This is a genomic window from Phycisphaerae bacterium (assembly GCA_041652575.1).
Classification (GTDB): Bacteria; Planctomycetota; Phycisphaerae; order Sedimentisphaerales; family UBA12454; genus UBA12454.
Genome location: JBAZHC010000018.1, coordinates 1 through 54,034 on the forward strand (window position 1 = coordinate 1; position 54,034 = coordinate 54,034).

Below are 54,034 nucleotides of genomic sequence, written 5' to 3' on the forward strand. Positions count from 1 at the left end.
ACCATCTAGTGCCATTGCAACAGCACGATATCGATCACGCTGTTTTGCATTTTTTTCGGCACGAGCTTTCGATTTAAGTTTGGCGATGTCTGTTGGTGTATGCGGCTGTACATTCATGGCAAATTTCTTTTTAGGACAACTATGCCATAAGTTATACGATAGCGCAAGTCTTATTTTCTGGCGCGCGAAAATTTATTGGAATGCGTATAATCAGTGATTAATAAATTCGTGCCTTTACCTGCCCATCCGTAGTTCCTTAGGGACGAAGGTGGGTGGCTATTTCCGCGCAAAGGAAAGGCCAAAGGGCATTAGGCCCTTTGGCCTTAATAATCCTGGCGATGACCTACTCTCGCCCCGAAAGACTACCATCGGCCTGGCGGGCTTAGCTTCTGAGTTCGGAATGGGATCAGGCGTTTCCCCGCCAGTATAGTCACCAGGAAGTTCGTTAATTTGAAATCTGAAATTTTAGATTTCAAATCGTAATATTGTAATAGCGTAGACGTTCAATTGTCTGTCATTATGTTAAAACCAATATCAGTAAATGATTGATATGGTCAAGCGTTTGAGCGTTAGTACCGGTTAGCTGAACCCTTCTCAGGGCTTACACATCCGGCCTATCAACCTTGTGGTCTACAAGGGCTCTACAGTTGTCCGAAGACAACATGGAATCCTCATCTTGAGGAGGGCTTCACGCTTAGATGCTTTCAGCGTTTATCCTTTCCCGACTTAGCTACCCGGCTATGCCCTTAGCAGGACAACCGGTACACCAGCGGTCAGTGCTTCTCAGTCCTCTCGTACTAGAGAAACATCCTCTCAAGATTCCTACGCCCACAGCAGATAGGGACCGACCTGGCTCACGCCGGTCTGAACCCAGCTCGCGTACCACTTTAATCGGCGAACAGCCGAACCCTTGGGACCACCTTCAGCCCCAGGATGTGATGAGCCGACATCGAGGTGCCAAACCGCACCGCCGCTATGGACGCTCGGGTGCGATAAGCCTGTTATCCCCAGAGTACCTTTTGTCTGATGAGCGATGGCCCTTCCACTCAGAACCACCGGATCACTAAGTCCTACTTTCGTATCTGCTCGACTTATTGGTCTCGCAGTTAAGCACCCTTATACCTTTGCGCTCTACGCGTGATTGCCAACCACGCTGAGGGTACCTTTGAACTTCTCCGTTACACTTTGGGAGAAGACCGCCCCAGTCAAACTGCCCGCCTAGCATTGTTCCATGCCCGGATTCACGGGTCACGGTTAGACAACTAACATAGCAAGGGTGGTATTTCAACGTTGGCTCCCCGACATCCGAAAATGCCGGATCAAAGCCTCCCACCTATCCTACGCATGATATGACAGGTGTCAGTACCAGGTTACAGTAAAGGTTCACGGGGTCTTTCCGTCTTGCTGCGGGTATGTGGTATCTTCACCACAAATATAATTTCACCGAGTCCGTTCTTGAGACACTGCTCCAGTCGTTACGCGGTTCATGCACGTCGGAACTTACCCGACAAGGAACTTCGCTACCTTAGGACCGTCATAGTTACGGCCGCTGTTTACCGGGGCTTCGGTCGCCAGCTTTACAGGATTGCTCCCATTGACCGGCTTCCTTAACCTTCCGGCACCGAGCACGCGTCATTCTGTATACATCCACTATACGTGTTAGCACAGAACTGTGTTTTTGATAAACAGTCGCCAGAGCCACTTCACTGCGCCCTCATCATCTATCTATTGCTAAACAGACATGTAGGGACCCCTTATTGCGAACGTACGGGGTCAAATTGCCTAGTTCCTTAAGAACGGTTATCTCGAGCGCCTGAGGATATTCTCCTCACCTACCTGTGTCAGTTTTAGTACGGTCACATTGGCTTCATCCTACAGCAGCTATTTCTTGGCATTTTCTAAATCTACTTCGGCAACGAAAAACGGCCTCGGCCTTGCGGCACCCGCACGACTAATCACGGGATAAACATCAAAAATGCGTCACTGCTTACGTCCACCAACATGGTGCAGGAATATTAACCTGCTGTCCATCGTCTACGCCTTTCAGCCTCGACTAAGGGGCCGACTAACCCTGGGCGGATTTACCTTCCCCAGGAAACCTTAGGTTTACGGCGAACAGGATTCTCACCTGTTTTATCGTTACTCATGCCGGCATAATCACTAACAGTCGCTCCACGATTCGTTACCGTATCGCTTCTACGCTGACTGTTACGCTCTCCTACCACTTTGGTTACTGTCCGAAGACAGTTGCAAAATCCGCAGCTTCGGTTTTGAACTTAATTCCCGTTCATTATCGGCACCAAACTGCTCGGTCAGTAAGCTATTACGCACTTTTTAAATGGTGGCTGCTTCTAAGCCAACATCCTGACTGTCTATGCAATTCGACTTCCTTATGAACTTAGCTCAAATTTGGGACCTTAGCTGGCGGTCTGGGTTGTTTCCCTTTTGACCACGAATGTTATCACCCGCAGTCTGACTCCCGAGGTAAATTTAACGGTATTCGGAGTTTGGTTGGGGTAAGCAAGCGGGTAGCTCCTTATCCCCATTCAGTAGCTCTACCCCCGTCAAACAATTTACTCGAGGCTAGCCCAAAAGCTATTTCGGAGAGTACGAGATATCTCTACGTTTGATTAGACTTTTACTCCTCCGCACAGCTCATCCCATAACTTTTCAACGTTAATGAGTTCGGTCCTCCAGAGATTTTTACATCTCCTTCAACCTGGCCATGCGTAGATCACGTAGTTTCGCGTCTATCACTTGCGACTTGCGCCCTATTCAGACTCGCTTTCGCTACGGCTACTCCCCTAAAGGGATTAACCTTGCCACAAACGATAACTCGCCGGCTCATTATGCAAAAGGCACGCGGTCACCCGTTGCACTCCCGAAGGAATGCCATAGGGCTCCCACAGCTTTGTAAGTATATGGTTTCAGGTCCTTTTAACTCCCCTAATAGGGGTTCTTTTCATCTTTCGCTCGCGCTACTTTTCCACTATCGGTTGTCGAGTAGTACTTAGCCTTAGAGAGTGGTCTCCCTAGTTTCACACGGAGTTCCACGGGATCCGTGCTACTCTGGAACACTGGTATAACGGAGGGCTCTCGCTTTTATCTACAGGGCTATCACCTGCTACGGCTCAGCTTTCCAGCTGATTCGACTTGCAATGCCTTTGTAACTCCTAACCAATGCCCGCAACACCCCGACGAATCGAGGTTTGGGCTGGTCCGTTTTCGCTCGCCGCTACTGGCGGAGTCTCGGTTGATTTCCTTTCCTACAGGTACTTAGATGTTTCAGTTCCCTGCGTTCGCTTCTGCCGGCCTATACATTCAGCCGGAGATGATTCCAGTTTCCTGGAAACGGGTTTCCCCATTCGGACATTTCGGGATTAACAGTTGCTCGACACCTGCCCCGAACTTATCGCAGTCTGCCACGTCCTTCATCGCCTCTCGACACCTAGACATCCCCCATATACTCTTAGTAACTTGACCATATCAATCAAAAACTGATTAAAGGTTTTTTCATAATGGCGCTTGGTGAAAGTTGTGTTAAAAATACACAACCCACCTTGAGACATCTACGCTATTTACTTTTTAAAGAGCGGTAATTAACAACCCCTCGACAATGCTCGGAGCCGTTATACTGCTTTATGTCCGTTTTCGTCCCGAAAGGGGACTTCGACGAGACAACCCTTACTCATCGCTTTCGCTTTGAGCAAAGAATGGAGATGACAGGGATCGAACCTGCAACCTCCGGCTTGCAAAGCCGGCGCTCTCCCAGTTGAGCTACATCCCCGAACCGCTTGGCGGAAATCCGAAGCACAAAATCCGAAATTCCAAACAAATTCAAAATCCTGATTTTCAAACGCTCAAAAAGTTTTGAACATTCGAGTTTTGGTAATTTGATATTGTTTCGGATTTAGATATTCGAGTTTCGAATTTTCTAAACCAGTGGGCCCGGGAAGAGTCGAACTTCCGACCTTGCGCTTATCAGGCGCACGCTCTAACCAACTGAGCTACGAGCCCAAAACCCCAAAAACGCGGGTCTTGTAAAAGCCGTTGTTCGGACTCAATTGAACCGTATTCTAATACTTTTTAAAGAACTTTTGTCCTCAAAAACAAGGACAAACAAAAATGCCGCTGTACCTAACTGCCAGCGACATTGCGATAGACGAGAGATAGTAATTACTTACTTATCAGCAGTCAAGGACAAAAATTAACGATTTTTAAAATTTTTCGCAAATTTTCTCCGAAATTACTTCCGCCACCAAAACACAACGTGATTGCCAACCACATTGCAATTTAGCAATGATATATCAGCCCAAATACATAGTCAAGCAATTATTTTAAATAATTTTGTAGCCAAAAACACATTATAATATAAACAAAAGAAGATGTAGAATGTATAGTGCTGGAATAGGGGATAAGGGATAGGGTACAGGGTTTAGGGGATAGGACGTAGAACACAGTACACAGAACACAGAATATCGAAATCCTCCCTTCGGGCAAATCCAAATAACCAAAATTCAGAATAACTCACACGTCGGACTTTTAATGAACGTGAAACGGCTGCGTAAAACTTAACCGCGGATGACGCGGATTTATTTAGCCACAGAGTTCACAGAGACCACAGAGAAAAGCTTTAGACACGGATTAACACGGACGAACACCGTTTCTCACCACGAAGAACGGAGGGCGACACGAAGGATTGCTTCAACTAAACAGTTCTGCGAACCGTTTAAATTCAGATTAATCGACCTGCTCTACCCCGCAGTTTCCTTCAGAAACTAAACGCGGGGCCTCGCAGTTCTCAAATCTGAATTTTTGCCGATTATATCAGCAAAGTTGAAGCAATAAAATCTATTCCACTATGCTCGTATACAGTGGCGTAAGCCATCTCCTGACGATATACTGCCCCGCCAGAGGCGGGCAAGATACGAGCATAGATAGCTGGATATTTTTTTAGATAGGAATACCTAATGGCATTAATTTTGAATTTGAAAAAATTAGTATGGTGTCCCCGGATTATGGGATTACGGATTAGGCCTGATTAGGATTAAGGTGTCCCCTTATCAATATCTGGTGTCTACCAAATAACCTGTTTTTCCAAAACATTGATTTCCATATTTATCTTTATGTATATTTAAATCAGAATTCATTTTGTTTCTGGAAAATCTTTTCTGACACATAGGACATTGGTAAATATAAGTAGGCCCATATCCGCCTAAAGAAAACGATTTTATAGAAACATGCCTTCCTTTTCTCACACTTATTTGGCGTTTACTAAATGGTTTACCAAAATAAGAGTTTTTTGCTGACTCTCCTGCCTTTGATAATTCCACTTCATATCTTGGCTCAAATTTTTTATCTGTTGGTCTGATTTCTTGGATGTTAGTGTGCACAAATGATTTGATGGATGGTCCAGATGTTCTTCCACCAGTTGTATCGTAAACATAGAAGTATTCTCTGGCAACACCATCTTTTCGTTGTTTGTAAACTAAAGAATACGGCTCTACCATTCTTTGGATGCCATCATAAACAATCTCTATCATTGTCATATTTGTTCCAGCATCTAAAATGATATTTCTAAATTCAGGCGGAAAGAAGGCATGTTCCCCTCTCCCTTCGGGAAAGTTAGCAAACAGTTCGGCGATATGTTCCATAAACCGGCCAACCGCTGCTTCAAAATCGATTATTGCACCTTTTGGACATACAAGATACTTTTGCCATAAACCTTTTATTATTTGAAATGGCAAGTTAAGTAATAGGCCTTTTAGAAATCCGGGGCTTCTTTCAAAAATTGTTACTTTTAAAAGAGTTGAAACTATTTCTGCACGTTGTATTTCGATGCCAGTATCAAAGAATATCCAGAAAACATAGTCATATAAATCAGCAGAATGTCGTCTTTGCAATAGGCATTTTAGTTTTGAAGCTAATACTTCTTCCAGTTTTAAGCACTTTATTTCTGTCTTGCATTTTTGGTAATCAGAATATGGATGAATGATAAATCTCTTTTGAGTAGGAAGATAAATTCGGTCATATTGTGTTATATCCAAAGAAACTCTGATAGTGAATTTGCCTTCAGTTCCATAGAAATCTTTGAAGTACAAGCGAACATCGTAAGCCTTTTTCTCGCGATCCACGCCTTTTTTGTCTTGGACTACATTTTTGTCTTTTACAAAAATTACACCAGATGCTTCTTGAGCAAAATCACAAACCTTGTTGAGTTCCGTTTTGAGAAAATCCTCGGTAAGTGGTGTTTGTGTAGTAAAATCCAAGTCATTTGAATATCGCGTATTTTCAAAATAAGCTTTTCTAAGACAATTACCACCTTTTAGAATCAGGATATCCTTTAGGTCTGATACTGTGTAGATACCAGCAAGAATCCATCCAAATACATAATCTCGTTGCACATCTGAAGTATGAATTTCAAACTCTTTAGACTTTTGAATAATTTCGTCTTTATCAATCATTGGAGTATCTATTAATTCTTTTTCGACCTCTTAATATTTTGAACGATAGCCGTTCTTTTATGGTGTCGAGCTTTGTTGACAGTCATAAATTTTCCTGTAATTGCGCTTCTGCCGATTCTTGTCATTTCAAAATTCCTTTCAAATATTAAATTTTCCTAATAGGCGCACACATCGTACGCACTTTAAAATCTGACCTTTCGGAAATGGAAATCGGTGTGTCGAAATACTCTGTTCATACGGAACAAAATCAGGCATCGCGGACCTCGCATTTCGCGAGTCGTTTTTTTAGTTTTTTATATCCTGAGGCGCAGAACCAATGATGCAATTGATAATCCTAAGATGCAAACAATGTGCCAGTTTTTTGCCGTTAAAGATACTAAAAAACATATTTTCCGTAACTATTTATAAAATAAGTGGATATAAAATACACTAAAACAGGAGATGGCTTTTTTGAAAGAGATTTAAGCTGTCAATGTGGCAATTTTCGATGAAATTTGTGTCAATATGGCAGAAATATAGGACGATTACAAGACTTTCCCGCCTTCCGATGTCTCCTCAACTAAACCCTATACCCTGAACCCTGTACCTAAACCCTACTTCCCTTGTCCGAATAGTCAAAAGCGCGCAATAAAAAAATTGCGCAAATGTGAAAAATAAGATTTTTCCAAAATTTTTATCTCCTAGTCTAATAAGCACTTACGATTTTCGCCTAAAAAATTTTCTCAAAAAGTTCGTCAAAACTGCGCAAGTTTTCCCTATATATGGAAGCCCATATAAAGGGAAATTCGAAATCCGAATATCGAAATTCGAGACAAATTCAAAATTCTAATTCCTCAATATTCCAAACGGTTTTGAACATTTGAAATTTGGTAATTCGATATTGTTTCGAGTTTCGGGTTTAGTGCTTCGAATTTAACTAAAAGAGGACTTTATGCAAAAAGGTTATTTACCATACTATTATCCGGATTTTGTAATGCGAATATGCGTGTGGATATTGCTGCGCTATCGAAAAATCCGGTACGGCCATCCATTCCGGCGAATAAAACTTACACAAAACCAGTACGCAATTGTTGACCCCCAAGATTTCGAGATATTAAATTTATTCAAATGGTGCGCCGTAAAAGATTATGAAACTTTCTACGCGATACGATACTCGCGGAAGGGAAATAAAAAAACTACAGTAAAAATGCACAGGCAAATAATGAACGCAAAGGAAAATGAGATTGTCGATCATATAAACCATAACGGACTCGATAATCGAAGTGTAAATCTTCGAATCGCAACGGCATCACAAAATAACGCCAACAGCAGAAGGGGAATGAACAGGGGAAAGTCGAAATACAAGGGAGTCTGGCGGGATGAAAGGGCGGGCAAATGGCGGGCAGGGATAAAACATAACGGGAAACGCATACATCTGGGAATGTTCGATGACGAGATTGAAGCGGCAAAGGCTTATGACAGGGCGGCAGGGCTCTATCACGGAAAATTTGCAGTATTGAACTTTCCGGCCGATGAGCGAAAATGTTCTGGTTGTGCTTAAAAGCAATTATTGGTGGGGCTCTTAAGGATTGAGTTGTTCCGCTTTTGGCGGCTTAGAATTCTTTATCGTTGCGTTCTCTTTTTGTGCGGAAGAAGTCCTGCAGTATTTTCGAGCAGTCTTCGGCGAGTATTCCTTTGGTTATTTCGACTCTGTGGTTGAGTCGTTTATCCTGTACGATATTATACAGGCTTCCGCATGCTCCTGCCTTTGGGTCGTCGCAGCCGAATACCAATCTATCTATTCTGGCCAGTACTAAAGCTCCAGCGCACATCGCGCACGGTTCGAGAGTAACGTAGATTGTGCAGTTATGCAGCCGCCAGTGGCCGATATGTTCCGATGCGGCTGTTAGTGCGATTATTTCTGCGTGTGCGGTTGGGTCGTTGAGCTGGTGCCGCTGGTTTCGGCCTTTAGCTATGATTTGGTTTTCGTGTACGATGACTGCACCGACGGGCACATCGCCGTTTTCAAGGGCGACGTATGCCTGGTCGATTGCCGCTTTCATAAATTGCTGGTCTTGTTTTTCGTCCATTGTTTTATGATGATTCCTGCTTGTTCAACCGTTCTGCTGCTTGCCTGCTCTATTTTTGCCGGAGGCGAAAATACCCTCAAGGGGAGTCGAACCCCTGCTGCCGGCTTGAGAAGCCGGTGTCCTAACCACTAGACGATGAGGGCTAAAAAAAAATAAATGCCAAAATCGAAAAGTAAAATGGCGGCGGGTGGAGTCGAACCGCCGACCCTGGGCTTATGAATCCCATGCTCTAACCAACTGAGCTACGCCGCCATAATAAACTGTCAACAATACGGTTTCAAACTGAGCCATAATGCTATAACAGCCTGTAAATACAATGTTTATGAATATTACCCCGTTAATATTCTGCCGCCTGTAAAAGGAGGCAGAATATTCTTTTTTTCCGGCAAGGCAATATCCGACAGTAATTTACATAAAAAAACGGCATATTTCAATTAGTTTTTGGTAGTCTCAAGGCATATTTAATATATAATTCAAAATTATGTCATATTTAGCAGATTATGCCCTGCAGGTCGCAATGCAAATGGAACAGTTGGGCCAGACGTTCTATAAGTCTCTATCGGCCGGCTGCGGCAACGCGAAAATAGCGGCCCTTGCGGGTCTGCTCGCCCGTGAAGAAGAAAACCATTTTCTGACTTTCGAAAAAATGCGCAACGCCATACCTGCTGAAGAACGCGGGCCGAAAATGACCGAGGACCAGATTACCGCGGCGGCAGGCAAATTCTACAAACTGATTCTGCCAAGTCCTGCCGATGTCCGCAAAGTCGCCGACAGCGGTAATGTCGCTAATGCCCTGGATATGGCGATGCAGATGGAATCAGATTCCATCGCTTATTATTCGAGTCTGCTCAGTGTTGTCGGCAGAGACGGGGCTATCTTAAAAGCCGTTATTAAAGAAGAGGAAAAACATCTTGCCATTCTTCACGATTACCGCAAACGCATTACCGCTTAACCGTGTCATAAATTCGGAAGCTAAATAATTTTTAATTACCCCTCGCCGCCGAATAAATCTCCCTGCGCTGCCGCCTGGGCTCTGAAGCCTTAATCATTTATTAAACTTGAGTTTCAGGGGGATTTGGTTAAAATAAGAACTCCAAAAAGAAAGGAACAAAATGCAAAACGACAGAAAAGTAAAAATTATGCCGTGTCTTGATATGCGAAACGGAAGAGTCGTAAAAGGCGTTCACTTCGTCAATATAAAAGACGCAGGCGACCCTGTAGAATGCGCCAAGGCCTATTGCCATGCCGGCGCAGATGAACTCGCCATGCTCGATATCACCGCAACAGTCGAAAACAGGCCGACAATGCTCGATGTCGTCAGAAAAGTCGCTCTTGTAACCACCATTCCATTTACCGTTGGAGGCGGAATCAGCGATTTGAAAACGGCTGAGGCAGTCCTTAAGGCAGGCGCCAATAAAATTTCGACAAGCAGCGCAGCGTTTCGAAAACCGCAGATGATATCCGAAATGATAAAACAGTTCGGCGCAGAAAAAGTGACCGTAGCTATCGATGTCGATAAAAACCCCGCACTGCCGAGCGGATATGAAGTTTATATCGACGGCGGAAGAACAGCGACCGGAACGGATGCGGTCGAATGGGCAAAAAAAATAGATTCGTTCGGCGTAAAAGTAATCCTGCCGACAAGCAAGGCCGCCGACGGTGCAAAAACTGGCTATGATTTGCCCCTGATAAAAGCAATAGCAGAGACGACAGGCGCTGAAATCGTGGCGTCAGGCGGGGCAGGGGAAATGAAACATTTCCTGGAAGCTGTAAAGGCCGGGGCGACAATTTTGCTCGCGGCTTCGGTTTTTCATTTTAATATTATTGAAATTTCAAAGCTAAAAGCTTATTTAAGACAAGAAGGAATAAAAGTAATTCTTTGATATAAGATTTTGTTTCGGAGAGGTGTCTGAGTGGCCGAAAGAGCACGCTTGGAAAGCGTGTGTGCGGGCAACCGTACCGCGGGTTCGAATCCCGCCCTCTCCGTTCTTCGCTGCGCTACGAACGGCAGGCCGTTCTTTACTGCGATACGCGTGGCAGGCCATTCTTCGCTGCGCTTCCACCTACACTGACGTTACGGTGGACAGGCCGAATGGCGGGCCGTTCTTAAGAGGCTTCGCTTCCACCTACACTGGCGTTACGGTGGACAGGTCGAACGGCAGACCCATTATAGGTTGAAAAATGTGGTACGTATACATTCTAAAAATGGCTGATGGTGAATATTATGCCGGCTCAACTAACAACCTGCAAAGGCGAATGCAGGAACATTCAAGCGGACGAGAAATCTCTACAAAGTGGAGACTGCCAGTCATATTGGAAGCTTATATCGCAGTTAAATCAGAAAAAACAGCACGTCGTCTTGAAAAATATTTAAAAACATCGTCCGGAAAGGCAACACTAAGAAAAAGAATTTTGCCAGACGACGACTCGATTAAATAATTTTGCCGCAAAGGCACAAAAAACGTAAAACGGCTTCGCTTCCACCTACACTAACGTTACGGTGGACAGGCCGAACGGCAGGCCCGTTAGAGGTTGAAAAATTAGTACTTAAAGAGATAAAAAATGAAAAATAAACAACCGAAGGTAATGATTCCAGTTTTAGCGATGATTACAATTCCAGTTTGTATTTTGCTATTAGTGTTATCGGCAACGGCTGAGCCGAATGTGCCGACTGACACAAACGCTATGAAAACGAAAGTAAATGACGCTAATACGCAAGACGCCAATGAAGTATTGAGAAGAGGAAAGAATTACATTGAGACAAAGGTTTACAGCGAACAGGAAGATAAACAGATACTGGAGCTTTTCAAAGGAATGCGCGTATCCGACGTCGTGGACGGGATGGACAAGGTCGGGCTGAAGAATATCGGGGTGATGTCGCAGGATATTAAACCGCTGTGGCGGGATACCGAACATTTTGCGCACCGTATCATCGGCATCGCGGTAACGGCGCGATACGTTCCCACGAATAAACCCAATTTGCCGCAGATGGAGACCAGGGCATTCGACGCGTGGATCGACCAGTGGTATAAAAATATATCCTCCGAGCCGTTTACGCTTCTGATTCGCAGGGGCACCACAGTGCTGGTCATTGAAGAGGCCGGCGAAACGGATACGGGCACAATGGGGTCGCTCAACGGTATGTACTGGAAATATCTTGGATGCCTCGGCGTGGTTACAAGCAATACCGTGCGCGATACCGACGAACTTACCACTGAGAAGGTTCCAGTGTATTTTAAAAAGGCCGGCAGGGGAATTCGGCCCGGCAGAAACGAGATAGAATCCGTGAACAGGCCGATAGTATGCGGCAATGTTCTGGTCGAGCCGGGCGATGTTATCGTCGCAGACGGTGACGGCGTAGTGGTCGTTCCGAGGGCAAAGGCAAAGGAAGTCGCCGAGTACGCAAAGCTGACACTTGAGCCGGATAAGGAAAGACGGCGATGGCTGTATCAGAAATTAGGTTTGCCGAGCGACGACTCGGTTAAATAAAACGTGTAAATAAGTCATGGGTAAATAATCCGTGAAATTTGCCATATTCTCGATTAGAATAAGAATATGTCTAAGTTTCAGTTAATAAGTAAGTTTACACCTAAAGGCGACCAGCCGCAGGCGATAGAACAACTTGCCGGGGGTTTAAAAACCGGCAGACAGTACCAGACCCTGCACGGAGTTACCGGAAGCGGAAAAACATTCACGATGGCTAACGTCATCGCGCAATATCAACGGCCTGCACTTGTAATCAGCCATAATAAGACACTGGCGGCGCAGCTTTACGAAGAATTCAAAGAACTCTTTCCCAATAACGCTGTCGAATATTTCGTCAGCTATTACGATTATTATCAGCCTGAAGCGTATATTCCGCAGCGGGATATTTATATCGAAAAAGACGCGTCACGAAACGATGAACTGGACAGGCTTCGGCTTGCGGCGACGGCAAGTCTGACCAGCAGGGAAGATGTGATTATCGTTGCATCGGTATCGTGCATATTCGGTCTGGGTTCGCCGGAAGATTACAAAGCCAGCGTTATAGGTATAAAAGTCGGTGAAACTGTCGAGCGAAACGAACTGCTGGGCAGGCTCTCCGACGTTCAGTACGCAAGAAACGATGTGGATTTTCACCGCGGCACGTTCAGGGTTCGCGGCGATGTCGTGGAACTTTGGCCCAGCTACGAATCGTTCGCGGTAAGGCTCGAATTTTTCGGCGATGAGATAGAAAAAATAAATTACATCAATCCGACAAGCGGAGAAATTCTGGCGTCCGAACAGCAATTGTTCGTATATCCTGCCGGTCATTATGTTATGCCTGCCGAGCGGATTGAACTTGCCACGGCAAGTATAAAAGCGGAACTCGACCAGCGGCTTATGAAATTAAGGCAGGACGGCAAACTGCTCGAAGCTCAAAGGCTTGCGGCAAGGACGATGTACGACCTTGAAATGCTCAAGGAAGTAGGGTTTTGCAGCGGGATTGAAAATTACTCACGGCATTTGAGCGGGCTGCCGGCGGGTTCGAGACCTTATACGCTGATTGATTATTTCGGCGATAATTTTCTTTTGTTCATCGACGAATCGCACGTAACGATACCGCAGATTCGCGCGATGCATGCGGGAGACAAGAGCAGGAAACAAGTTTTAGTCGAACACGGATTCCGGCTGCCAAGCGCGATGGATAACAGGCCGCTGCGATTCGAGGAGTTTCAGGAGAACTGGAAACGTGTGATATTTGTTTCGGCGACGCCTGCGGAGTTCGAATTGAATCTGAGCAAAGGGGCGGTCGTCGAGCAGATAGTAAGGCCGACGGGACTGATTGACCCGGAGATATTTATTCAGCCTGCATCGAACCAGATTCCGCATCTGCTCGACCAGATTGAAAAACATATACAGTTAAAACAGCGTGTACTTGTTACGACGCTGACGAAAAGACTCGCGGAGGATTTATCCGCTTATATAACTAAAAAAGGTTTTCGGTGCAGATACCTGCACAGTGAAATAAAGACGCTTGACCGTGTTGGGATTTTGCGGGATTTGCGGTTGGGCGAGTTCGATGTGCTGGTGGGGATAAATCTTTTGCGTGAAGGACTGGATTTGCCGGAGGTTTCGCTGGTGGCGATTCTCGACGCGGACAAAGAAGGCTTCCTGCGGAGCCATACATCGCTTATTCAGACCATAGGCAGAACGGCAAGAAATGTCGACGCAAAGGTGTTTTTATACGCTGATAAAGTGACGGATTCGATGCAAAAAGCAATTGACGAAACGGAACGCCGGCGTACAATACAGATTCAATATAATAAAGACCATAATATTACGCCGGAAACGATTAAAAAACAGATATATACCGGTCTGCAGGACAAATTAAAGGCGCGACAAATCGCTCAACAGGCGGTAAGTCTGAGCGATAGTGAATATGACGCGGCGGAAATCGCCGTGCAGATAGAAAAGGAAATGCTGGAAGCGGCGGAAAAACTCGACTTCGAACGAGCGGCATTTTTAAGAGACCAATTGAAAGAATTAAAAGAACTGCCGCAGATAGGAAAACAAAAATGAAAAGCCTAGACACCAAAAGAGTAAGTCAACTTATCGATATGGCCATTGAGGAAGATTACGGCGGCAGAGACCTGTCGAGCGAACTTATGATTCCGGCCAATGCGACTGGGAAATCCTATATCATAACCCGCGAGGAAATCGTTGTGAGCGGTATGAATATCGCCAAAGAAACGCTGAAAAGATATAATCCGAAACTGAAGCTGAAAATACTCAAACGCGACGGGCAGAGGGCCAATGTGGCCGACAGGCTGGGCGTAATCGAAGGGCCGTTACGGTCGATGCTGAGCGCCGAACGGGTGGTACTGAATTTTCTGCAGAGACTTTGCGGCATAGCTACGATGACTTATAAATATGTTCACGCGGTCCGCGGGACAAAAGCGAAAATATACGATACACGCAAGACGATACCGGGCTGGCGGGAACTCGAGAAATACGCAGTTCGATGCGGCAAAGGACATAATCATCGATTCAGTCTGCGGGAAGCGGTAATGTTCAAGGATAATCATATCGCGCAGCTCGGGAAGAATTTTGAGCCGAGACTAAGAGAGCTTGTTAAAAAAGCGAGGAACATCGAAGGGGTAAAATTTGTCTGCGTTGAAGTCGACCATGTTGACGACCAGCTTAATCACGTTTTGAAAGTGCCCGGCATAGATGTTGTGCTGCTGGATAATATGGGTCAGTGGCAGTATAAACACGCGGTCGCAATGAGAGATAAGATGTGCAGGAATAAATGGACGCCTCAACTGGAAGCGAGCGGCGGAATTACGCTGAATAACGTAAGAGCAATCGCACTTTGCGGGGTGGACAGAATTTCCATAGGAGCGATAACGCACGGCGCGATTTCAGTTGATATCGGCCTTGACAGGGAATTCTAAAATAAGTACACAGAACTCAGAATACAGTAGACAGAATTTATAGTAATGGAATTTTATTTTGAATCGCGATTGTTTAGACGCTGATATAATTAAAGCGAATCTTGATACCAGCCGAATCGGCAGAGAAATAATAATTTATAAAAGCACATCGAGCACGAACGATGTCGCATCTGAATACGCAAAGGGCGGCGAAAAAAACGACGGCCTTGTGGTTTTCGCGGAACATCAAACCTCCGGCAGGGGACGGCGGGGCAATAAGTGGTTCGACGGTAAAAACAAAAGCGTATTGTGCTCGATACTGCTGAGCAATCCTAAAATTGGTCCGGATGTGATAACGCTTGCCGCGGCGGTTGCGGTGGCGGAAACAATCGACAGATGCGGCAAAAACGAGGCGAAAATCAAATGGCCCAACGATGTGCTTGTCGATGATAAAAAGGTCGCGGGGATACTTATCGAGAAAAAACAAAAATTCTTCATAGTCGGCATCGGCATCAACTGCCATCAGCAAAAAACGGATTTTTCCAAAGAACTTGAGGATTCCGCCACGAGTATAGATGTTCAATGCGGCACAGTCTGCGACAGAAACGGGCTTGCGAGGAGATTAATGTTCAATTTTGAATGTTGCCTTGAAATCGCGGAAGAAAATTGCGATGAAATAGTTGAAAAATGGCGCAACAGGAGTATGCTGACAGGCAAAAGGATAACCGTCGAGCATAACGGCAGGCAATTTACCGGTAACTGCCTTGGCGTTGAACCGTCCGAAGGACTTATATTACATCTCGAACGGGGCGGGGTCAAAATGTTCGATGCGGCTTCGACTACAATAATAAAATATTAAACCGGCGGAGAGAAAAAATGGCTGAAAAATTCGATATCGCTGTAATAGGTTCGGGGCCGGGCGGATATGCGGCTGCGATAAGATGCTCGCAAAAAGGCGCAACTGTCGCGATTATTGAAAAAGAACAAATCGGCGGAACCTGCCTTAACAGGGGCTGCATCCCGTCAAAGACTCTGCTGGCATCGGCGCATATTTTTAATCTTGCCAAAAACGCAGGCGCCTTCGGCGTCGATATCGAAAATCCGAAAGTAAACTGGCCGAAGATGCAGAGCCGAAAAGAAATGGTTGTAACGGGATTCAGAAAAGGTCTGACAGGCCTGATTGGAAGCAATAAAGTAAAAATTTTTCAGGGGACAGGACTACTTGCAGCAAAAAATAAAATCGCCGTGCAGGGAAATACGCCGGCGGAAATAGAAGCGGCAAAAATAATCATTGCTACCGGCTCTGTTCCTGTTGAAATACCGTTTATGCGTTTCGACGGTAAAACAATAATAAGCAGTACGGAAGCATTGTCCCTGTCAGAGATACCGAAATCGATGGTCATAATCGGCGGGGGAGTTATCGGCTGTGAAATGGCATGCGTTTATTCGAGCGTCGGGGCGAAAATTACCATTGTCGAGGCGTTGCCGAGCATTCTGCCGTTCGAGGATGAATGGGTGGGACAGATGCTAACGAGGGAATTCAAGAAATCGGGCATAGATGTAATCACAGGCAAAAAGGTAACTGCCTGTGAAAAAACTGATTCAGGCGTAAAACTTTCTCTCGAAGACGGGACGTTAATCGAGGCTGAGAAGGTTCTGGTTTCTGTCGGCAGAAAGGCATCGTGCGATAAGCAGACTATCGATAATCTATCGCTCGAAATGAAAGGTTCGGTTATAAAAGTCAACGACAGAATGGAAACAAGCGTGTCAGGCGTTTACGCGATTGGCGATGCAGTAGGGACAACATATCTGGCTCATGGCGCGTTTCTCGAGGCTGAGATAGCGGCTGATAACGCGATGGGTAAGGAAGTTCATATAGAAGATTATTCACTTGTGCCGAAAGCTGTTTATACATTTCCTGAAGTCGCTTCGGTCGGGAAAAATGAAACCAAATGCAAACAGGCGGGGGTTGATTACACGGTGGGCAAGGCATTTTTCAGGGCCAACGGCAGAAGCCTTGCGCATAATGAAACTGCTGGCGAAGTAAGAGTTGTGCGGGACAGGAAAACAGATAAAATCGTCGGAGTAACGATGGTCGGGGCCAGTGTTACCGAAATGATCGCCGCGGCCAGGGCTCTTCTTGGCAGCAATGAAAAAATAGACGAAATTTCGTTCGCACATCCGACAGTTTCAGAGGTACTCAAGGAGGCATGGGAAGACGCCTTCGGATTGAGCCTTCATACACCGCCGAGAACTTAACTATCTTATCACCGTACAATAGATTAAGTCCTTAATTTTTTGTTGACGGGAAATAGTCTGTAAAGTACAGTGGTTTATAGATTTGACGCAGTTTTTTGTCCGTTTTCAGGGATTTCCCGAAGCTAACGGCTAAAAGTAAGCCGAAGAAAAGATATTAAAAGGATTGTAAGTCAGGGGAAATGCAGGCTTTAAATAAATTAAAAACCTACTTTTTAAGGGGCCTGGCCACGTTTTTGCCAAGCATTTTGGCAATCTGGAATTCTGTAAAGTTTTATCAAATTCCTCAATATTTAGAAAATAACGCATATTTTTTAAGGAGAAACTGATTTGGACATTAGAATAATCGGTAAACATATGGAAATGACGGAAGTTATCAAAACGAGGATTGAGGAGAAAGTCGCCGGACTTCCCAAATTTTACAGCAGCGTTCTTGATGTGGAAGTTATCGTCGAAGGCGGCAAAGACGGAGTGACAAACAGCGCAGAAGTAATCGTAAGGTCGCGACATAACCATGTTTTCGTAGCCAAACATACCGGTCCGGATATAGATATATGCGTAGACGAAGCAGTAAGGAAAGTTGAACGGCAAGTTACGAAACAAAAAGAAAAAGAACGAGACAACAAACATGTAGACAACAAGAATGTAGAAAGTGAAGTGGAATAACGGTTTTGCAGTTCCGTTGTTTTTCTGTGGAAAGATAAAAATGGAAAGAGACAGCATGACGGTGCTTTTGAAAAATCAGGAGCCAATATGAAAATAGCAGATGTTATATGCGCCAAAGCTATAGTACCCAAGCTCGAGGCGGTAAAAAGAGACGAAGCAATAAAGGAACTTGTCAATGCTCTCGATAAGGCCGGGAAAATCGGCAAGGACAACATTGCTGATGTGGCAAAGGCCGTTATCAAAAGAGAAAATGAGGCGAGCACGGGCATAGGCAGGGGCGTTGCAGTGCCGCATATCAGACACAAAGCCGTGAAAAAAGTCGTTGCGGCCATCGGAATAAGCGCGACAGGGATTGATTTTTCTGCTTTGGACAAGCAGCCGGTTTATACCATAATTCTGCTGATAAGCCCTGTCGAAGGCGACCAGCACCTTCAGGCGATGGAAGCTATATTCGAGCATCTTCAAAATGATAATTTCCGGAAATTTCTCAAACAGTCTGAAACAGTGGACCAGATAAAGGAATTGCTGGTTGAAGCCGACCAGAATCCATCGTGGTAGTTTAAACGGAATATATATAATAAAATGCCGATTTAAATATCAGGAGAGTAATTGTTGGCAGGGACAGTCAGTCAAACGGAGGTTGAAATAAAGAACGCCAACGGCCTGCATATGCGGCCGGCGATGCAGTTCGTAGATACTGCAAGCCGATTTACGAGCGAAGTAGAAGTGAGCAACGGGCAAACCGCTGTTAACGGGAAAAGCATTATGCATATGGCAATGCTGGCAGCGGCGGCAGGAACAAAATTGACAATAACCGCCAAAGGGTCCGATTCGCAGCAGGCAATAGAGGCGTTAAAAGACCTTGTGGAAAATAAACTATTCGATGAGCCGGCCTGGCAGCCTATGGATAAAACTGCCGAATGAACGCAGACTTAAAATGGAAATAAAAAAAGGAATTGCCGTTTCGCCTGGGATAGCTATCGCCAGGTCTCTTGTAATAGATTCGGAGGACTACCGGATACCAAGACGGTCTATAATGCCGTCAGTTAAAGTACTGGAAGTCAAACGTGTCAGGGACGCTTTTAAAAGCGCGGTAGCGGAACTCGAAAGAATCCACTCCGGCGAAGATATCGCGGAAGGAAAGATAAAAGATATTTTCGCGGTTCATCTGCGATTCTTAAAAGATAAGAACCTCAGGAAACGAATCACCGATTTGGTTTATAACGAACTTCTGACCGCGGAATACGCGGTTTCGACGACACTTCGCGATATAGCCAACCATTTTGCCTCCGTTCAGGATAAATATATCAGCGAACGCGCGGCGGATATCTATGATATCGAGAAGCGTCTGCTTAAACATCTGCTTGGCGGAAAGCGCGAAGATGTTGACCATATAAATCATGAGGTTGTGATTGTCGCGCACGAACTAAGCCCCACGCAGACGGCGAGTTTCGATAAGAAATTCATAAAAGGCTTCGCGACCGATGCCGGCGGCAGAACGAGCCATACCGCTATCGTAGCCCGTTCGCTGGGCATTCCCGCGGTAGTAGGCCTCGAAGATGTTACGAGAAATGTCGCGCCGATGGCGACAGTGATAATAGACGGCAACCGCGGCGTTGTCATTATAGAGCCGGACGAAGCGACGATAAAAGAATATGAGCAGCATGCTGTAGAATTCGAAAGGCTCGAAAGAGAACTCGACACCCTGCGGGATATGGACGCGGTTACCCGCGACGGAGTGGCGATAGAGCTATTCGGAAATATTGAATTTCCGCATGAAGCGGAAATGGTGCTCGACAAGGGCGGGCAGGGAATAGGTCTTTACCGTACAGAGTTTTTATATCTTTACAGCGAGACCGAGCCTACTGAAGAAGACCATTACAGGGCATACAGCGAAGTTATCAGAGCCTTCGGCAATATGCCTATAATAATAAGAACGATGGACCTCGGAGCCGATAAGTTCACGCAGAGCAAACGCTTCACCCGCGAACCGAATCCGTTTCTCGGTTTGCGTTCAATCAGGTTCTGTCTGCAGAATCTTGTATTGTTCAAAACACAATTGCGGGCGATTCTGCGGGCATCGGTTAACGGCGATTTACGGATAATGTTTCCGCTGATAAGCAGTCTGCACGAACTTCGGCAGGCGAAAATGATATTGCGTGATGTGATGGAAGACCTCGACGAAGACGGGATAAAATACAATCCGAATATGCCGGTGGGCATAATGGTCGAGACGCCGTCGGCAGCGCTTACGGCATCGATACTTGCCGCTGAAAGCGATTTTTTCAGTATAGGAACAAACGACCTGATTCAATATACTCTCGCGGTGGACCGAGGAAATGAACGGGTTTCCAACCTTTACTCCGGAGCGGACCCTGCGATAGTAAATCTTCTTCGCAGTATTATACATGACGCAAATAAGGCGAAAATAAGCGCGAGTATCTGCGGCGAAATGGCTTCGGAACCGGAATATATAATGCTGCTTCTGGGACTTGGGTTCAGGACCTTTTCGATAGCTCCGCCGATAATACCGGAAATAAAAAAACTTGTCCGTTCGGTAACAATAGAATCGTGCAATGTCATCGCAAGAAAGGCTCTTACGATGAACTCCGAACGGGAAGTGATAAATTACCTTCGAAGCGCGGCGATGAAAATTCTGCCGGAAGTATTTTAGTAAAATTAAAATTGTGAAATCCGCTGGAGCGGATTTATCGATATAAAATTGTAAAACGAAATTTGGAGATTTGCAAATAGAACTGAATGTACGGACATTGGCTGGAAGGTACAAAATACACGGCAGTGTCAGGTTTTTATCACATCAGGAAGCGTTGAAAGTTGTCCAGCGGGCTCTGCTTAGAAGCGGTGCAGACCTGATTTACAGCCAGGGGTATAATCCGCGTCCAAAACTTTCGCTGCCGCTGCCGAAAAGTGTAGGAATTGCCTCGGAAGACGAACTATTCTGTGCGCAGATTTCCTGCCAGCCTGTAACTGACGGCAGGCCTGGGGAAAATGGCGATTTGAACAAAGAACTTTTTAAAAGTATCGCCGCCCAGATGCCTGAAGGTTTTTGTCTGACGGAACTGACAGTTCACAACGGAAGGGTTACTTATCAACCGCTCGAGGCTGAATATCTTGTATTTATAAACGATGCGGAGGAACTTGTGAAAGTTTCAGCGCAAGCGGATAAGCTCAACGGTCTTATCCGGGCAGGTGAAGAGATGACGATTGAAAGAACAGTTGACGAAAAAGGTTCCGTGAAAACTGTCGATGTCGGCAAATTTCTGAAATCGTTCGAGCAGGTTCCGGAAGGAATCAAAGTCGTCTCTAAGATTACAGACAAAGGAACAATAAGGCCCGATGAGATATTAAGACTTTTGGGCCTTGAGCCGGAGAGAATCGGAATCTCAATGGTCAGAAAAAAAGTCAACTGGCAGATGAATTAATAAAATTTTAAAATAATTAAACAAATAAGGATAATAAATATATGGCAATAGAAATGCTTATAAACGTTGCGGAAGCTGAGGAGTGCAGGATTGCTGTTGTAGAAAACGGCAGCCTGGAGGAGCTTTATATCGAAAGGCCCTCGCTGGCAAGTCATGTCGGCAATATTTACATGGGAAAAGTAGTAAACGTCGAGCCTGCGATACAGGCGGCGTTCATCGATTTCGGTCTGGGCAAAAACGGTTTTCTTCATATAAGCGACCTGCATCCGAAATACTTTATGCGGAAGGGCCAGGAATATACCGAGCATATCGGGAAAAGAAAATCGCTGAGGGAAAGGCCTCCTATTCAGCAGTGCCTCAAAAGAGGGCAGGACGTGATAGTTCAGGTTACAAAAGAAGGTATAAATACCAAGGGGCCTACGTTGTCAACGTACCTGTCGCTGCCGGGCAAATATCTTGTAATGATGCCATGGATGCATGACCTGGGCGTATCGCAAAAGATTGAAGACGAGCAGGAACGGGCAAGACTGAGAACGATTCTTGACGAAGTCAATCGTCCGGACAAGGCGGGATTTATTCTTCGTACCGCAAGCTCCGGCTGTTCCAAAAAAGACATCCAGAAGGATATGGACTATATTGACAGATTATGGAAGGCAATCCATAAGCGAATAGAGGGCATACAGTCGCCGGCAGAATTATACCGCGAGTCTGACCTCGTGATTCGTACGATGCGCGATATTTTCAATAATAACATAAGCAGGATTATATGCGACAGCGAGATTGTATGCCGCAGAATCAGGGATTTCCTGGCGATAGTTCAGCCACGGATGATAAAACGCGTAACATATCATGACGGCAAAATGCCGCTGTTTCATAAATACAGAATAGAAGATGAAATCCGGAAGATCCATTCGAGAAACGTGGATTTGAAAAACGGCGGTTCAATTGTTATCGAGCAAACCGAGGCGCTGGTCGCAATAGATGTTAACAGCGGGAAATATACAAAACATGAAAACGCCGAACAAACCGCACTTAAACTGAATCTTGAGGCTGCGAAGGAAATCGCGAGGCAGCTGAAACTTCGCGATATGGGCGGGCTGATTATCTGCGATTTTATCGATATGCGCGACAACAAGAACAGAAGAGAGGTTGAAAAGGCGTTTCGGAGCGCTTTGGTAAGCGACCGGGCACGAAGCAGGATACTGCGAATCAGCGCGTTCGGAATTATCGAGATGACAAGGCAGAGGGTTCGGCCGAGCCTGCAACTGAGCAATTACCTGAAATGTCCCTACTGCAGCGGAAGCGGGATGATTAAAAGCCCCGAATCGTCGGCGATAGAAATAGTAAGGACGCTTAATATGGCGGCAGCGAGGAAGGAAGTAAAAAGAATCGAACTTACAGTGCCTCCCGCGGTTGCGGATTTCCTGCTGAATCAGCGGCGGGCGATAATCGCCAGAATTGAAGCGAACGAACAAAAACAAATAAGAATCCGTCCCGATGAAACTTGCTGGGCGGAGCAATATAATGTAATATGCTTCGATGAACGTGAAGGAATTGTGAAAATTTAAAGGAACGGAACAGCCGAATGAAATTCGACCTTGAATACGCAAGGGAAGTAATAGACGCCGAAGCAAAGGGCGTGGCGCGAATGGCAAAAATTATCGATAATGCCTTTGCCGGCGCTGCGGAACTTATTTATTCCTGCAAAGGCTCAGTCATAGTTACGGGCATAGGGAAAGCCGGAATTGTCGGCCAGAAAATCAGCGCTACACTCGCATCGACAGGCACGCCGAGCCATTTTCTGCATCCGGCTGAAGCTATTCACGGCGACCTGGGCAGATTACGAAAAGAAGACATCGTACTTGTGTTGAGTTACGGCGGCGAAACAGACGAAATTATCCGTTTGATAAATATTGTCAAACAGCTTGAAGTAAAGCTTGTTGCGATTACAGGAGATAAACAGTCACGTTTGGCAACTTACAGCGATATTGTTTTATGTATGGGGCAGCTTGACGAAGCCTGTCCGCTGGGTGTTGCTCCGAGCGTTTCGACGACCTGTATGCTGGCGGTGGGCGATGCGCTGGCGCTTATAGTGATGAAGGCAAGAGAGTTCAGCGTCGAAGATTACGCGCGGTTTCATCCCGGCGGTTCGCTGGGGGCAAAACTTATTACTGTCGAGCAATCGATGATGTTCAAGGCAGGAGAAAAACTTCCGATAGCAAAGACTGACGATACTGTCGGGGAATTGCTTAATAAAAACAGCGACGTAAAAAGACACGGAGCAGTAATGATTGTCGATGCGGCCGGTAAGCTGACGGGAATTGTTACCGATGCTGATTTGAGAAGGATTATGGCGAAAGATGGAGCCAAAATTTTTGACAGCAAAGTCAAAGATATAATGACGACAAACTGCAAGAGAATCAGAGCCAGCGCACTTGCCGCTGAAGCTATGGCGATATTCCATAAACACAGAATCGACGATTTACCTGTTGTCGACGAAGAAAACAGACCTGTCGGTATGATAGACGTACAGGACGTTGTTTCGATAAAGATTGTAGGTTAGCCCGGATGACGCATATAAACAAGACGGACCTTAAACAAATAAAACTGCTGGCGATGGACGTTGACGGCGTTCTGACCGATGGGAAAATAATAATAAGCTCAGACGGTTCGGAGTCCAAGGCCTTCAATCTGCTGGACGGACACGGCATAAGAATGTGGCGAAGGGCGGGTCTGAAGGCGGCACTGATAAGCGGCAGAGAAAGCGCCGTAACAAAACAAAGAGCCAAAGAACTGGAAATCGACTTTTTATACCAGCCCTGTCAGGAGAAACTTGCCTGTTTCGAAAAGCTCCTGGCGGATTCGCAGCTTGAACCTAAAAACATTGCCTATATAGGCGATGATGTGCTCGATATCCCAATAGTAAGACGTGCCGGCTTCGGCGTCGCTGTGGCCAATGCGGTCGATGAACTTAAAAGTTGTGCCCATTATGTAACCTCAGGAACCGGCGGCAACGGAGCCGTAAGAGAGGTTGTGGAATATATTCTCAAGAACACAGGCCAGTGGACGGTACTGATGGAACGTTATCTTATTTGAAACTAATCGGCTGTATTATGATTCAGAATAGAAAATTCAAAATCTGGTTTATTTCGTTTGCCGTAGTGCTGTTTGTCTTTCTGCTCTACAGGATATTCGGTAATATCGGCATTATAAAGATATCGAAACCTGCCTATCAATCGGCAGGAAGCGATGTAAACGGGTTTGACAACGATGCCAACGCCGGGCAGGTGGGACAGGCAAGGCTCGAATATGTCGAACGGGCCCGTTTCGAAACGGTAGACCCGAAAACAAGAAAACTCAAACGTGTCGTCGGGTTCGAAAAAGTACTGCATAAAAGCGGCGATGAATGGGTGCTCGACAAGCCATATATGAACATTTTCCAGGAAAACCTCCGCTGCGATATCACCGCGGATACCGGCACAGTTGAACTTGAAAATGTCGAAGGGGCAGACCCTTCGCCCAAACAGGCAATCCTGAAAGGCAATGTTATCGTTCATGTGCTTGGACAGGGCAAACGCTCGGATAGTTATATCTATCTTAACGAGGTGGCCTTTGACAGCGACCGTTCAATGCTCTGGTCCAACAACGATGTTAATTTCGTATCGGTTGACGCGGACCTTATGGGAAAAGGTCTGGAAATAGTCTATAACAATGCCACCAACAGGCTGGAATACTTTAAGATAAAGCAAATTGAATTTTTGAACATACGAAGTCTGCCTGAAACAATCGCCGACGCAAATGACGCTTCGCCGGAAATATCGAAGACGCCTAAACAACCCAAACCTGCGGCTATTGCGGCAGTACCTTCCGAATCCGGTGCGGGCGGGGCGGCAGCCGCTGAAAAAGAGGATAACTACCAGTGCCTGTTCAGGGATAATGTAAAAATAGAATATAAAGAGGAGGTTGTTCTTGCCGATGAGATTTCCATAACGAATCTTCTCTGGTCGCAGGCACAGTCGGCGGATCAGCAGCAACAGCCGCCGCAAGCCGGCACACAAACAACCGCTTCGACGGAAACTTCGGCGGTAAAGACGGAAGAAATAAAACAATTGACACAGCAGCGGAAACCTATAGTCGCTACGGTAAAATGTGACGGGCCTATGATAATTAAACCTGTCGCATCAGGCGATTATGACGAGGTAAAGCCTGCGGAGTTCAAAGGCTTTTATCAGCTCGGCAGCGATATGTTCTACTGGCTCGGTCAGCGGAATGTACTTATCTCGCAGAAAATAAATTACGATATCGCCACCGAGACGGCCAGCGCTGAGGGAAAGGTGGAACTGGTTTTTTATCCGCAGATAAAAGCACCTAAAGGCCGCGGGAAAACGCCGTTTATTATAAGCGCAAAACAAGGGGCCCAGTTTGTCGTGCCTGACAAAGAGGCAGCGTTTTTCGGCGATGTGAAAGGCGCGTTTATCAAACAGGCGGATTTATATGACGAAGAAAATGTTTTCTACGGCAGCAAACTTGTCGCGACTCTTAACGGAGAAAAGGGCAGAGGAGACCTTATGAACTCTTCTGATATATCGCACATAACAGTATTTGGGCCGAATGTCAGGCTGGAATCGGTGAGGACGCTTGACAAAACGAAATTGAGCCATGTCAGACTCAAATCCGAAAGAATCGATTATGACCGCGCCAGTGAAGATATAATCGCCGTGGGCAAAGGCAAAATCGAATACAGCAATACCGCGAAAAATGTCAGTAAGTCTTCCGGACAGAAATCGCTCGACAAGCCGTGTTTCGCACTGGTCGAAGGGTTTACCAAACTTGTCTGGGACACAAATTCGATGCACGTAAGCGCCTCCAGCGAAAAAACAGCAGGTATTCACATCGGATATGTGCCGATTATCGAAACCGGCTACGGACCAAGAATCACAATCGATACCAGACAGGTCGATATCGATTATTTTGAACCAACGCCGGGCAATTCTCAGCTTAAGAAACTTAAGGCAGCCGGCGGAATCGTTTACTATGAGCAGGGCAGGTATGAATTCGCGGGCAAAGAACTTAATTATAACGCGGCAGAAGATTTTATGACGGTCTCAGGCACGCCGGAAATGCCGTGTATGCTGAACGGGGTATTTGCCGACGCGATAGAATATAACCTCAAGACCGGCTCGGCGAGCGCGGTCCTCGGCGGCGGGGTCGGAATTATGCCGGTCAGGGAATAATTTATCTTGTTTGTCGGCAAGAATGTTTTAAGGTTGACATATCCTCGAATTTAGCTAAACTATCCGCTCTTTAACCCATTATAAATCCTGATATAAGGAGTTCAGATTGGCTTATAATTGTGTTGTACTGATAAAACAGGTGCCCGACACCAAGAGAATCACTGTCGATGCGATGAATGACGACGGCACCGTCAATAGAGGCGCTCTGCCGGCGATTTTTAATCCGGAAGACCTTAATGCACTCGAACTGGCACTGGATATAAAAGATAAATTCGGCGGCAAAGTAACCGCAATCGCTATGGGACTGCCCGCGGCAAGCGCAGTTTTACGCGAAGCTCTCTACAGAGGCGCCGATGACGCGATACTTGTTACCGACAGACGATGCGCGGCAAGCGATACACTGGCAACGAGCTATATCCTGAGCTGTGCCGTTAAAAAAATTGATTACGATATAGTACTCTGCGGAAGACAGGCAATCGACGGCGATACCGCACAGGTAGGTCCTCAGCTTGCTGAAAAATTAAATATCCCTCAGATTACTTATGTCGAAGAACTTATCAGTCTTGAAAATCACTTGATGACCGCAAGACGAAATGTCGGCAACGGCTGGCAGGAAGTGAAATGCAAACTGCCTGTTCTGCTTACAGTTATCGACGAGGCAAACGAGCCGCGAGTGTCAGTGGCGAAAAGACTGATGAAATATAAAAAGGCCAGGACGCCTGTTGAAATTCAAATGCAGCTAAAGCAGAATAACCCTGCCGCAAATGAGACTGAATTGAAACAGCTCGTACAGGCAAAAGTGGAAGAGCTGGAGGAAAAAGGCCTGCTGATAAAACAGTGGGACCTCGATTATCTCAACGCTGATTTACAGTGGTGCGGCAGAGACGGTTCACCGACAAAAGTGCACCGTATTCAAAGCGTAGTTTTGACTGCACGCGAAAGCAAAACAGTTGAGACGAGCGAAAAGGGCATCACGGATATGATTCACGAATTAATATCAGATAAGACTATAAGTTAATTTCAGGATGATTCTATGATTTCAGTCAACCCGAAAGGGGAAGTATGGGTATTTGCCGAACAGCATGAAGGCAAACTTGAAGACATCGGCCTTGAACTGCTCGGAAGGGCAAGGATGCTCGGCGATAAGCTCGGCGTTAAAGTCGGAGCGGTTCTTATCGGCGATGAGGTCAAGGGCCTTGCGGAAAAGCTCTGCCATTACGGAGCCGATACGGTTTATGTGCTCGAACATCCGCTGCTGGAACACTACCAGGCCAACAGCTACAGCAAGGTGATATACGACCTTGTTCATAAATACGAGCCTCAGATAATGATTTACGGGGCAAGCCCCTGCGGAAGAGACCTTGCACCGCGAGTTGCAAGCGCGACAAAGGCCGGTCTTACGGCCGACTGTACCGATTTGCAGATTGGCGACCATGAGAGCAAGGATAAAGTTTATAAAAATCTTCTGCTGCAAATAAGGCCGGCGTTCGGCGGAAATATTATCGCGACGATTATAAATTACGACCGCTGGCCGCAGATGGCAACGGTTCGCGAAGGCGTTATGCCGATGCCCGACGCTATCGGCACGAGAAAAGGCAAAATCATCGTTGAAAATGTACATCTAACGCACGATGAACTGCCGCTGGAAATTCTCAGGGAACATAAACGCGAAAAGAAAGTCAATCTCAAGGCTTCGAGAATTGTCGTATCCGGCGGGGCAGGAGTCGGCAGCAAGGAAAACTTCCGGTTAATCTGGGACCTTGCCAACGCGATGGGCGCCGCACCCGGCGCTACGAGAGCGGCGGTCGATTTGGGATTTATCGACAGGGACCACCAGGTAGGACAGACCGGCACAACAGTAAGGCCGAGTTTGTATATCGCGGTCGGAATCAGCGGAGCTATTCAGCATCAGGCGGGTATGAGCGACAGTCAGAAAATTATCGCAATCAACAACGACCCGCAGGCTCCGATTTTCGATATCGCTCACTATAAAATTGTCGGCGACCTTAATGAAATCGTACCAAAGATGATAAAAGCTATAAAGGCGAGAGTTTAAAAGATGGCAAATTTCTACAAAGATAACGACGATATTCAGTTTTTGTTCAGGCATGTGGATATGGCCGGTGCCGCCAATATGATGGAAGAGGGCTTCAAGTTCGCAAAGGAATTTGATTACGCTCCGGCAGATGCCGCCGATGCAATTGAAAATTATGACCTTGTGCTTGATTCGATCGGCAAACTCAGCGGCGATTTTATTGCTCCGCGCAGCGAAGATATTGACAGGCAGGGAAGCACTCTTAACGAAGACGGCACTGTCAGTTATGCTGACGGCACAAGAGAGTCGCTCGATATGCTGGCAAAAGCCCATGTTATGGGTTCCACTCTGCCGCACAGATTCAGCGGACTGAATTTCCCAAACCTTGCTCACTCAATCTCCATCGAAATAGTTTCCCGTGCCGATGCTTCTTTAATGAATTTATTCGGTCTTCAGGGCATAGCAGAGACAATCAATGCGTTCGCATCGGAAGAAATAAAGCAGAAGTACCTGCATGATTTTGCCGCAGGAAAGGTAACCGGCGCAATGGTTCTGACCGAGCCTGACGCGGGAAGCGACCTGCAAAGCTGTAAATTGAGAGCCTTTCAGGATGACAGCGGCAACTGGTACCTGCACGGCGTAAAACGCTTTATAACCAACGGCTGCGGTGAAGTGCTGCTTGTTCTTTCGAGAAGCGAGCCGGACAGAAGCGGCGGACTTGGTTTAAGTCTGTTCGTCTGCGACAGAGGCCCGACGGTTCACGTTCGCAGAATCGAAGATAAGCTCGGCATTCACGGTTCGCCGACCTGCGAGTTGTTTTTCGACAATACGCCCTGCGAACTGATTGGCGAGAGAAAACGCGGACTCGCTCCTTATGTTATGACGCTTATGAACGGCGCAAGACTGGGCATATCAGGCCAGTCGCTCGGAATCGGCGAGGCGGCATACAGGGTCGCAAGAGATTACGCGGCGAGCAGAAAACAGTTTGGCGGTCCGATTGAGAAACTGCCGGCGGTTCGGGATATGGTTATCGATATGAAACTTGATGTCGAAACGGCAAGGGCGCTTCTTTATGAAACAAGCAGGGTAGTTGACTATGATGTAGGTTATACGAAGCAGATGGAATTTAATCCGCCCGCGGACAAAGAACAGCTTAAAAAGCTCAGAGATGTTTCAAGACGTTACGGCCGATACGCGGGAATGCTTACGCCGATGACGAAATATTTTAGTTCAGAAATGTGCAACAGGGTTGCATATAACGCGATACAGATTCTCGGCGGAAGCGGATTTATGCGGGATTATCCCTGCGAAAGATTCGCAAGGGACGCGAGAATCACGACAATATACGAAGGCACGAGCCAGTTGCAGGTTGTCGCGGCTGTTCGGGGCGTATGCAGCGGAACAGCGGAAAAGTATATCGAGGAACTCGCGGCTGGACATTATGAGCCGCAGGTTAAGGATCTGCTCGATATTCTCAAAAAGAATACAGAACTTCTGCTTAAAGCGGCGGCTTTTGCAAAGGAAACCGGCGTTGATTATATGGACCTTTACGGCAGAGGACTTGTGGATTCGGCGATTTGTATTATCTGCGGGTATCTGTTCTGCGGACAGGCAAGCAGTAAGGTCGATATGCAGACCGATACGGCAGGCGGCGAAAAAATGAGTATGAAAAAGAGAAAAGAAATACTCGCGCGCAGATATATCACCAGGAACACTCCGATGATAAAAGCTATTGTCGAAAATATCTTCGGCGGCGACAGATCGACGTTCGAACAGTACGAGACTCTGGCAGGTCCGGTGCCACAGGAGAAATAACAGCGTGCTAAAGGCTGTAATATTTGATTTTGACGGAGTGATTTCGGATTCCGAGCCGTGCCATTTGGCGGCTACGAACAAAGTTCTGGCTGACTTTGGCATCCAGCTCAGCAAGGAGGAGTATTATTCCGAATATCTGGGCTTTACCGACTGCGAAATGTTCGAGGCTATTAAAGAACGGTACAAAACCGATTACAATGAAATTCCCATAAAACAGCTTATCGAGCGAAAAGGGATGTTTTTCGAGGAAGTTATCCGGCAAACCGACCACCTGTTTGACGGCATACCGGAACTGATAAAGAAAATTAAAAGCAGCGGCATAAATGTCGGCATATACTCGGGCGCACTGTCGGGCGATATAGAACTAATGCTCAAAGATTCGGGACTGGGGGATTGTTTCGATATTATAATTACAGCCGACGATGTTGAAAAAGGCAAGCCCGACCCGGAAGGTTATCTGCTGGCTCTTGAAGAACTGAATACTATCTCCAAAACTCCGATTACGGCGAAAGAGTGTGTGGTTATCGAAGATTCGCACTGGGGAATCGTTGCCGCCAAAAAGGCCGGTATGAAAGTGGCCGCTGTAACCAATAGTTATCCCGCCGAAGAACTGGGAAACGCGGATGTGATAGTTGATTCCGTCGAGCAGCTTAATATCAGCGATTTGCAGAAACTGTGCTCTGATTAAAACGGGCTATAATTTTCCAACGATGTAATCGATAATTTCGCCGTCCGAATTGCTGTCAAAAACAGTTTTTGTCCAGATATTCCCAATCAGTATGCTCATAATAAAATCAACCTGCTGCTGAACTGAAAACTTTTTTCCTGTCAGGTTCAAATTTCTGCATTGAGTTATCAATTCGCGGTATTGGCCTATATACCATTTCCAGAAGTCGTCCAGTTTTTGTTTTATCGGGGACTGCAAAAGATGAGCCTGTGTGCTGATGTGCAGTATGAGTTTGCAGTTTACCCACCGGCCGGAACAATTCAATTCGAGGATTTTCTTAATTGCGGTTTTCAGCTTTTCAAGTGGGTCGATATCCTTCGGCAGAGACTCGAAGATATTCTGATAATCCTTTTTTACGTCATCTATTATTTCTGTGCAAATGGCCTCTTTGCTTTTGAAGTAATGATAAAACGCGCCTTTTGTCACGCCGGCGGCGGTGATTATATCGTCGATAGTCGCTTCGCTGTAGCCGTGAGTGCTGAAGAGATTTTTCGCGGCGGCGATAATTTTCTGTCTCGTAGTTATTTTATCGGCGGTCATTTCGGTAAATCCTGCAGTGAATTTTCTATTGCCTCGGCCAGGGCCTGCCTGTTTTTGTCGAGCCAGAGGCATTTGCGGTGAATCATCTTCAGGAAATCGGCTCCTGAAAAATTCACAAAGAATCCTGTTGCCGCTATCGGCAGAACCGCTTCGGCGATAAGTGTTTCAATCATCAAATCCGGCAGTGTTTTAAGCTGTTTTTCATCGAGCATATTTACCCGGCAATAGCCGTAAATAAATCCGGCGAACATTTCTCGATCGAGATGGTCGGGCCATTCGGCAGGGTCTGGTTTTCCGCCGATAATTGAAAACTGCAGTGCTCCGTTTGCGATGTCGGTTATCACCGGGGCAATCTTAAGCGAATCAAAATCAAGAACAGCAATAATTTTCCCGCCGGCAAAAAGCATATTTCCCGGATGCCAGTCGCCGTGAACAATCTGGCCTGCCCAGTCGTCAAAGCCAAGCTGATTTACGTTTATGCTCGAATTGTTATACATCGTCATCAGCGATTCCACTATTCTACGGAGGCTTTGTTCCACGTGGCCGTGTTTTTCTGAGCTGATTTTTTTCAGATGCTCCCTTACGGACCGGCAGTTATGAAAACTTCCTTTATGCGGCATCGGCTGATATGAAAAATCCCGCAAAAAGCCGTGAAACCCGGCGAGAACAGAGCCGGCGTCGATAACCGATTCGCTGCTGCCGTCAAAACGGACTCCGTTTGCGAATTCAAAAAGCTCATAGAGGTGATTGTCCAACTCAAGAAATGTGTTATTCGCATTCCGTACAGGCACAAGCTTTGAGACGGGGAAGTTTTTTTCGTTAAGATGATTCTGCACGGCATGGGCGAACTCGACACGGAGACGGTCCTCTTTGCCTTTTGCGCGTCTTTTGAGCAGGTATCTGCCGGTATCGGAGATAATAATCTGCTTTGGAGCGCGCTTATTGCCGCCTATGAGCGGTTTTATCTGCTGGATAATACCGATGTCATAACGGCTCAATACGAGAGCAAGCTCCTGCGATGTGAGAGCGGCTCCTTTTGGCATAAAAACTCCGTAAACTACCATTAAATCAATAATATAATGAACTTAAAATGCTTATTAGTCAATGTAAATTGCAGGAGGAAATTATTTTGAGGCGAAAAGGAAGATTACGAGCAGAACGAGGACGGCTATAACGGAACTGAGAATAACTATCAGCACCCTGTACCTGCTTACGGTGTCGTCCTGATAAGTGCGCTGTGCTTCAGGTTCGATCGGCTGTCCCTGCTGGAGCTGCTGGAGGTCGCCGAGTTTGAATTTTTTCCACGCCCTCAAAGGCGGTTCTCCCATTCGAACGGCTTCAAGGTCAATCAGAAGTTCCTCGGCAGAAGCATATCTATCCTGTTTTTTCTTCGCCATCATCATTTCAATAACTTCCGATACTCCTGCCGAAAGCGTTGTATTGATATGGTCGGGCGGAATAAGCGGTTCCTTTAAATGCTTTCTCATCACCTCCGAAGGGGTCGAGGCTTCAAACGGAACTCTTCCTGTTACCATGTGGTAGAAGGTCGCACCGAGTGAATAAATATCGCAGCGGCCATCGATGTCGATTTCACCTCTTATCTGCTCAGGCGAAATATAATAAGGTGTGCCGAACGCCTTTCCCTCTTCGCTTTTGGCCATCTCTATGTCGGCTGCATCCCTGGCAAGACCAAGGTCTGCCAGCTTTACAGTTCCGGCGGAGTTAATCATTACGTTTTTCGGTTTTACGTCCCTGTGAATCAACCCTTTTGAATGGGCGTGCGCAAGAGCGCTGGCAACCTGTTTTGTAATTACTATCGCTTCCTCTTCGGAAAATATTTTGCCTTTCGAAAGGTCCTCATAAAGAGTTTTGCCTTCAACATATTCCATAACGAAGTAGTGATAGCCGCCGGCTTCGCCTACATCGTAAGCCCCAACGATATTATTGTGATTTAATTTGGCCGCGGCCTTGCCTTCTTTGTAGAACCTCTGGACGTAATCGGGATTTTCACTGAACCTGCGGGGCAGAATTTTTATGGCTACTATCCTGTCCAGGCTAAGCTGTTTCGCCTTATAAACAATGGCCATCGCACCGGCGCCGAGTTTGCCGAGAATTTTATAGCCGGGAATCTGTTCAGCAACGTCCTTGCCTTCCTTGGTGCCGTCTTTAGCGGATTGTTTTAACCTTTTCGCCTGGTTTGGAGTGATAAAACGATTGGATATTAAAAGCTGTTCAAGCGTAGCGGGACTGTCCTTGGGCCTGTCCCTGAGCTGCTTTTTGCAATGGGATAGTTCTTCCTCGGTGCAATAGCCCTGGTCAAGAACCAGCTTCCCAAAAATAGTATCATAATTCGTTTCGCTCATTACACTTCCGCATCATGCTATGTATAGCAATCTTTTGGGCCAATTATCGGCCTGTCTAAACCTTTGTCAAAGAAAAATTGCCGTAAAGCCGTACATAAATGGCACTTACCAACATATAATCGGCTTTTTTCGTACCCATGTTTAGTTGCTTCTTCGAGGAGTCCGGCAGGGCCTTTGTTAAATAATACGCTTAAAAAGTTCTTTTTGGTCGGATTAAAACCCCGCCAAACTTCATCCAGAGGTTTTTCGTTGATATTTCCAATGATTATTCCGCTGCATACTCCGCTGAAAACATTTCCATAAGGGTCGATATGAATGCCTTTGGCGGTAAGAAATGAGTTTTGACAGGTTTGTTCGGAAATTTCTTTAACATCTTTATTGGCAAGTAGTTGTGTGAGTTTATCAGCGGCCCGGCCAGTGAAGCGGCAGGGGTGGTCTTTGATGGAATTTACAAAAACAACAGTTTTTTCTTCTTCCGACATGTCCCTGACGGATAAGTTTTTTTGGAGATATTCCTGCCAGCGGACAAGGACCCTTTCGGTGCCGAGGACTTCGGCGGCAGTTTCGGCCAGGAGTTTTACTTTTTGATATTCGACAAATTCAGCGTGAAACGGGTCGTAGCTTATTTTTAGTTTTTTGACATTGTGCGTATCGAGGAATTTGAGCTTGTCGACGATGTCAGTTTTTTTGTCCGCCCAGAAGCCGTTGGTTTCTATCATTCCAACATTGCCCAGTCCAAGTTTAGTTCCATTTTCAAGCAGGTCGGCAAGAGAGTCCCAGTACAAAAACGGTTCGCCGCCTGTGATATGTATTTTAGCGGAATCGCCCGCAAGAGCTTTTAAACCCTGCCATGCATTTAAAGCAGTTTCAAGGCTCATAAGTCCATTTTTGTCGGGTCCGCATTTATAATAGCAAAAGGCACATTCGGCAGTGCATTTGTAAGTCAGCATTAGTCCGAGCGATGTCCAGAGTTTGAGCTTCGGCATATCTGGGCCTAAAGCCTGATTATACGCATTGTCGGTAATTTTAAGCATAAGGCACTTGTGTTAAATATGTTCAAGTGTCCCGGGGGCAGTAGAATAAAATGATGAAAATATAAAAATAATTGCAAAAAAAATATAAAGCCTTGTTGCCCGCCGAAGCCGTTTTTATAGGACACGTACTTATGATACAAACAGGTTTGGAAAGTGCAACTATATAATGTAAAAATTTATACCCCCGGCCGATATGTAGTAGCCTCCTGGGAATCGCAGTTATAGGCCGTCAACATTGTGTCATTTAAGGCTTTAAAGAAAAAATGCCCTTTGTTCCGATATTTTAATTATCTAAATGATGGTTTTACTATTTGGAGATGTAAAAATGAGTAAGCGGGAAATAATTGATTTTATCTGCCAGATTAACAGAAGCGCAAAACCCGAGTTTCTTGCTCGTTTTTCTGTCTCGGACCTGAGCAGCTATCTTGACAACCTTATGGAGGCCGATACGAGGGAGCTGCAGCTTGTAGAAGCTTAACCGGCTATGGGGCGGAAGTCGTCGTTGCTGAGGGGGTATTTTCTTTCTCTTCACGCAGAAGTTTTACAACAGGAGCAACCGCATTAAGCTTAAACTGCAGCATTACAGGTACAGAATCGGCAGGTATATAAAAGACAAAATCAAACCATTTAGTGCCGCCCGAAAACTCCGCCAGGTTTAATTTAATCTCGTCATTAAGATTTTTGCGGTCAACTATATTGTCCCTTCTAATAAAACCAACCGGCCAGACTACGGTACTGCTGCCGTCGAGATTGTCGGCAGAATCGGCAGTTTTGCATAATAGTCTGACCTGTGCCAGAGTAAAAGCTCCCTTATTGTCTTCAGTAAAGGCGCCGCCTTCCTTTATTGTTCTGCTGTCTATTCCGGCCTGAACAATAACAGCCGTTGTTCCCGATTTTGGACTCAATGGCTGATTGTCAGAGGCGGATATAAGTCCGGCAGGGGCAAGGCGTGCGGATTTTACTGTAACAGCTTCTGAGCCTGCAATAATTGAATTGCCTGCTTCCTGTCTGATGCGATTAAGGTACAATTCATTCAGCAGTTCCGGATGAAAAGTCGCCAGACTTTTTTTGCCGCCCATAGAACCGCGGCTCAGCCAACTGGAGAAACCTGTAATAAAACCGTCAGCATTCAAAATCAGTGTTTTTTCAGGCTCTGTCGGATTGATATTTTTATTATCTGCGGCAAAACGTTCATAAGGCCACTTTGTGCCTATGGGCATCATCGCGGCGGCCGTAAGGATAACCCCTGCGATAGCCAGGCCTGAAAATACCGCGATAACAGACCTGATAGCCTTGTCCTGTAAGTCGCCTATATATAAATCTGCGAGCATTAATTTGTCTGTCAGAGTGTTCAATAATACAGAAATAACGATAAAAATGATAAGGAAGCTGCCGCCGAAAATCCATTCGCCGCCATAACCATAACCAGCTATCAGCCGTCCTGCGGTCTCAAAGAAGGCAAAGGCGACAGATGAGGCTACGATGGTGTTTATAAAAAGCAAGAATGATTTTAAAATCGTACCTTTGAGATAAATAAACCCAACGGTTATAAGTATTACCACAATTACAGCAAGTTCTGCTATCATTTTTTCTCCGTTTTTAGTTTTTTGGAGGCGTTGTTTTTTTAGAATTATCCTGGGGCCCTGAAAGGATTCTGATGACTTCATTTATGGAAGTCACCCCATCCGCAACTTTTCTTATGGCCTGTTCCTGCAGGTAAAGCATTCTTGCACGCCTGAGAATAGTGCCGATATCGCCGGAGCTCTTTGCCTGCTTCAAGAGCTGCTTTGTTTCTTTGTCGAGAACGATCGCCTCTAATATGGCTGTTCTGCCGTAGAAGCCCGTGCCCTGGCAGTGCTGGCATATAATAGGTTTACCGCGTTTGTTATACTGAATCTCGCCATTCCGGTAGAACGCCTTGATTTTATCGGCAGGAATATTGTGTTTGCGAAGCAGTTCCTTATTTGGTTCATAAGGCTGACGGCACTGCTCGCATAGTTTTCTGACAAGTCTCTGGTTACTTAATCCTATAAGGCTGTCGATGGCCAGTTCTCTGTCAGCAACTAAATTAATCCATTTGCTTATCGATTCGATTACACTTGCCGCCTCGAATGTTATATAGGCTATTTTATTATCTTTTGCTGCCGCGCATGCAAGTTTTGCGATATCCTTGTCCTCGGCGTGTTCGACACCTACGATATCCGGACCAGTTCGCAGCATTATATGAAACCTTTTAGCGTAAGTGGTTGTGCCGGTGTCGCCAAGAGTGTAAACATTCTGCGTAACATTCGGGACTTCTCCTGCCGGCTGTTTTTCGAGCAGGTTGATATTATTTAAAAACGGGTCATGATTGCGGATAAGCGAATAAAAGGTCGTAGTTACGCCGCTTTTTTTCGGCCCCGATATGATAAATATACCTTTGGGACCCTGGGCAATGCCCTTCAGCATCTCTAACTGCTCAGGCATCAATCCGAGATCAGGCAGCATTTTGAAACTATATTCGGCCACAAATTTGAGTTTTACCTGCTCTCCTGCGGTTGTGCCTGCCGTAGTAACTTCCCATCCGAAAGGTTTGCCGTCTTTTTGAGCAACAAATCTGCCTGTCTGCGGCTTGCGATGTTCCTCAATATCAAGGTCGGCAAGATTTTTTAAATAACGGATGAAAAACTCGACTTCTTCCTTGTTTCTCGGATTTTGTTTTTCGACTACGCCGTCGATGGCATACAAAATATTATACTGCTGGTCGGCGGGCGTAAGCGAGATATATTCCGCTCTTCGCCGTATTGCATCATCGAAAAACTCCTGCGAGGTTTTGTAGCCGAAGAATTCCGGCGTTTTCGGCATCGGGACCGGAGCTTTATTTTTGTTGGCAGTGACAAAGACAATACCTTTTGTGATTTTTTCAAGCTGCTTCTGTTCGTCCACAAAAAGACTCTTGATGTGTTCTTTGGTAAGCACCTTTCGGTACTCATCGACAATACTGTTGCGGTGCATAATATATATTACCGCGGTTGTGCCGATTGCGATTATGTACATCAGCAGGCCGATTATGAAAATCGGTATCACAAGCCAGATAATAAGGCCTGCGGCGCCTGCCGCTAAAATAGCCGTAGACCATTTTTGTACGTTTGTTCTGACCTTTACGGCATCGGCATTTGTCCATTTCAACAGAGGCAGCCATGCAAAAAGTCCAAGTAGAAAAACAACCAGTTTTACAGGCGAGATATAAAACCCCATCTGTATTATTGCTGTAATTGTAGGCATCTATAGCTCCAGCTTATTAGAGAACACCAGTCGAACTTGATCTTATTCCTTTAAGAGCCATTTTAAGCTCGTCAATATTTGGCGCGTATTGGAGTGCGATTTTCATATCGATCCAATCGCCCTCAACAAGCAAATGCAGACTTTCGGTTAAGTCCTGCATTCCTTCCTTCTGACAACTTTTAATAACACCGTCGAGCGAGTTTTCTCGTTTTTCAAGAATCAGTTTTTTGACGATGGGGTTTGAAATAAGTATTTCAACTGCCGGCACTCTTGGCACATCTTTTTTAATTCCCGGCAAAAGCATCTGGTTTATAATACCCTTAAAGGTTGTCGCAAAAGTCTGCCTTGCAAGGTCGCGTTCTTCCGGCGGATACAAATCGAGAATTCTTTGTATAGTTTGTGCCGCACTTGCGGAAAGTATAGTCCCGAAAACAAGATGGCCTGTCTCTGCGGCTCTCATGGCCGCGGAAAAGGTTTTCTGGTCTTTCATTTCGCTAATCATTACCACGTCCGGGTCCTGCCTTGTTAATGACCTCAGTGCATCTTCGATGTCAGTTACGTCAATGCCGACTTCCCTTTGCGAAACGATAGCTTTTTTATCTGTATAAATGAATTCAAGAGGGTCTTCGATAGTGAGAATATGGCAGGGACGGGTGTGGTTAATATGGTCAAGCATAGCGGCAAGCGTCGTACTTTTTCCGCAACCGGCCGAGCCTGTTACGAGAATAAGTCCTTCGTAAGATGTATCGGCAATGGTTTTAACCATAGGCGGCAAATGCAGCGAGTCGAAAGCCGGTATCTGTGATGTGATTTTTCTTGCGGAAAGACTGAGTTTGGTCCTTTGCCTGAATATGTTAACCCGGAATCTATCTATTGGACCGGCCTCGTAAACAAAGTCGAGAGTGCCGTTTTCCATGAAAAATTGTTTTTGTTTCTCTGTTAAGATTTCGAAGACAAGCTTTTCAAGTTTATCTTCTGTAAAAGGCTCCGCAGTTGTGCCTTTTATGTCCTCATTGATACGCAACTTGGGAGGCTGGCCGACTTTTAGATGCAAATCACTGGCTTTTGCCTTAATGGCAAGCTTGAAATACTTGTTAATCTCTGGTTCTACTTCAAAATGTACATGACTGTCAATCGGTTGTTTTTTTTCAGACATTCTACACTCCGGTTATAACCAATTGTAATACAAGTGGTTATGGTAACCAATATCTGCGGTCTAAGGCCCGCCGCAAAGGCTCAGGCTGATTTGAATATTATATTCTACGAATAGTATAAGTTGTTGTCAATATGGATGTTGGGCTTTTTTAGCGAACCTGCCGATTTTGGCGTATCTGCGTTAAATTATTGTCAGCATAGAGTTTGTTGACGATACCGGGAAATTGCCCTATAATTGCACCTCTGTTTTTGTAAACGATTTAACAACTTAGGGAAAGAACAATGGCTAAGAAAAAGAAAGTAAAAAAGGCTTTATGTCATAAATGTGCCGGCCTGTGCTGCAGATATGTGGCGCTGCCGATTGAAACGCCCACTGAAAAAGGCGATTTTGACGATATCCGATGGTATCTTACGCATAAACACGTTTCTGTATTTGTGGAAAAGAAAAGCTGGTATATAAGCATAGAAAATAAATGCAGATATCTATCGGCTAAAGACCATCGCTGTAGAATATACGATAAAAGGCCGCGAATCTGCCGAGGGTATAAGAACATCGATTGCGAATTCAGCCAAAATGAGTACAATTACGACCTGCATTTTACCAATGACAGGGAGATGGAAGAATATATAAAAATAAAATTCGATAATAATAAGACCAACCGATTGTCTAAAGTTAAACGATTAAGAAGTAAATAAAATGAAGATACAGGCAGTAAAAGGCACAAGAGATTTTTATCCTGAAGATATGGCCAGGAGAAATTTTATCATCGACGGCTGGAAAAAGGCGTCGATTCGCAATGGCTTTGCGGAATTCGACGGGCCGATTTTCGAGTACCTCGCAATGTATCAGCTAAAAAGCGGCGATGAAATCTCATCGCAGCTTTTCGCGTTCGAAGACAGAGGCGAAAGAATGCTGGCGATTCGGCCGGAAATTACGCCGACGCTTGCGCGAATGGTCAATCAGAGAATTAACGCTCTGCCAAGGCCTATAAAGTGGTTTTCAGTTCCGAGACTGTGCAGGGCTGAACGGCCGCAAAAGGGCAGGCTTAGAGAATTTTTCCAGTGGAATATCGACATCATAGGCGTTGACGATTGTCTTGCGGATGCGGAAGTGATTTTCTGCGCGGTCGATTATCTTGGGCAGACAGGCCTTACGAGCAATGATGTGGTTGTAAGGATTTCGAGCAGGAGACTTATAGCCGCGATGCTCGAATATTTCGGGATAGAAAAGACACAGCTTGAAAAAGTTTATGCCGCGCTGGACAAGAAAAGCAAAGTGCCAGCGGAAACCTTCGAGAAAATGCTCGAAGAGACAATTACCGATGCCGAAAAAAGACAAAAAGTGCAGAACCTTATGGCGGTTAGCTCTTTAAAGCAGCTTGAAGATTTCGCAGGCAATGATGCAAAATCGAAAGAAGCGGTTGATGAACTGAACCGGCTGTTCGATTATCTTAATATTATGGGGATAACGGAATTTTGCAAATTCGATATAGGCATCGTCAGAGGACTTGCGTATTATACCGGCATAGTTTTCGAGATTTACGATAAGTCGGAACAGTTGCGGGCGATTTGCGGCGGCGGAAGATATGATAATCTGCTTGCGGATTTCGGCGGACCAAAAATAAGCGCTACCGGTATGGGTATGGGCGATTGCGTACTTGGTATAGTACTTGAAGAAAGAGGACTTTTTAAGAACATCGGCGAAAATAATAAAGTCGATTACTTTGTCGTTTATGCAGAAGATACTTTGCAGAACGAAGCAATCGGAATTGTCGCTAAGTTGCGGCAGGGGGGCAAAGTAACAGATTTCAGCTATAAAGGCGGTTCGCTGGGCAAACAGTTGAAACAGGCGTCGGCGCAGTCGGCGGCGAAATGTGTAATCATCGGGCAGGAATTTACGCAGAAAGGCGAAATCATAATTAAGGACATGAACAGCGGCAATCAGCAAAACATGTCTGCGAACGATTTTTTCAACCAGCTCGGATAGTTCGATGGCAAATATTGCCGGTAACCATTATGAAAAAGCTTTTGAAAGCTGGCTGAAAGATAACGGAATTCAGTATCTTCTGGTCGACCAGCAAAAAAGAACGGCATTTTCAAAAAGTAAAATTAAAAGCTTCGACTTCCTTTTTTATTCACCTGACCGGCGAGCGTATCTTGCGGAAATCAAAGGGCGGAAATTTTCCGGGAAGACTTTTACGGCCTTTGGAACTTTGCCGAACTGGGTAACAGCCGATGATGTCAAAGGGCTTGAAAACTGGGCTAAAATTTTCGGCGAATGCTATCAGGGCCTGTTTGTTTTTGTGTATAATCTTGAAAATATAGATGTCGATACCGACGGCAGAGAAATTTACGAATGCCGCGACAGAAGATATGTCTTTATGGCGGTCGCACTTGGCGATTATCAAAAAGGACAGACCCTCCGCAGTAAAAAATGGGAAACTGTGCATTTGCCTGCCGAGTTTTATAAAAATTGTGTTATTAATCCTGAAGAATTGATTTGTACGAAAGTTAGATTTTGAATAAAAAAGTCGCTCAAATTGCGGAAGAAATACTAAACGGCAAAATCATCGACAGAGCCGAAATAGAATGTCTGTTTTCACTCGGTGCAGAGGATTTCGATGACCTGCTTTACTGGGCCAATCGGATACGACAAAAATTTTTCGGCAATAAAATTAAAGTCTGCTCCATAGTTCCTGGCAGGCTGGGCGGGTGCACTGAAGATTGTAAATTCTGTGCGCAATCGTCAGGATACGAAACCGCATTTAAAGAAACTAAAACCCTTACGGATGAAGAAATTCTTGATGCCGCCGGAAAGGCAAAACAAAACGGCGTTCAGAATTTCGGCATAGTTTACAGCGGAAAAACAATCTCTGAAAAAGAATTGCAGAGACTTGAAAAACTAATCTCTAAAATAAAAAATGAAATCGGTATCGGCCTGTGCGGCGGATTTGGAATAATAGATTATAAACAGGCGCAACGACTGGCTGATGCGGGTATGAGCCGATATAATCATAACCTTGAGACTTCGAGAAACCATTTCAAAAATATTGTAACAACGCACGATTACGACTCACGTATCGAGACGGTAAAAGCGGCCAAAAAGGCGGGGCTTGGATTGTGTACGGGAGGTTTGTTTGGTATCGGTGAAACTGATTGCGACAGAATCGATATGGCACTGCAAATTAGAGAACTCGGCGCAGATATGGTTCCGATGAATTTTCTTCATCCTATAGCCGGTACGCCTATGGGCGATATGCCGACAATGCAGCCGCGGGATATTTTACGATTGATTGCTTTGTATCGCTTCATTCTGCCGAAGGTTCATATAAAAGCGGCCGGCGGACGAAAACTCAATCTGCGCGATATGCAGAGCTGGATTTTTTATGCCGGTGCGACGGCGATAATCAGCGGCAATTATCTGACAACTGCCGGCAGGGCGGTTGAAGAAGATTTGCAAATGATAAAAGATTTGGGCCTTGAGGCAAACACTGACTGACACAGACGAAAACGCGGACAGACACGGACTTTCAAATGAGAATAATTTCTGGCATAAAAAGAGGAATGGTAATTCTGCCGCCGAAGGGCAGCGATACCCGGCCGATAACAGACCGTGTCAAGGAATCTATATTCGACGTTCTGTATAAATACAATCTTATCGAAGACAGGGTTGTCGCGGATTTGTTCTGTGGTACAGGTTCATTCGGTCTTGAGTCGCTCAGCAGAGGAGCGAAAGAAGCGGTCTTTGTCGATATGGGCAGGGACGCAATTGAGATTCTCCGAAAAAACATTACTAAAGCCGGTTTTCTTTCGCAGGCTCGTGTTGCCTGTACGAATGCCTTTAGAGTCGGGGCTCCGCCGGCGGCAGGCGGAGAAAAATATTCCCTCGTTTTTGTCGACCCGCCTTATGAAATGAGCAGGGGAACAGGTGGAAAGTCACGGCTGGCAGGACTTTTGGAGCTTTTGCAGGAGCAAATAGCTGACGATGGGCTGGTAGTTGTCAGAACCGAAAAAAAGGTAAATCTTCTCGACAGTTACGGTTCTTTGAAGATAATAGACAAGAGAATCTGGAGTACAATGGCAGTGGCTTTTTTGGCATTGAGGAAAGATGACCGGCAGACAAGCGGCAATACAGATAATTCAGAACCTGCATGAAGCAGGGTTCCAGGCTTTATTGGCGGGCGGATGCGTACGCGATATGCTTCTCGGCACAAAGCCGAAGGATTACGATGTCGTTACGAGTGCCAAACCAGCCGAGGTTTGCAAATTGTTCCGCAGGACAATCAAAGTCGGCGCAAAGTTCGGCGTTATTATCGTTCTGCTCGACAATCACCAGATAGAAGTTGCGACATTCAGGGCCGAATCAGACTACACCGATGGCCGAAGGCCGGATAAGGTCAGGTTCACTTCCGCTGAAAACGATGCGCTTCGCAGGGATTTTACAATCAACGGTATGTTTTACGACCCGATTAAAAAAGAGGTGCTGGATTATGTCGGCGGTCAGAAAGATTTAAAAAATAAAATAATTCGCACTATCGGTAAGGCCGACGACAGATTCAGCGAAGATTATCTGAGGATGTTAAGGGCGGTTCGTTTCGCGGCACAGCTTGATTTTAAAGTTGAGAAAAATACTTTAGACGCGGTGAAAAAATATTCCGGCAACATTACTAAAATCAGCGGCGAAAGAATCGCTATGGAAATGGAATCTCTTTTTGCCGCGGTGAAGCGAAAAAGGGGAGTGGAACGACTTATAGAGACCGGCCTTGCAGAAAAACTTTTCCCTGTTTTCAAAAACAAATCAGCATCTGAATTTGCAGTAAAGGTTTTTGGATTTTTGCCGGAGCAAATAACATTTGAACTCGGCATAGCGGCGTTATTTTCAGGTTGTGATACCGCCGGCACAATGAACGATATTGAACTTTTGAAATTGAGCCGAAATCAGTTGAAGCATATAAATTTTCTGCTCGAAAAAAGAGAATTTCTGCTGGGCGAAATATCTCTTGCTCAGCTTAAGACGATAGTTTCCCAGCCTTATTTTGAGGATTTGTATTCGCTGCAAAAGGCGATTCAAAAGGCAAATCGCAAGAGTATTTCGAATCTTTCAATGATTCATAAAAGAGCTAAGGCTTTGGCAGGCAAAGAGTTGCAGCCAAAACCATTATTAAACGGCTATGAACTTATTGCCCTTGGCGTAAGGCCCGGTCCGCAGGTAGGTTTGGTTTCGAAAAAGCTTTATATTGAGCAGCTTTCTGAAAGTATTACTACAAAGCAGGAGGCTATCGGCTGGGTAAAGAGTTGTTTAAAAGGCTGCAAAAGCTAACCTTGCAAAAGAGATTTTTTTGTGTTATTATAGTTTTTGATACGGGGCCATAGCTCAGTTGGGAGAGCGCTTGCATGGCATGCAAGAGGTCGCAAGTTCGAATCTTGTTGGCTCCATTTGTTTTTAAAGCAAAAATGAGGTTCTTCCATTTCTGAATCCTTTCCAAAATACGATTATAAAAAATTTACTCTCATTTGGAATGGCTCAGTTTTCGGGGGGAAGGTCATATAATATCACACCTAAAAAAATATCTCTGCTATTCCACCATATTATGGCAGTTTTTCAGAGACCCCACTTTTATTTTGCTACGAGTTCTAACTCCAAGGTATCACTCCTTCTTTGGATCTGATTGGTGTTCTACTTCATCAAAATGTGCTCTATCGGCCAGAGACACGTGGCCGTAAACACGTCCATCGTCCAGAGGATTGGCAGTACGTTTTTTAAGGTCGCGAAACATGGCTCGTGTGTCGATGATTCCTCCAATAAGAAACCATACCGTTGAAACCGTACCTATGATAATCGAAGTAACTACTGTGGCAATAAAGAAGTATATGCTCCATGATTCAGATGACCACGGTGAAAACCAATTCCAAAGCAGCACACCACAGAACATTATACCGAAACCGTAGACAACAGACCAAATGAAAGCAGACCATGCGATAATTTTGTCGCCGATTGTGTATTCCGGAGTGATGCAGATAAGTTTCTTAAAAGAGCTGCGCCATGTCCAACGGATTTTTTCGTCAGAAGCACTGTTTTCATCGCGATATTTACCGCGGTGGAAAAGACGATCAAGATTATATGGCTCCTTATAAGTAAGCAAGGAACCTATAATATAGGCTGCCACGGCAAAGAGGATGGACATAAAATAAATTTCCATCGAGTTAATCGGGGCTTTTGTCGGGTCCATAACCCAAACTACGTACGGATGAAACGGGCTAGATATCGTTGTCAAAAAATTACCGACCGGCTCAACATATCCGGATTTTTCCAGCCATGGATAGATAATACTTGTCCAGTGACGCTGGCAAATTAACCCTGTAACTGCAGTTCCGGAGCCGAATATCAATGCACACCATGCACCAAAAGTTGTGCCGAATCGGGTATATAATCCGCCAATCATAATCGGGCCTGATGCTCCAACCCAGACCCCGACCATAAGAGTGACGAACATAAAAATATAGTCCAACTGTTTAAAAAACAAAGAAACCGCAAGGAAAAATAATGCCGTCCCAAGTGAACACAACCTGATATAAGTCAAATGCTCTTGTATGGATAATGGAGTTTTCCGTAACGGCACAATCACGTCTTGAATAATAGTGCTCGATGCGTTGAAAATACGCGAAGCATCCGTTGACAGTAACAACATTATCATTAGGAGTGTAAACAAACCCATCAGCACCGGCGAGAAAAGATTCCCAAGCATTGTCGGCATCATCATCTGGTTATAAAGCGTTTTGAATTCCTGGAAAACCGCATTACCATTGTCCGGTTGATTTTCACATATTGCTGTACGGGTGGCATCCCAAAACTGAACATCAGGATTGTTTTCGCGGGAATAAGGCGCATCAACTCCGATTTTATGCGGTATGGGCTTAAGGGTAGAAACCTCTACCAAGACTCGCTTGACAGAATCAGAGTTTTCAATGACTTCCTCTGCAACTTTCTTAGTAAGTTCAATCCGTACTTCATGCGATTTAGAAGAAAATTTATCGGAAAACATGAAGACGATAACAAAAATGCTGATCAAAATAGTCATAGTACTTGAAAAACCCTGACGCCATGCTCCAAGAATGTTGGCCATTTTCTGCTCATGCGGATTACGGGCGGCATTAGTAGAATCATTACCAAGCCATGCCCCACGGCCAAGAATCGTCGAGGTTATGATAACGATCAATGCAAAAAGATTAAAGTCACGAAGCTCGGAAATATCCATTGGATTGAGAAAGCTCTCACCGTGAACACGGTCCAGCATCACCGGAGTTACATCAGAGAACCATGATATCTGAGTTAAAACAAACACAGTGAAAACAATAAAGATCGGATAACTGATCATTCCCTGAAAACAATCTGTAATCAAAAGTGAAATTCGTCCTCCGGGCCACAAAACAGCCATAGCCATTGCCATTGCCAAGGCAACCAATATACCGTATGTCGGCATCTCGAAACCCAATATCGGTATCTTGTGTGGGATTCCAATAAAGTAAATGAAAAAGCGAACAGCAACTGCTGGTCCTATTGAATTAGCAATCATCTCAGATAAAGTCCTGACTATTGCGGCAACAATACGAAACGAACGACTGTAACGTATTTCCAAAAATTGCCCCATCGAAAGACAACGAGTCTGTCTGAACCTATAAACACAATAACCTGTTAAAGACATAAAGATAGTTATAGGAATAGTGGTTACCGACCAAAATCTAAGTGCCAATCCAGATTGATAGTATTGTTCAACTGCCGCAATTAAGGTGATTACTGAAAGAGCAACAGCCAAATCGCCTACGCTGATAACATAACGGCCGGCTACACGGCCGCACGCCAAGTAGTCTGCAACGTCACGGACATACCTCTTTGAGTAAAATGCTATCCCTAATATAAACAGGACTGGAAAAATGACAATTAACCAACTAACTAAAGTCATAAAATACCCCATAAAACGATTTTGATATACCGCTAAAACTGTTTTTCCATCCTACCAACGCAGATTGTACGCCTTTAGATACCATATCGATTAAGTTTTCAAGTTTTGGAGGCACATACTGTCATGATACTATTCTTTAAAATGTCTTATATTATGCCTCTGTTATATTGCTAAACTGTGCATTACCAAGTACATAATTCGGTTTTTCCAATAAAACCTCTTGACGATTCAACTTCTATATAAGTATAATTATATAATTAGAAGCGGGTATGTCAACCATTTTTATTTGATGAGGAGTATACCCCACTCATTGTTAAGACATAATATAGACTTGTTTAAGAAGGATTCACTGATGTCTATCGCTGCGGACCTTCATAAAGAAATTGAAAGGCTGATGAAATACTATATAATTCTGTCAGATATCATGAGGCTATGGTTAAGTTGCCCCCGATGACATATACTTCGGTAGGCAGGAAAGTATCCTGAAAAAACGGCGAGCTTAAAATAAAAACACTTGAAAAAAGAAGACAGTTCAATAATAATGTTATTAATAATCTGGAGCTAAAGCAGAAAGGTGCTTCCTCTTTAATTGTTCCACTTTTGAAAAAGATGTACAGTTATGTGTAAAATGAAAAGTTAAGAAGCGGGCATTTGGAATTGGGTGTGTTGCCCGATACGTTAGAAATACCCGTGATATGGTTACAGAAAATTTTTCTGGAACATTCGTAAATGTTTTAGGGATAAGCTGTCACGATACATCTGCTAAGCTCTATTATTTGCGTCAGCAGATTGAAAGATAACTATGATAATTAACGAGGTTAGATTAACAAATCAGTGGGATTTTGTATATCAATTGGATTTGACATTCTCTGATGGCATTCCAATTGTGCCGGCAAAAAAAACATTTCAGGCTAAAATTTCCGTGCCTGGTATTTGGGATGATTTTCGGCAGAATATAGAAACTTTGGGCTGTGAAATACGTGTCAACCCTGATTACATGCCAGCAGAATATCCTGTTTGCAGTGCAAACATCCCAGATGCGTCTTTGCCATATATCAAAGGAGTTGGATGGTATCGTAAGAAGGTTGAGATTGCTGAAATAAAAAACAAATTGGCAGTGCTTCATATCGGTGGTGTTCGACTTGAAGCTTGGCTGTGGGTAAATGGACATTATATAGGCTATCACCTCGGACATTCTACGCCTTTTGAATTTTCAATAGAAAAATATCTCAAACCGAATTCAGCCAACGAGATTATCATAGCTGTTTCTAATCTTAGAAACGACCGTTCTGGCAGTGCAATTCGAGGCTACAAGGGACATATGGGAGGGATTTATCGCCCCATTTGTGTAAGATTTTCTGGTGAAGTACGAGTAGAGGACATTTTTATTCAGGTTCACCAAAACAATTTACAGTTGCATTGGGACGTGGAGTTAGCCGGGGATGTTACCAAAGGAGGTCTCTCGCTTGCGTGGGCCGTGCATGACCGAAAAACCAAACAAATTATTAAAGAGGGCTGTTTACCAGTATCTGGTCAGCGAGTCAGTTGGGTGAGCAGTGGTGAACATCTTCATTACTGGTCGGATGTAAAGCCAAATCTTTATGAGGCTGAAATTCGTATTATGAAAAGTAGTAAACTGCTGGATGTCCGAAAACAGGTGTTTGGCCTGCGATCAATAAGGAGAAAAAATACAACACTTTATCTAAATGACAATCCGGTCTTTCTAAGGGGGTTGACAGAGCATTGTTATTTCCCGGAAACCTGTACCCCACATACGGATGTTGTAAAATATCGAGAAAATATAGGTCGCTTTAAAAAATTGGGTTTTAACTGGATACGGTTCCATACTTGGACCCCGCCTGAGGAGTACATGCAGGCAGCTGACGAGATGGGCATGATGATACAGGTTGAAGCGCCGGTTGGTTACCAAGCAGAGGAATGGATTGATATTTTAAAAACCTGCAGAAAACACCCATCTGTAGTTATTTACTGTTGCGGCAACGAAGAACTATTGGATGAAAGAAAAATTGAAACATTATTTGAGTCTGCCCAGTTATGTAAGAAATTAACTCCTGATGCACTATTTAATCCCCAGGAAGCTCTCCGGGGAATAGAATATGTATGGAATGAAAATGATATAGGCGATGATGTTGTAAAGGAGCCTTTTGAGCATAACGATAAACGCCTAAACCGACTAAAAGAGTTTTCAGATGTCTTCGGCCAATATTCATGGGGGTATCTTAGTTACCGCGCAAATCAGGGGGATTGGCGTGAGTTGACCAGGAGAATGGTAATTTATGAAAGGCCGTGCTTATCACATGAGGTGGGGATATTGGGAACATTTCTCGATATTTGCCTTGAACAGCAATATAAGAATACGCTTATTGGCACTGATTTATATGAAAAAGTGAGAAACCATCTTGAGCGGGAGGGGGTTATTGACCAGGCAAAAGTTTATTACCAAAACTCATGTCTCTGGGCTAAATCTTTGCGAAAAAATACACTCGAAAATTTGCGGCTGTGTAAATATTTTGCCGGGTATGATTACCTTGGCGCAATTGATTACCATTGGCATAGAAAAGGTTATACCTGTGGCATAATGAATGAGTTTTATGAATTAAAATATGGCGAAACTCCTGATGAAATTAAAAAATATAATGGCGAGAGTGCGCTGCTTATTGATCACCAAAATTGCAGAAACCTGTATTTTGGAAAAGAATTTAAAATAAATGCATACTTGTCGTTTTTTGGGCAAAATCAATTGACAAACGAAACACTTAACTGGTCCTTACGCGATATCAAGGGGACTTTGTATGCTGATGGAGCCATTGATTGCTGCGAACTAACCAATGGTTGCGTTCAGCAACTTGGAGCCATCTCTTTTAAGGTTCCGCATTTGACCATGCCCGGCAAACTAACTCTGCAATTAAAACTTAATGGGGCGTATGAGCTTGAAAACGACTGGCATTTTTGGTGTTTTCCAGAGCCCCTTTCTTCGAAGATGATTTTTTCTGCGGACTCAAAGATTCAGGCAAAGTATTCCAATACTTCAGTTACATTCAAAGCCCTTTCCAGCAATGAAAAGACTTGGATAGTATCTGATATTGACCAGACAGTGGTATCGCACCTTTGTGATGGGGGAAATGTTGTGTTGCTTGGGACAGGGCCATTTCCTGCTCTTCCTATAACTTCTCAGATTGCCAGTGCAGGCAGATCTATAGGTAATAGTGCCACTGTCGTCAAAAAACATCCGGTGTTGGACGTTTTTCCACACGATGGTTTTTGTGATTGGCAGTTTTTTCCAATGTTCGAAAAAGGGCAAGCTATTGTGTTCAATGATTTAGCTATAGATTTCAATCCGATAATTGAAGTTGTTAGTACATACAAAAGAATACTTAAGCAAGCAGCTTTGTTCGAATGCAAAGTTGGTAAAGGTAATCTGCTGGTATGCAGTTTGAATCTTAAACAAGATAACCCCGCTGCCTGCTATCTTTTCTTTAGCCTTTTGAACTACAGTGCCTGTGACCAAATAGTACCACAGACAGAAGTCGATCCCTGTCAGTTAAAAACTTTGCTTTCCTGCAAGAAAGATATGAAAACAGATCATTCAATAGATATGGGATTTGATCTAAATGCACAATTACATACATCGTCCCCGTAGTGTGTCAAAAGTTATACGAGTATAATATTGTTGTAATACAGATGCCACCGTCAAAAGTATTGTTTATGCGGCGATATAGATGAGTGACAATTCTTCATATCATTGCAGGTGTGCTACAATATCAATTTTAGTTAAGCATCTAAAATCAAGAAAAATCATTTTGCGGCACTATATGTTGAAGTAAAAACACAAAATTCTTATTATTATGCTAAAAATAGCGTTTTTTTGCTTAAAAAAAGGCAACTGTAGGAAATGAGGTTGAGAAATAAAATAGTTGACATGCCTACTTCCAACTGTATAATGACACTCATATACAAGTTGAATCGCAAATGAAATTTGTTAATAATTTGGTTGGTATGCCGTAATGTTATGGCCATGCCATGTTTGTTTGAACCTGATTCATTTTATTTTTTTGGAGGAAAGTGGTTTTGTGTAATCAATTTGAGTGAAGATTCTTGGTGACCGTTCATGTCCATAGTTTTGGTCTGAGAAAGTAGAGATGGGTACGAGTTTGGAAATAATGAGTAGGCAACACGTTTTGAAAGAGTTGTCATCCGAAACGGGTCTGCTTTTGCGGGTGTCCGAAGGCAGCAACTCGGAGGAGTTAGAGGAATTCTTCGAAAATTCAGCAACCTTGAATACGTTACAGAGAGTTAATGGATTTAAAATTTAAGAACTGGGCATTTGAACTTGGGTATGTTGCCCAAGACCATGAAAATGCCCATGAACGATTAGAGGTTTCTTTGGAATTAAAGAAGAAAGGATGCTAATTATGAAAACGAACGTATTTTTTGTGATGTCATTAGTTATTGTGGGGTTGTTTGTTAATAATGTATTAGGAGTAGCGAGTGATTATTTATCAGATGATTTCCCCGGCGAAGAAATTGATACTGCCAAGTGGAATGTTTCTTTAGATACCACTGGTACTGTAACGGTAAGTGATAGTGTACTGACTCTGGCAGCTGCCTCTGGTACTCCTTGGGTAAGGGTCGGCAGCAAAAAAGAGTACCGTCCAACAAAAGATTTATATGTTGTTTTATCGATGTATGATGTTAGTCCGTATAATTGGAATAAGAAAGCTTACTGGGGACTTAACGCGGATTATCTGTCGGATACGGTCAATTTTATACGAGTACGCACTGATTTAACCACCAATAAACAGTATTTTTCGATGAAAAAAAATGGAGGTACAAGTCGTGAGATTCAGCTTGCGTCGTATGTTGGTTTTGATGACCAGCGTGACTGGGTATTTAAGTGGACAAAGGACAGAGTTCTTCTGTATATGAATGGTGATTTAGTGGTTGACACTGATGTTGATACGCCTATCAGTGGTTCATGGGAAATACCAACCGTCGACATGGGTGCATATTTTAAAAGGGGTTCAGAACAACTCAAGTGTGGTATGGTGACTTTAGAGATGGCTGCGGTGAATTACACTGATGAAAACTGGGAAAGCATAGCTAATACAAATATCGAGACTTATCGTAAACGTGATGTTGAGATTGATGTGAACCTTTCAGGATATGGCGCTGTAGCAGGCAGAAACGTGGAGATTGTGCAGGTGAAACACGAATTTGGATTTGGCTCTGCTATTACATATGAGGTGTTACAAGAAAGTGAGCCGAATAAAGAGACGTATGAGGATTTCTTCCGCAGTCATTTTGAATGGGCAACTCCCCGTAATAGTGCAAAGTGGGATAGTTTGGAGCCTACAAGAGATTATAAGTCCTATGGCGGCGTGGATATGGTTACAGAGTTTTGTACTGAGAATGATATTAATATGCGCGGCCATACATTGTTTTATTCATGGAAAGATCCGGAATGGATGGAAGACGCTAACGACGTAATCGCATGGGATGAGATATTGGAACATATTGAGGAGGAACCCAATTATTTCGCAGGCAAATTTAAGCATTGGGATGTCATGAATGAAGCTGTTGTCCTTAACTATTATGATGCCAGATTTGGCACAGGAACCAGTTCTGATCTTTTTGTAAGGACCAGAGCAAGATTAAATGAAGTGGACCCCAACTGTCTGATGTTTACAAATGAAAACGGCATTCTTGTTGGTCAGCGGACTGAGAATTATAGAGACCTAATAGAAGCTCACAGAGATGCAAATGCTTTTCCTGACGCTATTGGGATACAAGGCCATATGAAGAAAGATTTTCCAAGGCCGGTTATGTTTGCGGCACTTGACAGCATGTCAAATCTTGATAGTGAACCGAACCTGCCTATTTGGATTACGGAATTTTCAGTAGTTGATAGCAATGAGACTAACAGGGCGGATTGTTTCGAAGATTTTTACCGAATAGCTTTCGGTCATCCAGGAGTCGAGGGTATTCTTATGTGGGATTTCTGGGCTGGCAATCACACCTACGGAGCAGACGCTGCAATTGTTGATGTAAACTGGAACCTAACTGAAGCTGGTGAGCGATATGAAGCAATGATGGCAGAGTGGACGACTAATACCGTTCTGAAAACCGATGCCAATGGTGTGGTGACTTTCAGAGGCACTCATGGGACATACGAGATACGCATACCAACCTTCGATCCCTGCGATTCCGATGGGTATTGGACAACTACGGTTACCTTAGAGCCGGGAGAATCCACTGAACAATGGTCATTTGATATCACAGATATTGCTCCTGTATTTACAGAGAAAGTTACCGAATGGACTCCGGGCAACACTGGCTGGACTACTAAGGATCTCAGTGGTGAGGTTCCGGCTAATGCAGTGGCTGAAATTGCAATTGCTAATATTGCTGCCGATAGTCTTGCTATTGGCGGTGTAAGGGCTCGCGGATCCAGCCTTAACAGGTATGCAAGTATGCATGAAGCAGAAGATGGCGGGCGTGATTTTGTAACAATGACCGTTCAGGTTGATCCTAACTGTGAGATAGAAACTTATGCTGACAACACTGATAGAATCAGGTTTGTCCTTCTTGGATA

Annotated in this window: 42 protein-coding genes, 6 tRNA genes and 2 rRNA genes; 34 read left to right on the forward strand and 16 right to left on the reverse strand. The window is 44.7% G+C overall.

What is annotated here, in order from left to right:
* Window positions 1–330: 330 nt before the first annotated feature.
* The 5 genes from rrf to WC496_11405 all read right to left on the reverse strand — a co-directional run bounded on the left by rrf (window position 331) and on the right by WC496_11405 (window position 6,464).
* Window positions 331–438 (reverse strand): 5S ribosomal RNA (gene rrf, locus WC496_11385).
* Window positions 439–550: 112 nt separating this feature from the next.
* Window positions 551–3,483, reverse strand: a 23S ribosomal RNA gene (locus WC496_11390).
* Window positions 3,484–3,714: 231 nt separating this feature from the next.
* A tRNA-Ala gene (locus WC496_11395) sits at window positions 3,715–3,787 on the reverse strand.
* Between the two features lie 156 nt (window positions 3,788–3,943).
* Window positions 3,944–4,017, reverse strand: a tRNA-Ile gene (locus tag WC496_11400).
* A gap of 1,046 nt (window positions 4,018–5,063) precedes the next feature.
* Window positions 5,064–6,464, reverse strand: coding sequence for a nucleotidyl transferase AbiEii/AbiGii toxin family protein (locus tag WC496_11405; protein ID MFA5293624.1), 1,401 nt, complete (start codon window positions 6,462–6,464; stop codon window positions 5,064–5,066).
* Window positions 6,465–7,395: 931 nt separating this feature from the next.
* Between WC496_11405 and WC496_11410 the strand changes: the two genes are divergently transcribed.
* A complete protein-coding gene (locus WC496_11410) occupies window positions 7,396–8,004 on the forward strand; it encodes an AP2/ERF family transcription factor (protein MFA5293625.1) in 609 nt (202 codons plus the stop codon).
* Window positions 8,005–8,056: 52 nt separating this feature from the next.
* On the opposite strand, the gene tadA is transcribed toward WC496_11410, so the two are convergent.
* From tadA to WC496_11425, 3 genes are all read right to left on the reverse strand, one after another.
* The gene (tadA, locus tag WC496_11415) at window positions 8,057–8,533 is read right to left on the reverse strand and encodes a tRNA adenosine(34) deaminase TadA (GenBank protein MFA5293626.1); all 477 of its coding nucleotides are present in this window, start codon (window positions 8,531–8,533) and stop codon (window positions 8,057–8,059) included.
* Window positions 8,534–8,604: 71 nt separating this feature from the next.
* A tRNA-Glu gene (locus tag WC496_11420) sits at window positions 8,605–8,676 on the reverse strand.
* Window positions 8,677–8,711: 35 nt separating this feature from the next.
* Window positions 8,712–8,785, reverse strand: a tRNA-Met gene (locus WC496_11425).
* Window positions 8,786–9,014: 229 nt separating this feature from the next.
* Here WC496_11425 and WC496_11430 point away from each other — a divergent pair.
* The 23 genes from WC496_11430 to WC496_11540 all read left to right on the forward strand — a co-directional run bounded on the left by WC496_11430 (window position 9,015) and on the right by WC496_11540 (window position 31,065).
* Window positions 9,015–9,485 carry a ferritin family protein gene (locus WC496_11430; GenBank protein ID MFA5293627.1) on the forward strand — a complete coding sequence of 157 codons (471 nt, stop codon included), beginning with the start codon at window positions 9,015–9,017 and terminating at the stop codon, window positions 9,483–9,485.
* A 160-nt stretch (window positions 9,486–9,645) separates the two neighbouring features.
* Complete coding sequence (locus WC496_11435; GenBank protein MFA5293628.1) at window positions 9,646–10,416, forward strand: imidazole glycerol phosphate synthase cyclase subunit; 771 nt, start codon at window positions 9,646–9,648, stop codon at window positions 10,414–10,416.
* Window positions 10,417–10,432: 16 nt separating this feature from the next.
* Window positions 10,433–10,519 (forward strand) — tRNA-Ser (locus WC496_11440).
* A complete protein-coding gene (locus tag WC496_11445) occupies window positions 10,478–10,711 on the forward strand; it encodes a hypothetical protein (GenBank protein ID MFA5293629.1) in 234 nt (77 codons plus the stop codon). Before WC496_11440 ends, WC496_11445 begins: the two co-directional genes overlap by 42 nt.
* A 3-nt stretch (window positions 10,712–10,714) precedes the next feature.
* Window positions 10,715–10,972: a GIY-YIG nuclease family protein gene (locus tag WC496_11450; GenBank protein ID MFA5293630.1), complete on the forward strand. Its 258-nt coding sequence runs from the start codon at window positions 10,715–10,717 to the stop codon at window positions 10,970–10,972.
* 123 nt (window positions 10,973–11,095) lie between these two features.
* Complete coding sequence (locus WC496_11455; GenBank protein ID MFA5293631.1) at window positions 11,096–12,022, forward strand: RraA family protein; 927 nt, start codon at window positions 11,096–11,098, stop codon at window positions 12,020–12,022.
* 66 nt (window positions 12,023–12,088) lie between these two features.
* Complete coding sequence (gene uvrB, locus WC496_11460) at window positions 12,089–14,074, forward strand: excinuclease ABC subunit UvrB (protein ID MFA5293632.1); 1,986 nt, start codon at window positions 12,089–12,091, stop codon at window positions 14,072–14,074.
* Window positions 14,071–14,949 (forward strand): carboxylating nicotinate-nucleotide diphosphorylase, encoded by an 879-nt coding sequence (gene nadC, locus WC496_11465; GenBank protein MFA5293633.1) that lies wholly within the window; start codon window positions 14,071–14,073, stop codon window positions 14,947–14,949. Before uvrB ends, nadC begins: the two co-directional genes overlap by 4 nt.
* Before the next feature lie 58 nt (window positions 14,950–15,007).
* Window positions 15,008–15,787 (forward strand): biotin--[acetyl-CoA-carboxylase] ligase, encoded by a 780-nt coding sequence (locus tag WC496_11470; GenBank protein ID MFA5293634.1) that lies wholly within the window; start codon window positions 15,008–15,010, stop codon window positions 15,785–15,787.
* Window positions 15,788–15,804: 17 nt separating this feature from the next.
* Window positions 15,805–17,187, forward strand: coding sequence for a dihydrolipoyl dehydrogenase (lpdA, locus tag WC496_11475; protein ID MFA5293635.1), 1,383 nt, complete (start codon window positions 15,805–15,807; stop codon window positions 17,185–17,187).
* Window positions 17,188–17,514: 327 nt separating this feature from the next.
* Complete coding sequence (gene raiA / locus WC496_11480; GenBank protein ID MFA5293636.1) at window positions 17,515–17,850, forward strand: ribosome-associated translation inhibitor RaiA; 336 nt, start codon at window positions 17,515–17,517, stop codon at window positions 17,848–17,850.
* Between the two features lie 87 nt (window positions 17,851–17,937).
* Window positions 17,938–18,408 (forward strand): PTS sugar transporter subunit IIA, encoded by a 471-nt coding sequence (locus WC496_11485; GenBank protein MFA5293637.1) that lies wholly within the window; start codon window positions 17,938–17,940, stop codon window positions 18,406–18,408.
* Between the two features lie 51 nt (window positions 18,409–18,459).
* On the forward strand, window positions 18,460–18,774 hold the full coding sequence (locus WC496_11490; GenBank protein ID MFA5293638.1) for an HPr family phosphocarrier protein: 315 nt from the start codon (window positions 18,460–18,462) through the stop codon (window positions 18,772–18,774).
* A 13-nt stretch (window positions 18,775–18,787) separates the two neighbouring features.
* Window positions 18,788–20,524 (forward strand): phosphoenolpyruvate--protein phosphotransferase, encoded by a 1,737-nt coding sequence (gene ptsP, locus WC496_11495; protein ID MFA5293639.1) that lies wholly within the window; start codon window positions 18,788–18,790, stop codon window positions 20,522–20,524.
* Window positions 20,525–20,594: 70 nt separating this feature from the next.
* Window positions 20,595–21,293, forward strand: coding sequence for a TIGR03936 family radical SAM-associated protein (locus WC496_11500; protein ID MFA5293640.1), 699 nt, complete (start codon window positions 20,595–20,597; stop codon window positions 21,291–21,293).
* A 41-nt stretch (window positions 21,294–21,334) separates the two neighbouring features.
* Entirely contained in the window at window positions 21,335–22,861 is a 1,527-nt protein-coding gene (locus tag WC496_11505; GenBank protein MFA5293641.1) for an Rne/Rng family ribonuclease, read from the forward strand.
* 17 nt (window positions 22,862–22,878) lie between these two features.
* Entirely contained in the window at window positions 22,879–23,856 is a 978-nt protein-coding gene (locus WC496_11510; GenBank protein ID MFA5293642.1) for a KpsF/GutQ family sugar-phosphate isomerase, read from the forward strand.
* A 5-nt stretch (window positions 23,857–23,861) separates the two neighbouring features.
* Window positions 23,862–24,389: an HAD hydrolase family protein gene (locus WC496_11515; GenBank protein MFA5293643.1), complete on the forward strand. Its 528-nt coding sequence runs from the start codon at window positions 23,862–23,864 to the stop codon at window positions 24,387–24,389.
* Window positions 24,356–26,527, forward strand: coding sequence for a hypothetical protein (locus tag WC496_11520; GenBank protein ID MFA5293644.1), 2,172 nt, complete (start codon window positions 24,356–24,358; stop codon window positions 26,525–26,527). Before WC496_11515 ends, WC496_11520 begins: the two co-directional genes overlap by 34 nt.
* 106 nt (window positions 26,528–26,633) lie before the next feature.
* A complete protein-coding gene (locus WC496_11525) occupies window positions 26,634–27,545 on the forward strand; it encodes an electron transfer flavoprotein subunit beta/FixA family protein (protein ID MFA5293645.1) in 912 nt (303 codons plus the stop codon).
* A gap of 15 nt (window positions 27,546–27,560) precedes the next feature.
* The gene (locus WC496_11530) at window positions 27,561–28,583 is read left to right on the forward strand and encodes an electron transfer flavoprotein subunit alpha/FixB family protein (GenBank protein MFA5293646.1); all 1,023 of its coding nucleotides are present in this window, start codon (window positions 27,561–27,563) and stop codon (window positions 28,581–28,583) included.
* Between the two features lie 3 nt (window positions 28,584–28,586).
* A complete protein-coding gene (locus tag WC496_11535) occupies window positions 28,587–30,377 on the forward strand; it encodes an acyl-CoA dehydrogenase family protein (protein MFA5293647.1) in 1,791 nt (596 codons plus the stop codon).
* Window positions 30,378–30,381: 4 nt separating this feature from the next.
* Window positions 30,382–31,065 carry an HAD family phosphatase gene (locus WC496_11540; GenBank protein MFA5293648.1) on the forward strand — a complete coding sequence of 228 codons (684 nt, stop codon included), beginning with the start codon at window positions 30,382–30,384 and terminating at the stop codon, window positions 31,063–31,065.
* A gap of 6 nt (window positions 31,066–31,071) precedes the next feature.
* On the opposite strand, the gene WC496_11545 is transcribed toward WC496_11540, so the two are convergent.
* The 4 genes from WC496_11545 to WC496_11560 form a co-directional block, all read right to left on the reverse strand.
* On the reverse strand, window positions 31,072–31,644 hold the full coding sequence (locus tag WC496_11545; GenBank protein MFA5293649.1) for a TetR/AcrR family transcriptional regulator: 573 nt from the start codon (window positions 31,642–31,644) through the stop codon (window positions 31,072–31,074).
* Window positions 31,641–32,687, reverse strand: a complete 1,047-nt coding sequence (locus tag WC496_11550; GenBank protein MFA5293650.1) for a phosphotransferase — start codon at window positions 32,685–32,687, stop codon at window positions 31,641–31,643. Before WC496_11550 ends, WC496_11545 begins: the two co-directional genes overlap by 4 nt.
* 81 nt (window positions 32,688–32,768) lie before the next feature.
* Window positions 32,769–34,007, reverse strand: a complete 1,239-nt coding sequence (locus WC496_11555; protein ID MFA5293651.1) for a serine/threonine-protein kinase — start codon at window positions 34,005–34,007, stop codon at window positions 32,769–32,771.
* A gap of 17 nt (window positions 34,008–34,024) precedes the next feature.
* A complete protein-coding gene (locus WC496_11560; GenBank protein ID MFA5293652.1) occupies window positions 34,025–35,041 on the reverse strand; it encodes a radical SAM protein in 1,017 nt (338 codons plus the stop codon).
* Between the two features lie 325 nt (window positions 35,042–35,366).
* On the opposite strand from WC496_11560, the gene WC496_11565 reads away from it, so the two are divergent.
* The gene (locus WC496_11565) at window positions 35,367–35,519 is read left to right on the forward strand and encodes a hypothetical protein (GenBank protein MFA5293653.1); all 153 of its coding nucleotides are present in this window, start codon (window positions 35,367–35,369) and stop codon (window positions 35,517–35,519) included.
* Window positions 35,520–35,523: 4 nt separating this feature from the next.
* Here WC496_11565 and WC496_11570 read toward each other — a convergent pair whose 3' ends face one another.
* The 3 genes from WC496_11570 to WC496_11580 are packed head-to-tail and all read right to left on the reverse strand — an operon-like array spanning window position 35,524 to window position 39,461.
* A complete protein-coding gene (locus WC496_11570) occupies window positions 35,524–36,627 on the reverse strand; it encodes a CvpA family protein (GenBank protein MFA5293654.1) in 1,104 nt (367 codons plus the stop codon).
* A 13-nt stretch (window positions 36,628–36,640) separates the two neighbouring features.
* Complete coding sequence (locus WC496_11575; protein ID MFA5293655.1) at window positions 36,641–38,305, reverse strand: ATPase, T2SS/T4P/T4SS family; 1,665 nt, start codon at window positions 38,303–38,305, stop codon at window positions 36,641–36,643.
* A gap of 16 nt (window positions 38,306–38,321) precedes the next feature.
* A complete protein-coding gene (locus WC496_11580) occupies window positions 38,322–39,461 on the reverse strand; it encodes a PilT/PilU family type 4a pilus ATPase (GenBank protein MFA5293656.1) in 1,140 nt (379 codons plus the stop codon).
* 281 nt (window positions 39,462–39,742) lie between these two features.
* Between WC496_11580 and WC496_11585 the strand changes: the two genes are divergently transcribed.
* From WC496_11585 to WC496_11615, 7 genes are all read left to right on the forward strand, one after another.
* Window positions 39,743–40,156 (forward strand): YkgJ family cysteine cluster protein, encoded by a 414-nt coding sequence (locus WC496_11585; GenBank protein ID MFA5293657.1) that lies wholly within the window; start codon window positions 39,743–39,745, stop codon window positions 40,154–40,156.
* Window position 40,157: 1 nt separating this feature from the next.
* Window positions 40,158–41,447: a histidine--tRNA ligase gene (gene hisS, locus WC496_11590; GenBank protein ID MFA5293658.1), complete on the forward strand. Its 1,290-nt coding sequence runs from the start codon at window positions 40,158–40,160 to the stop codon at window positions 41,445–41,447.
* 4 nt (window positions 41,448–41,451) lie between these two features.
* Entirely contained in the window at window positions 41,452–41,982 is a 531-nt protein-coding gene (locus WC496_11595; GenBank protein ID MFA5293659.1) for an HYExAFE family protein, read from the forward strand.
* The gene (gene bioB, locus WC496_11600) at window positions 41,979–42,959 is read left to right on the forward strand and encodes a biotin synthase BioB (GenBank protein MFA5293660.1); all 981 of its coding nucleotides are present in this window, start codon (window positions 41,979–41,981) and stop codon (window positions 42,957–42,959) included. Before WC496_11595 ends, bioB begins: the two co-directional genes overlap by 4 nt.
* A 35-nt stretch (window positions 42,960–42,994) precedes the next feature.
* On the forward strand, window positions 42,995–43,615 hold the full coding sequence (locus WC496_11605; GenBank protein MFA5293661.1) for an RsmD family RNA methyltransferase: 621 nt from the start codon (window positions 42,995–42,997) through the stop codon (window positions 43,613–43,615).
* Entirely contained in the window at window positions 43,569–44,780 is a 1,212-nt protein-coding gene (locus WC496_11610) for a CCA tRNA nucleotidyltransferase (GenBank protein ID MFA5293662.1), read from the forward strand. The genes WC496_11605 and WC496_11610 overlap by 47 nt, the downstream gene beginning before the upstream one ends.
* Window positions 44,781–44,823: 43 nt before the next feature.
* Window positions 44,824–44,896 (forward strand) — tRNA-Ala (locus WC496_11615).
* Between the two features lie 212 nt (window positions 44,897–45,108).
* Here WC496_11615 and WC496_11620 read toward each other — a convergent pair.
* Entirely contained in the window at window positions 45,109–47,421 is a 2,313-nt protein-coding gene (locus tag WC496_11620; GenBank protein MFA5293663.1) for a sodium:panthothenate symporter, read from the reverse strand.
* 802 nt (window positions 47,422–48,223) lie between these two features.
* Here WC496_11620 and WC496_11625 point away from each other — a divergent pair.
* Both WC496_11625 and WC496_11630 read left to right on the forward strand, forming a co-directional pair.
* Window positions 48,224–51,082, forward strand: coding sequence for a sugar-binding domain-containing protein (locus WC496_11625; protein MFA5293664.1), 2,859 nt, complete (start codon window positions 48,224–48,226; stop codon window positions 51,080–51,082).
* Window positions 51,083–51,854: 772 nt separating this feature from the next.
* Window positions 51,855–54,034, forward strand: a 2,180-nt coding sequence (locus WC496_11630; GenBank protein ID MFA5293665.1) for an endo-1,4-beta-xylanase, incomplete at its 3' end; no start/stop codon positions are given.

Bases quoted from the DNA above. Each gene is read 5' to 3' on its own strand.
- WC496_11405 (MFA5293624.1), bottom strand. From the start codon at position 6,464: ATGATTGATAAAGACGAAATTATTCAAAAGTCTAAAGAGTTTGAAATT.
- WC496_11410 (MFA5293625.1), top strand. From the start codon at position 7,396: ATGCAAAAAGGTTATTTACCATACTATTATCCGGATTTTGTAATGCGA.
- tadA (MFA5293626.1), bottom strand. From the start codon at position 8,533: ATGGACGAAAAACAAGACCAGCAATTTATGAAAGCGGCAATCGACCAG.
- WC496_11430 (MFA5293627.1), top strand. From the start codon at position 9,015: ATGTCATATTTAGCAGATTATGCCCTGCAGGTCGCAATGCAAATGGAA.
- WC496_11435 (MFA5293628.1), top strand. From the start codon at position 9,646: ATGCAAAACGACAGAAAAGTAAAAATTATGCCGTGTCTTGATATGCGA.
- WC496_11450 (MFA5293630.1), top strand. From the start codon at position 10,715: ATGTGGTACGTATACATTCTAAAAATGGCTGATGGTGAATATTATGCC.
- WC496_11455 (MFA5293631.1), top strand. From the start codon at position 11,096: ATGAAAAATAAACAACCGAAGGTAATGATTCCAGTTTTAGCGATGATT.
- uvrB (MFA5293632.1), top strand. From the start codon at position 12,089: ATGTCTAAGTTTCAGTTAATAAGTAAGTTTACACCTAAAGGCGACCAG.
- nadC (MFA5293633.1), top strand. From the start codon at position 14,071: ATGAAAAGCCTAGACACCAAAAGAGTAAGTCAACTTATCGATATGGCC.
- lpdA (MFA5293635.1), top strand. From the start codon at position 15,805: ATGGCTGAAAAATTCGATATCGCTGTAATAGGTTCGGGGCCGGGCGGA.
- WC496_11485 (MFA5293637.1), top strand. From the start codon at position 17,938: ATGAAAATAGCAGATGTTATATGCGCCAAAGCTATAGTACCCAAGCTC.
- ptsP (MFA5293639.1), top strand. From the start codon at position 18,788: ATGGAAATAAAAAAAGGAATTGCCGTTTCGCCTGGGATAGCTATCGCC.
- WC496_11505 (MFA5293641.1), top strand. From the start codon at position 21,335: ATGGCAATAGAAATGCTTATAAACGTTGCGGAAGCTGAGGAGTGCAGG.
- WC496_11510 (MFA5293642.1), top strand. From the start codon at position 22,879: ATGAAATTCGACCTTGAATACGCAAGGGAAGTAATAGACGCCGAAGCA.
- WC496_11515 (MFA5293643.1), top strand. From the start codon at position 23,862: ATGACGCATATAAACAAGACGGACCTTAAACAAATAAAACTGCTGGCG.
- WC496_11530 (MFA5293646.1), top strand. From the start codon at position 27,561: ATGATTTCAGTCAACCCGAAAGGGGAAGTATGGGTATTTGCCGAACAG.
- WC496_11535 (MFA5293647.1), top strand. From the start codon at position 28,587: ATGGCAAATTTCTACAAAGATAACGACGATATTCAGTTTTTGTTCAGG.
- WC496_11545 (MFA5293649.1), bottom strand. From the start codon at position 31,644: ATGACCGCCGATAAAATAACTACGAGACAGAAAATTATCGCCGCCGCG.
- WC496_11550 (MFA5293650.1), bottom strand. From the start codon at position 32,687: ATGCCAAAAGGAGCCGCTCTCACATCGCAGGAGCTTGCTCTCGTATTG.
- WC496_11555 (MFA5293651.1), bottom strand. From the start codon at position 34,007: ATGAGCGAAACGAATTATGATACTATTTTTGGGAAGCTGGTTCTTGAC.
- WC496_11560 (MFA5293652.1), bottom strand. From the start codon at position 35,041: ATGCTTAAAATTACCGACAATGCGTATAATCAGGCTTTAGGCCCAGAT.
- WC496_11565 (MFA5293653.1), top strand. From the start codon at position 35,367: ATGAGTAAGCGGGAAATAATTGATTTTATCTGCCAGATTAACAGAAGC.
- WC496_11570 (MFA5293654.1), bottom strand. From the start codon at position 36,627: ATGATAGCAGAACTTGCTGTAATTGTGGTAATACTTATAACCGTTGGG.
- WC496_11575 (MFA5293655.1), bottom strand. From the start codon at position 38,305: ATGCCTACAATTACAGCAATAATACAGATGGGGTTTTATATCTCGCCT.
- WC496_11580 (MFA5293656.1), bottom strand. From the start codon at position 39,461: ATGTCTGAAAAAAAACAACCGATTGACAGTCATGTACATTTTGAAGTA.
- WC496_11585 (MFA5293657.1), top strand. From the start codon at position 39,743: ATGGCTAAGAAAAAGAAAGTAAAAAAGGCTTTATGTCATAAATGTGCC.
- hisS (MFA5293658.1), top strand. From the start codon at position 40,158: ATGAAGATACAGGCAGTAAAAGGCACAAGAGATTTTTATCCTGAAGAT.
- WC496_11595 (MFA5293659.1), top strand. From the start codon at position 41,452: ATGGCAAATATTGCCGGTAACCATTATGAAAAAGCTTTTGAAAGCTGG.
- WC496_11605 (MFA5293661.1), top strand. From the start codon at position 42,995: ATGAGAATAATTTCTGGCATAAAAAGAGGAATGGTAATTCTGCCGCCG.
- WC496_11610 (MFA5293662.1), top strand. From the start codon at position 43,569: ATGACCGGCAGACAAGCGGCAATACAGATAATTCAGAACCTGCATGAA.
- WC496_11620 (MFA5293663.1), bottom strand. From the start codon at position 47,421: ATGACTTTAGTTAGTTGGTTAATTGTCATTTTTCCAGTCCTGTTTATA.
- WC496_11625 (MFA5293664.1), top strand. From the start codon at position 48,224: ATGATAATTAACGAGGTTAGATTAACAAATCAGTGGGATTTTGTATAT.